This window comes from Bacillus salipaludis (assembly GCF_030938565.1).
Lineage (GTDB): Bacteria > Bacillota > Bacilli > Bacillales > Cytobacillaceae > Neobacillus > Neobacillus salipaludis_A.
Window position 1 is genome coordinate 346,028 of record NZ_JAVGVR010000002.1, and the last position, 57,671, is coordinate 403,698.

The 57,671-nt window shown below is 37.4% G+C and carries 49 protein-coding genes and 10 pseudogenes (2 of these 59 running past the window's edge); 45 read left to right on the forward strand and 14 right to left on the reverse strand.

The features are described from left to right. The 10 genes and pseudogenes from RCG21_RS32800 to RCG21_RS32840 all read left to right on the forward strand — a co-directional run. On the forward strand, positions 1 to 997 hold the 3' portion of the coding sequence (locus tag RCG21_RS32800) for a conjugal transfer protein (protein ID WP_308914598.1). The gene continues 77 nt to the left of window position 1, outside the view; the window shows 997 of its 1,074 coding nt (coding positions 78-1,074); its start codon lies off the left edge, out of view; its stop codon occupies positions 995 to 997. 5 nt (positions 998 to 1,002) lie between these two features. Beyond that, positions 1,003 to 1,233 carry a TcpD family membrane protein gene (locus RCG21_RS32805; RefSeq protein WP_308914599.1) on the forward strand — a complete coding sequence of 77 codons (231 nt, stop codon included), beginning with the start codon at positions 1,003 to 1,005 and terminating at the stop codon, positions 1,231 to 1,233. Positions 1,234 to 1,259: 26 nt separating this feature from the next. Further along, positions 1,260 to 1,619, forward strand: a pseudogene (locus RCG21_RS33700) (TcpE family conjugal transfer membrane protein); the annotation flags it as partial. Between the two features lie 19 nt (positions 1,620 to 1,638). Continuing rightward, positions 1,639 to 3,390, forward strand: a complete 1,752-nt coding sequence (locus RCG21_RS33735) for an ATP-binding protein (RefSeq protein WP_308914600.1) — start codon at positions 1,639 to 1,641, stop codon at positions 3,388 to 3,390. A gap of 20 nt (positions 3,391 to 3,410) precedes the next feature. Next, positions 3,411 to 4,088: an ATP-binding protein gene (locus RCG21_RS32815; protein ID WP_308914601.1), complete on the forward strand. Its 678-nt coding sequence runs from the start codon at positions 3,411 to 3,413 to the stop codon at positions 4,086 to 4,088. Beyond that, positions 4,085 to 4,528, forward strand: a complete 444-nt coding sequence (locus tag RCG21_RS32820; RefSeq protein WP_308914602.1) for a hypothetical protein — start codon at positions 4,085 to 4,087, stop codon at positions 4,526 to 4,528. Before RCG21_RS32815 ends, RCG21_RS32820 begins: the two co-directional genes overlap by 4 nt. Positions 4,529 to 4,542: 14 nt before the next feature. Then, the gene (locus RCG21_RS32825) at positions 4,543 to 6,696 is read left to right on the forward strand and encodes a CD3337/EF1877 family mobilome membrane protein (protein WP_308914603.1); all 2,154 of its coding nucleotides are present in this window, start codon (positions 4,543 to 4,545) and stop codon (positions 6,694 to 6,696) included. A gap of 93 nt (positions 6,697 to 6,789) precedes the next feature. Beyond that, on the forward strand, positions 6,790 to 6,972 hold the full coding sequence (locus RCG21_RS32830) for a hypothetical protein (protein WP_308914604.1): 183 nt from the start codon (positions 6,790 to 6,792) through the stop codon (positions 6,970 to 6,972). Further along, positions 6,947 to 7,795 (forward strand): bifunctional lytic transglycosylase/C40 family peptidase, encoded by an 849-nt coding sequence (locus RCG21_RS32835; protein WP_308914605.1) that lies wholly within the window; start codon positions 6,947 to 6,949, stop codon positions 7,793 to 7,795. Before RCG21_RS32830 ends, RCG21_RS32835 begins: the two co-directional genes overlap by 26 nt. 13 nt (positions 7,796 to 7,808) lie before the next feature. Beyond that, positions 7,809 to 8,339, forward strand: coding sequence for a YddI family membrane protein (locus RCG21_RS32840; RefSeq protein WP_308914606.1), 531 nt, complete (start codon positions 7,809 to 7,811; stop codon positions 8,337 to 8,339). Positions 8,340 to 8,374: 35 nt separating this feature from the next. Here the strand turns inward: RCG21_RS32840 and RCG21_RS32845 are convergent. Both RCG21_RS32845 and RCG21_RS32850 read right to left on the reverse strand, forming a co-directional pair. After that, a pseudogene (locus RCG21_RS32845) lies at positions 8,375 to 8,770 on the reverse strand (DUF4158 domain-containing protein); the annotation flags it as partial. Between the two features lie 11 nt (positions 8,771 to 8,781). Further along, positions 8,782 to 8,871: pseudogene (locus RCG21_RS32850) on the reverse strand (helix-turn-helix domain-containing protein); the annotation flags it as partial. A gap of 281 nt (positions 8,872 to 9,152) precedes the next feature. On the opposite strand from RCG21_RS32850, the gene RCG21_RS32855 reads away from it, so the two are divergent. The 6 genes and pseudogenes from RCG21_RS32855 to RCG21_RS32880 form a co-directional block, all read left to right on the forward strand. After that, positions 9,153 to 9,800, forward strand: coding sequence for a TetR/AcrR family transcriptional regulator (locus RCG21_RS32855; RefSeq protein WP_308914608.1), 648 nt, complete (start codon positions 9,153 to 9,155; stop codon positions 9,798 to 9,800). 228 nt (positions 9,801 to 10,028) lie between these two features. Further along, complete coding sequence (locus RCG21_RS32860; RefSeq protein ID WP_308914609.1) at positions 10,029 to 10,811, forward strand: tyrosine-protein phosphatase; 783 nt, start codon at positions 10,029 to 10,031, stop codon at positions 10,809 to 10,811. A 62-nt stretch (positions 10,812 to 10,873) separates the two neighbouring features. Beyond that, positions 10,874 to 12,223 carry a glycoside-pentoside-hexuronide (GPH):cation symporter gene (locus RCG21_RS32865; RefSeq protein WP_308914610.1) on the forward strand — a complete coding sequence of 450 codons (1,350 nt, stop codon included), beginning with the start codon at positions 10,874 to 10,876 and terminating at the stop codon, positions 12,221 to 12,223. Between the two features lie 58 nt (positions 12,224 to 12,281). Continuing rightward, positions 12,282 to 13,994, forward strand: coding sequence for a glycoside hydrolase family 3 protein (locus RCG21_RS32870; protein ID WP_308914611.1), 1,713 nt, complete (start codon positions 12,282 to 12,284; stop codon positions 13,992 to 13,994). Positions 13,995 to 14,820: 826 nt separating this feature from the next. Further along, a pseudogene (locus RCG21_RS32875) lies at positions 14,821 to 15,084 on the forward strand (SDR family oxidoreductase); the annotation flags it as partial. 169 nt (positions 15,085 to 15,253) lie between these two features. Beyond that, positions 15,254 to 15,358: pseudogene (locus tag RCG21_RS32880) on the forward strand (class I SAM-dependent methyltransferase); the annotation flags it as partial. Between the two features lie 862 nt (positions 15,359 to 16,220). Here the strand turns inward: RCG21_RS32880 and RCG21_RS32885 are convergent. Beyond that, positions 16,221 to 16,703: a glutathione peroxidase gene (locus RCG21_RS32885; protein ID WP_308914612.1), complete on the reverse strand. Its 483-nt coding sequence runs from the start codon at positions 16,701 to 16,703 to the stop codon at positions 16,221 to 16,223. Between the two features lie 31 nt (positions 16,704 to 16,734). Further along, on the reverse strand, positions 16,735 to 17,160 hold the full coding sequence (locus RCG21_RS32890; RefSeq protein WP_308914613.1) for an organic hydroperoxide resistance protein: 426 nt from the start codon (positions 17,158 to 17,160) through the stop codon (positions 16,735 to 16,737). Positions 17,161 to 17,194: 34 nt separating this feature from the next. On the opposite strand from RCG21_RS32890, the pseudogene RCG21_RS32895 reads away from it, so the two are divergent. Further along, positions 17,195 to 17,320 (forward strand): annotated as a pseudogene (locus RCG21_RS32895) (ABC transporter permease); the annotation flags it as partial. Between the two features lie 110 nt (positions 17,321 to 17,430). On the opposite strand, the gene RCG21_RS32900 reads toward RCG21_RS32895, so the two are convergent. Then, the gene (locus RCG21_RS32900) at positions 17,431 to 17,853 is read right to left on the reverse strand and encodes an organic hydroperoxide resistance protein (protein WP_308914614.1); all 423 of its coding nucleotides are present in this window, start codon (positions 17,851 to 17,853) and stop codon (positions 17,431 to 17,433) included. 179 nt (positions 17,854 to 18,032) lie between these two features. Here RCG21_RS32900 and RCG21_RS32905 point away from each other — a divergent pair, with 179 nt between their 5' ends. Beyond that, a complete protein-coding gene (locus RCG21_RS32905) occupies positions 18,033 to 18,470 on the forward strand; it encodes a MarR family winged helix-turn-helix transcriptional regulator (protein ID WP_308914615.1) in 438 nt (145 codons plus the stop codon). A gap of 175 nt (positions 18,471 to 18,645) precedes the next feature. On the opposite strand, the gene RCG21_RS32910 is transcribed toward RCG21_RS32905, so the two are convergent. Then, the gene (locus RCG21_RS32910) at positions 18,646 to 19,023 is read right to left on the reverse strand and encodes a hypothetical protein (protein WP_308914616.1); all 378 of its coding nucleotides are present in this window, start codon (positions 19,021 to 19,023) and stop codon (positions 18,646 to 18,648) included. A gap of 22 nt (positions 19,024 to 19,045) precedes the next feature. After that, a pseudogene (locus RCG21_RS32915) lies at positions 19,046 to 19,222 on the reverse strand (IS110 family transposase); the annotation flags it as partial. 593 nt (positions 19,223 to 19,815) lie between these two features. Here RCG21_RS32915 and RCG21_RS32920 point away from each other — a divergent pair. Further along, entirely contained in the window at positions 19,816 to 20,124 is a 309-nt protein-coding gene (locus tag RCG21_RS32920) for a hypothetical protein (protein WP_308914617.1), read from the forward strand. 1,222 nt (positions 20,125 to 21,346) lie between these two features. On the opposite strand, the gene RCG21_RS32925 is transcribed toward RCG21_RS32920, so the two are convergent. Beyond that, a complete protein-coding gene (locus RCG21_RS32925; RefSeq protein WP_308914618.1) occupies positions 21,347 to 22,648 on the reverse strand; it encodes a helix-turn-helix domain-containing protein in 1,302 nt (433 codons plus the stop codon). A gap of 546 nt (positions 22,649 to 23,194) precedes the next feature. On the opposite strand from RCG21_RS32925, the gene RCG21_RS32930 reads away from it, so the two are divergent. Next, positions 23,195 to 24,766, forward strand: a complete 1,572-nt coding sequence (locus RCG21_RS32930; RefSeq protein WP_308914619.1) for an APC family permease — start codon at positions 23,195 to 23,197, stop codon at positions 24,764 to 24,766. Between the two features lie 33 nt (positions 24,767 to 24,799). Beyond that, positions 24,800 to 26,119, forward strand: coding sequence for an argininosuccinate lyase (gene argH / locus RCG21_RS32935; RefSeq protein ID WP_308914620.1), 1,320 nt, complete (start codon positions 24,800 to 24,802; stop codon positions 26,117 to 26,119). Positions 26,120 to 26,577: 458 nt separating this feature from the next. On the opposite strand, the pseudogene abrB reads toward argH, so the two are convergent. Further along, a pseudogene (gene abrB, locus RCG21_RS32940) lies at positions 26,578 to 26,860 on the reverse strand (transition state genes transcriptional regulator AbrB). A 286-nt stretch (positions 26,861 to 27,146) separates the two neighbouring features. On the opposite strand from abrB, the gene RCG21_RS32945 reads away from it, so the two are divergent. From RCG21_RS32945 to RCG21_RS32955, 3 genes are all read left to right on the forward strand, one after another. Further along, entirely contained in the window at positions 27,147 to 27,614 is a 468-nt protein-coding gene (locus RCG21_RS32945; RefSeq protein ID WP_308914621.1) for a GNAT family N-acetyltransferase, read from the forward strand. A gap of 246 nt (positions 27,615 to 27,860) precedes the next feature. Then, positions 27,861 to 28,265 carry a VOC family protein gene (locus RCG21_RS32950; protein ID WP_308914622.1) on the forward strand — a complete coding sequence of 135 codons (405 nt, stop codon included), beginning with the start codon at positions 27,861 to 27,863 and terminating at the stop codon, positions 28,263 to 28,265. A gap of 976 nt (positions 28,266 to 29,241) precedes the next feature. Continuing rightward, positions 29,242 to 29,400, forward strand: a complete 159-nt coding sequence (locus RCG21_RS32955) for a hypothetical protein (RefSeq protein WP_308914623.1) — start codon at positions 29,242 to 29,244, stop codon at positions 29,398 to 29,400. Between the two features lie 430 nt (positions 29,401 to 29,830). On the opposite strand, the gene RCG21_RS32960 is transcribed toward RCG21_RS32955, so the two are convergent. Continuing rightward, positions 29,831 to 30,439, reverse strand: a complete 609-nt coding sequence (locus RCG21_RS32960) for a DUF7010 family protein (protein WP_308914624.1) — start codon at positions 30,437 to 30,439, stop codon at positions 29,831 to 29,833. Between the two features lie 173 nt (positions 30,440 to 30,612). Further along, a pseudogene (locus RCG21_RS32965) lies at positions 30,613 to 30,922 on the reverse strand (dihydrofolate reductase family protein); the annotation flags it as partial. Positions 30,923 to 31,166: 244 nt separating this feature from the next. Here RCG21_RS32965 and RCG21_RS32970 point away from each other — a divergent pair. After that, a pseudogene (locus RCG21_RS32970) lies at positions 31,167 to 31,325 on the forward strand (ammonia-dependent NAD(+) synthetase); the annotation flags it as partial. Between the two features lie 1,453 nt (positions 31,326 to 32,778). Here the strand turns inward: RCG21_RS32970 and RCG21_RS32975 are convergent. Next, positions 32,779 to 33,012, reverse strand: a complete 234-nt coding sequence (locus tag RCG21_RS32975; protein WP_308914625.1) for a hypothetical protein — start codon at positions 33,010 to 33,012, stop codon at positions 32,779 to 32,781. 233 nt (positions 33,013 to 33,245) lie between these two features. Between RCG21_RS32975 and RCG21_RS32980 the strand changes: the two genes are divergently transcribed. The 6 genes from RCG21_RS32980 (at position 33,246) to RCG21_RS33005 (ending at position 40,087) form a co-directional block, all read left to right on the forward strand. After that, positions 33,246 to 33,731 (forward strand): JAB domain-containing protein, encoded by a 486-nt coding sequence (locus RCG21_RS32980; protein ID WP_308914626.1) that lies wholly within the window; start codon positions 33,246 to 33,248, stop codon positions 33,729 to 33,731. Between the two features lie 1,152 nt (positions 33,732 to 34,883). Next, a complete protein-coding gene (locus RCG21_RS32985; protein ID WP_308914714.1) occupies positions 34,884 to 36,338 on the forward strand; it encodes a spore germination protein in 1,455 nt (484 codons plus the stop codon). Positions 36,339 to 36,361: 23 nt separating this feature from the next. Next, positions 36,362 to 37,534, forward strand: coding sequence for a Ger(x)C family spore germination protein (locus tag RCG21_RS32990; protein WP_308914715.1), 1,173 nt, complete (start codon positions 36,362 to 36,364; stop codon positions 37,532 to 37,534). After that, positions 37,531 to 37,758, forward strand: coding sequence for a hypothetical protein (locus tag RCG21_RS32995; protein ID WP_308914627.1), 228 nt, complete (start codon positions 37,531 to 37,533; stop codon positions 37,756 to 37,758). Before RCG21_RS32990 ends, RCG21_RS32995 begins: the two co-directional genes overlap by 4 nt. A 39-nt stretch (positions 37,759 to 37,797) precedes the next feature. Then, entirely contained in the window at positions 37,798 to 38,907 is a 1,110-nt protein-coding gene (locus RCG21_RS33000; protein ID WP_308914628.1) for a GerAB/ArcD/ProY family transporter, read from the forward strand. 73 nt (positions 38,908 to 38,980) lie between these two features. Continuing rightward, the gene (locus RCG21_RS33005; RefSeq protein ID WP_308914629.1) at positions 38,981 to 40,087 is read left to right on the forward strand and encodes a GerAB/ArcD/ProY family transporter; all 1,107 of its coding nucleotides are present in this window, start codon (positions 38,981 to 38,983) and stop codon (positions 40,085 to 40,087) included. A 9-nt stretch (positions 40,088 to 40,096) separates the two neighbouring features. Here the strand turns inward: RCG21_RS33005 and RCG21_RS33010 are convergent, their stop codons facing one another. Next, entirely contained in the window at positions 40,097 to 40,246 is a 150-nt protein-coding gene (locus tag RCG21_RS33010; RefSeq protein ID WP_308914630.1) for a hypothetical protein, read from the reverse strand. Between the two features lie 837 nt (positions 40,247 to 41,083). On the opposite strand from RCG21_RS33010, the gene RCG21_RS33015 reads away from it, so the two are divergent. The 13 genes from RCG21_RS33015 to lacD all read left to right on the forward strand — a co-directional run bounded on the left by RCG21_RS33015 (position 41,084) and on the right by lacD (position 55,658). Further along, complete coding sequence (locus RCG21_RS33015) at positions 41,084 to 41,920, forward strand: ArdC family protein (RefSeq protein ID WP_308914631.1); 837 nt, start codon at positions 41,084 to 41,086, stop codon at positions 41,918 to 41,920. Positions 41,921 to 42,033: 113 nt separating this feature from the next. Then, positions 42,034 to 42,561 (forward strand): hypothetical protein, encoded by a 528-nt coding sequence (locus tag RCG21_RS33020; protein WP_308914632.1) that lies wholly within the window; start codon positions 42,034 to 42,036, stop codon positions 42,559 to 42,561. Between the two features lie 953 nt (positions 42,562 to 43,514). After that, on the forward strand, positions 43,515 to 44,246 hold the full coding sequence (locus RCG21_RS33025; RefSeq protein WP_308914633.1) for a GntR family transcriptional regulator: 732 nt from the start codon (positions 43,515 to 43,517) through the stop codon (positions 44,244 to 44,246). A gap of 137 nt (positions 44,247 to 44,383) precedes the next feature. Continuing rightward, on the forward strand, positions 44,384 to 45,433 hold the full coding sequence (locus tag RCG21_RS33030; protein WP_308914634.1) for a LacI family DNA-binding transcriptional regulator: 1,050 nt from the start codon (positions 44,384 to 44,386) through the stop codon (positions 45,431 to 45,433). A 107-nt stretch (positions 45,434 to 45,540) separates the two neighbouring features. After that, the gene (locus tag RCG21_RS33035; protein WP_308914635.1) at positions 45,541 to 46,815 is read left to right on the forward strand and encodes a Gfo/Idh/MocA family protein; all 1,275 of its coding nucleotides are present in this window, start codon (positions 45,541 to 45,543) and stop codon (positions 46,813 to 46,815) included. A 232-nt stretch (positions 46,816 to 47,047) separates the two neighbouring features. Next, a complete protein-coding gene (locus RCG21_RS33040) occupies positions 47,048 to 48,298 on the forward strand; it encodes an ABC transporter substrate-binding protein (RefSeq protein ID WP_308914636.1) in 1,251 nt (416 codons plus the stop codon). A gap of 87 nt (positions 48,299 to 48,385) precedes the next feature. Further along, a complete protein-coding gene (locus tag RCG21_RS33045; RefSeq protein WP_308914716.1) occupies positions 48,386 to 49,306 on the forward strand; it encodes a carbohydrate ABC transporter permease in 921 nt (306 codons plus the stop codon). Between the two features lie 88 nt (positions 49,307 to 49,394). Continuing rightward, positions 49,395 to 50,153, forward strand: a complete 759-nt coding sequence (locus RCG21_RS33050; RefSeq protein ID WP_308914717.1) for a carbohydrate ABC transporter permease — start codon at positions 49,395 to 49,397, stop codon at positions 50,151 to 50,153. Positions 50,154 to 50,396: 243 nt separating this feature from the next. After that, positions 50,397 to 51,299 (forward strand): ROK family protein, encoded by a 903-nt coding sequence (locus RCG21_RS33055; RefSeq protein ID WP_308914637.1) that lies wholly within the window; start codon positions 50,397 to 50,399, stop codon positions 51,297 to 51,299. Positions 51,300 to 51,321: 22 nt separating this feature from the next. Continuing rightward, entirely contained in the window at positions 51,322 to 52,488 is a 1,167-nt protein-coding gene (locus tag RCG21_RS33060; protein ID WP_308914638.1) for an SIS domain-containing protein, read from the forward strand. A gap of 53 nt (positions 52,489 to 52,541) precedes the next feature. Further along, a complete protein-coding gene (gene nagA, locus RCG21_RS33065) occupies positions 52,542 to 53,720 on the forward strand; it encodes an N-acetylglucosamine-6-phosphate deacetylase (RefSeq protein WP_308914639.1) in 1,179 nt (392 codons plus the stop codon). Continuing rightward, positions 53,717 to 54,652, forward strand: coding sequence for a tagatose-6-phosphate kinase (gene lacC, locus RCG21_RS33070; protein ID WP_308914640.1), 936 nt, complete (start codon positions 53,717 to 53,719; stop codon positions 54,650 to 54,652). Before nagA ends, lacC begins: the two co-directional genes overlap by 4 nt. Positions 54,653 to 54,668: 16 nt before the next feature. Then, the gene (gene lacD, locus RCG21_RS33075) at positions 54,669 to 55,658 is read left to right on the forward strand and encodes a tagatose-bisphosphate aldolase (RefSeq protein WP_308914641.1); all 990 of its coding nucleotides are present in this window, start codon (positions 54,669 to 54,671) and stop codon (positions 55,656 to 55,658) included. Between the two features lie 53 nt (positions 55,659 to 55,711). Here the strand turns inward: lacD and RCG21_RS33080 are convergent, their stop codons facing one another. Then, a complete protein-coding gene (locus RCG21_RS33080; protein ID WP_308914642.1) occupies positions 55,712 to 56,584 on the reverse strand; it encodes a helix-turn-helix domain-containing protein in 873 nt (290 codons plus the stop codon). Positions 56,585 to 56,751: 167 nt separating this feature from the next. Here RCG21_RS33080 and RCG21_RS33085 point away from each other — a divergent pair, with 167 nt between their 5' ends. Further along, positions 56,752 to 57,671, forward strand: partial view of a carbohydrate ABC transporter substrate-binding protein gene (locus RCG21_RS33085; protein ID WP_308914643.1) — the 5' portion only. 415 nt of this gene lie beyond the right edge of the window; the window shows 920 of its 1,335 coding nt (coding positions 1-920); its start codon is at positions 56,752 to 56,754; its stop codon lies beyond the right edge, outside the window.

Sequence of the window (57,671 nt, forward strand, 5' to 3'; positions counted from 1 at the left end):
ACTGAAGTCGTCAAAGTTTAATAGTCGGATGGCTTTTACCATCCTATTTTGGGCTGTCGTAATTGGAGTCATCTTTTTCACCTTTCAATCATGGGCTAGGACAGGTTTTTTGAACAATAAGATCAACGGCTATCAGGAAAAGGCTTCTGCACAAATTGCTAGCCTCAATGAAATTGGGTTTGCGAATTCACCGGCTGGTGAAGATTATACGAAAAAGTTTATCGAGGCTTATATCAACGTACCAAATGACCCAAAGCAGCGGGAAGAACGTGCAAAGACACTTCAGAATTTTCTTGCTGAAGGATTGAAGGTGGAGCAATTAGAAAGCCTTTCAGAGTTTAAGGGAAAACGAGTCTTACAGAGTGCTAGTTTATATGATGTGAAGGATGTAAACGAAGATGCTGCCAGCTATGTTTACCGTATAAAGTATGAGCTTTTCAAAACTGTTGAGAAAAAACAACAGGTAGAAGTGAAGAAGGAAGATAAAAAAGGGAAGCAACAAACTGTGAAGGAAGGAAGAGTCATTAAACAAGATGAATCACTTGGAGAAAAGGAACAAATGCTTGTCGTTCGAGTGGGGACAGACGGAAATTCCTTTAACGTTATTGAGCAGCCATATTATCAAACACTTCCAAGTAACAGCCGATTAACAGCCATTCGAGATCAAACAGACAAGTCAAAGAAGAATATAAAGGCTGAAGCTCAACTAAAACAATTTGCTACTCAATTCTTTACTTCATATACAACCAATTCGATTGATGAAATGTCCTACTTAATGAAAAATCCTGAAACTCTTAAAGGGCTTTATCAGTATAAAGGTTTAGAGGGCTTTATCGTCTATGATGGCGAGAAAGAAGGTCAATACATTGTGAAGACCCTTGTTCTCTTACAGGAGGCCAATACAGAGCTTCAAACCAAGCACCCTTTTACTCTTGTTGTCAGCAAGCAAAACAATAAATTTTATGTTCAAGAATTAAAACACACTTTGGGAGGATGATTTAAATGCCAGATATTTCAGGTTTAACACAGTATGTTTCGGGGCAAGTGTCTGCGGTATTGTTTATTGTGATGATTGTCATGATCGTTCGAGCGTTCATATCTCAACGGTGGGGAATGTTCTTTTCAAGTTTTATTTTTGCCGTAATCTGCTATGTCATTGTAGCCAATCCAGGAGAATTTGAAAGTTTAGCGAATGCGATTTGGCATAAAATCAAAAGCGGTGGTCTTAGTTAAGACCAGCAGCTTATAGTTTTCGTAAATTTTTCAAGCATCCTTTAAAGGTTTGGAACATTGGAAAAGGCGATAAAGCAATCGTCTTTTCCAAAGGGATTGAAATTCGACAAATCATTGTTGCAGTACTTATTTTTGGTTTCCTCTTACTGTTTAGAGGGAGTATTAATCAAATTTTGCCAACTACTCTGCAACTTGCCTTTTATGCGGTGTTGCCGTGGATGATTGCAGGGGCAATATGTAGAAGTAAGCTAGATGGTAAACAGCTAGATCGCTTCTTTATTGGGTACTTTCGATACCTTTATAACAAGCGTTTTAGTTATAGCAATCATAAACCAGTTTATCAGCCACAAATGAAAAAGCCCCAATCGTATGAGAAATTCCAATAAGTGAGGTGGGTTTGGTTCTATGTTACAGTTTCCAATCCAGTCTTATAAAAGAAATGTCGTTTATACCCCGGATGGAGAGGCCTTTAGTTATTACAAAGTGTTAGAAAACACAGTAGGGATTAATGAACAAGAAGCTGAAAATACGCTTGTTCATAACCTTCAAAGACTTGCTTGGCAATTAGCGCCTTTTGGGGAAATTGATTATAAAATCGTTCCTGTACCCGTCGATATTGATAAACGAATGGATCGTCTTCAAAAACAGTATGAAGGTAAATATGCTGAAATTGGAAAGTATTATGCTGAACGAGCAAAAGAAATTTTGCGTGAGGAAGCTAAAAATGTCGTCGAATACAAGTTCTTTGTAGGCGTTAAATTAAAGCGGCAGGAGCTAGACGAAAATATTTTGGGTACATTCGTATCCTCTGTTAAAAGCATGAATCGCTATATCCAAAAAATTAGTGGTTTTAAAGAACCCGAGGTGGATGATCTAACAGCAAGAATGTTTGAAGAATCAGAAGATGATGCTTTTAAAGTACTTAATCAATATTTAACTGTGCAGCGAGTAAAAGAAAGCGAATTGCGTTATATGATTCGGCATCAGTTTGTTAGAGGTCAAGAACAGATTGAAGCAGGGGGAAGTGTTTACAGCCTTACAGAAGGCATTCTCGACCCGGGAAAAGCTGGATACATTCATATTAAGCAGTTAGATCATGAATCTTGGTGCGCTTTTCTTCCAGTTTCTGATTTCCCTGTTGATTTAACTTATAAAGAATGGGCATATTTTTTCCAGTCGTATCATTTTCCAGTAGAAGTCAATATGCGGACCATTTACAAGGGAAAGAAAGAAGATGAAAACAAAACGAACATGATAAAGAAACGCTTTCGAGATCAAGATGCTCAATTGATCGAAGCGAATGAAGATGATGACAGCTTAATTAATTTAGGTCGAGTCCTCTTGCATGAGCTTGAAAATGATATTCGAAACCAGGGCAAACCACTTCTTAGAACTCACATCAATTTTGTCGTCTACGGTAAAACAAAAGAAGAAGTTCGAAAGCGAGCAAAAATGCTTAAATTGGGCTTTAAAGATCAACAAATTGAACTTGTGCAGCCGTTAGCCGATCAACTCTTATTATTCCATCAATCATTGCCAGCTGCGAAGATTGTAGCAGAAGATTGGGAACAAGTCCTTACTCCTGAATCTTTTGGCGAATCTCTTTTTTCTCTCACACGAAAAATTGGAAATACCGTTGGGTTTTATCTTGGAAAAAACATTTCGCATGAAGGTGAAAGCATTGGAAACTCTCAATCTCTCGTTTTTTATCATCCATTTTTAGCCCAATTGGGCTTAGAGGGTTCTCACTATTCATCCCCCCATGTGACGATTTCAGGACCAACTGGAATGGGGAAATCCTATTTATTGAAAGACATTTTATTAAATGCGATTTTCTTCGGAGCGCAAATTCTCGCGACGGATCCAAAGAACGAACTCGAAAAGAAATTCAAACAAGCTCTTACGCCTGAATTGGAGCGTTCCATTCCATTCTTTAAAGAGCTGATTGAAAGCTTTAATTATATTACGTTTTCACCTCATAAAAAGGATGCAGGCAAGCTTGATCCGTTGACTTTCCTTGATGGGGAAGAAGCGTATGACACGGCTGTCGCTGTCTTAGAATATTTATCTGAACTTCAACCTAGTGAACGAAATATCAAAACAGAGATTTATCAAGCGGTTCGTGAGGTTGTGCAGCAAGAAGAAAAACCAGGATAATAAAGGTCGTACATCGTTTAATGAAATCAGAAGATCAAGAAGTCATGAAGGTTGGACTCTATCTCAATGAGATTGGCACCAATGGTGTTGCTAAACTGATGTTTTCAGATGGAAATGTTTCAGGAATTAGTCTTTCAGAGCAAGTGAATATTTTGCAGATTCAAAATTTAACCCTTCCTGAAGATGGGGAGAAGCCTGCCACTCGTGATGAGCATATTGCCGTTGCCTTAATGATTCCATTAGCAAAATTCGCGACGAAATTTGCCCGGGATGATTCTAAAACCAAAATCACGATTTTTGAAGAAGCATGGATGCTTACGAACACAGGTCAGGGACACAAACTGATTAAAGAAATGCTAAGAACAGGGCGTTCATTACGATCGGCCGTCTACATTATTACGCAATCGACGTTAGACTATAACCGTCCAGATATTAAAGAAGGCATTGGTACGAAGTTTGCCTTTAAAGCAAAGACGGCTGAAGAAGCAGGAAATATCATTGAGTTTCTTGGGCTTGAAGACAATGAAGCCAATCATAAAATGCTGAAAAATCTGAGGGAAGGCCAATGCATCATGGAAGACATGTACGGCCGTACAGCAAAGATTCAAACCGATGTCCTGTTTAATGAATGGGTTAATGCCTTTAATACAAAAGAAAACGACAAAGGAAGAGCAGAAACCGAGGAGGCGTTCATGTGATAAAAAAACTATTAATCTCTCTAATTCTCTTGATTGCACTTTTAGCTGGGTGCAATCAAAGTACATCTGGCACATCTTCTGAAGATATTGCGAAACTGGCTTATGAATGGGAAAAGGCAAATTTTGATCGAGATTATGATCGACAGCAAGATTTTATTTATAAAAAAGGTTCTTATGAAGTAGATAAAACAGCTAAAAAAATCGATTCAGGATTGAAGTATAAAGACATTCGTTTTGAAATTTACTATGACAAAAAATTGAAACAGTATTATGTCTTTGAGGATTTTACAAGTCCTATTGGTGGAAATTCAGTAGTAGACAATATTCTTTTCCGTAAAAAAGGTGACGAGTGGAAAGTAGATACGAGCAAAAGTTTAGATATTGTACGGGAGGAAGTTTCAAAAGAGTTCGATCGGGAAGCCTGCATTAACTGTAAATGAGGAGGGATTGAATTTTGAAATATCTGAAATGGGGGTTACTCTTTTTTGTATTTATGCTGCTTATTCTGCCAACCTCTTCATTAGCGGAAAATGTTTCTCCGACCGTTGAGAAAAAGAAAGAAACCGTAGGGCGGGTGACACTGGAAAGCAAAGAGTATCCTCTCGATCACTATAAATTAGAAGCAGACATTGGCGATGGCATTAGCGAAGCGGGTGACCGTGCTTTGCATGCCATCAATCAAGGGTTATGGGGATTCAATAAAACAATTGCCAATTTTACTCTTTATTCTGTTGATCAGTTGATGTCTTTCGATCTAATTAGTCTCATTGTAAATGAAGCAGGGATGATGAGTGAACGAATTTATAAAATTATCTCGGGTACATTTTTATCCTTGTTTGTGGTGATTGTGGGAGGTACAGCTGCCTATCGATATTTCGTAAATCAACAAGTCGGCCATGCAGTGAAGGCGATTCTTGGGGCTCTCGTGATTATGACTGTTACTTTTTGGTTTTATTCCAATGCAACACAGAATATCAAATGGCTAAATGATCGCGGAGCCGAGCTTGAAGGTATTGCCAGTTCTGCGAATGTCCTTGTGACTTCTGACGAATTCGATACCAACAAAGCGTACAATTCTCAAGAAGGTTTGGCTGTACTTGAAAATCAGCTATTTAATTTGATGATAAAACGTCCGTATTTACTCCAGAATTATGGTTCAACAAAAGAATCAGAGATTGTTAGCGAAGATCCCAATCGGGTAGATAAACTTTTGGAAATCAAGCCTTACACTAAAGAAGGAAAAGAGCAAAGGAAATTAATCGTTAAAGCCGAAGTTTCCAGGTATAACAATAAGTATATGTCTCCAGATTTTAGCGGTGACCGATTTGGATATTTACTTGTAACGCTTATATCTACCGTTGCCCTTTCTATTCCTATTTTATTGTTAGGGATATTTAAATTTTTGCTTCAAGTATGGTTCCTAGCATTAGTCATTTTCACAGGCATTCCATTAGTTCTTGGTTTAATCCCATCTTATAGCGAGACGGCTTTAAATCATTTCAAAAAGATTATTGGTGTGCTGCTTATGAAAGCTGGATTAGTCCTTTTGATTGCTGTTATTACCTGGCTTGTTACTTTACTTTATGAATCTGTTAAAGTGACGAATGGCGTAGAAGGATATGCTTTTGTTGTCTTCTTAATCGTCATTACCATGTGGGGCTTATTTAAATATCGTTCTGAAATCTTTGAGGTTGCTTCAGCTGGAATGGTTCAAGGGCAGCAAACCGTGGAAAGAGCAACATCTCAAGCTTTTAACAAAATGGGAGATTTCCAAGAAAAAACTTTTCGTATGGTGGATAAAGGGTATCGACGCTATCAGCAAAATCAACGGCAAAAAAAATCAGATCGACGAGAAGAAGGTGCAACAACGGCAACGCCAAATGCTGCTTTTACACAAGATACTCCTCAACGTTCTCGACATCGCCAAGCAAGTCAAACCTCAACGGTGGGAAAGGGACAGGAAGCAGCCATTCAAGCTATTGGAAAAAACGGAAAAAATGCTACTGCCTCAATGGTAACTGGTACAGGTACCCAATCAGCTTCTCGTAATCCGGGAGCTGCGATTGTTCACCTAGATGATTATAAAAAAGGAAAAGACGACGGTTCTACAAACAAGGTTGCTTCAGGTAATGCTTCACAGCAGCAAGCTACACCAAAATCTGATAAACGAAACGCAGGACCAACTTCATCAAGACAACAAGAGCGTTCTCCAGGTAATGTTTCACAGCAGCAAGCTACACCAAAATCTGATAAACGAAACGCAGAACCAACTTCACCAAGACAACAAGAGCATTCTCCAACTAATGTTTCGCAGCAGCAAGCTACACCAAAATCTGAAAAAAGAAATGCAGGACCAACCCCACCAAGACAACAAGAGCATTCTTCAAGTCGAAACCCTGTGAATTATTCGGAACAAAGGCAATCCTTGCCTCACCAACCCATTGATCCAAATAAGCCGATCACAAAATGGGAAGCAGACCAACAAATTAAGGCTAGGAGAGGCGATACTTCTGGAAATGTTGTTCAATCTGAAAAACGGGATCCAAAACCTAAACCAGAAAACACAAAGCCAGAACGGAAAACACAAAAGACTAGTGAAAACGGATGATGTTGGAGATTTGTATTCTGACGCAATTAAATCAGATTTTATGAACAATCCCCCGTTCGTTGCGTCAGAATCGACTTCAGGAAAGGAGACGGCATGCAAGTAACTTTGAAAAAAGGCGCTAAAGTTGCTGGAACTATCGCAGTGCTGAAAAATCCAATTACTTGGATTGTAGCTGGCATCCTTCTTCTTCTTTCATCGATTTTCGGTTTAGCTTTGTTTATCTCAATCAGTTTAGGTGGTGGCAGCACCCTTGATTCAGGCACGGGTATCTGCTGAAGTTTTAAGATATGAGCCTTTGGTTACCGAATACGCTAAAAAGTATGGGGTTGAGCAATATGTGCAGCTATTGCTTGCTAAGATGATGCAGGAAACGGGTGGAAGGCTTCCAGATGTAATGCAGTCAAGTGAAAGTATCGGGCTTCCTCCAAATTCGATTACAGACCCCGAAGAAAGTATTGATGTAGGGGTTAAGTATTTTGCCAAAATCATTAAGAAAACCAAGGGTGATATAAAGTTAACTTTGCAAAGCTATAATTTTGGTGCAGGATTTATTGATTACGCCAATAAAAGAGGGGGCTATTCAAAAGAGGTAGCGATTGAGTTTTCAAGGATGATGGCAGCTGAAATGGGATGGGATTCATACGGTGATGTTAACTATGTAGACCATGTTCTACGTTATTACAATGCTGAAAATGATAGTGTCGTAGTTAAAGGAGACGGTACACAAATTTTTAATGTTGAAGAAGTTCATAAAATTATGAAACAGTATCTTGGCCGTCCCTATGTGTGGGGAGGCAGAACACCAGCAGCAGGAGGGTTTGATTGTTCCGGATTAATGGAATATGCCTTTAAACAAATCGGTATTGATATGACTGGTACAGCTCAAGCTCAATACGACAAAACAAAGCAGATTCCGGAAGATCGAATTAAACCGGGAGACTTAGTTTTTTTCTCTACATATAAGCCGGGACCATCTCATGTTGGCCTTTATGTAGGCGACGGAAAATTCATTAATTCCAACGACAACGGCTTAGAATACAGTTCGGTTGAAGAGTGGAAAAAGCAATATCCATTCTTAGGATTTAGAAGAATTCAGTGACGGGGGTGAAGTCTTGGAACCAAATCATAAGAAAAATTACATTTTGCTTATGCTCGTTTTTGTTGCAGCCGTTTTAGTTATCATGTATATTTTCGGTTTGCGATCACAACTGCAGGAAGTAAAAGCGAATCAAAGAAATTACGAAAATCAGATCAAAACCTTATCTTCTGTTCAAAATACAGATGCGTTAGAAGTAAATCAGAAGTTCCTTGAAAAGTTTTTCACCTATCAAATTACTACTGAACGATATGAGGAAATCAAACCACTCATGACTGATCAAGGATTTAAAGCGACCCATCCATCTGGAACTGAACTGCCTAAGTCTAAACAATCAGTTAGGTCTTCAATGGTTGGATTAAAACCCTTTGAATATCAATCTTCAAAAACTGAAGCTGAGTTTCTTAATGAGTTTAAGCTCACAACCGAATTTAACGATGTCTCAAACACAGAAACGGTTATTGTCAAAACGTCGCTAATCTATGTTAAAGAGCAGGGTTGGAAGATAAATGATGTTGAATTTGTAGGTCAATTAACTGGACGATAGAAGGAGGCTTTTCAATGAAACAGATTCTTGAAAATTTACTTGAAAATGTAACCACTATTTTCTTGCCGAGAAATTATTATAAAGAAAAAATGGTAAAGCACATACTTACACAACCAGTCTTTTATAAAATCTGTATCTTGCAGGGAAGCTTCTCGAAATCCAAAATAAGCACGTATTTCTGAACGGTGATAAGTAATAGTACGTCCTGCCCAATCGTATTCAGAAAAGGTATCAGGATTAACAACCAGCTGCTTAGCTATGTAATCTACCACTGTTTTAGGTATCTTACTCTTGGTATGAGGGAACCTGGCTTCGTATTGGAAAAACTTAAACATAACTGCAAAACCGATCTTTGAGTTTCCTCTTTTTAGTTGTATTAACTCTTGTTCATCAGGCATCAGTATAAAGTGTTCAATTAATTCATCTAATTCCCAATTCCTTTTTAATTTCTTTCCTCTTTTTGTATCTTACGATACAGAGTCATACGAGAGATACCAGCCTTCTCAGCTGCATCTGTCCGGCTCATCCCTTGTCAGACGTGTTTTTGATCAAACTTTTTTATATCCCAACACTAACACATTTAGTTCAACAACGATGGGCTGCTTCCTGCTTCGGTAGTCCACTTTTTATTTTGCTAACTAACAGTATAGTTTCTATGGTTCTTTAGTGAAAAATAAAAGCATCACATACTATACACGTAGGACATTTATAGCAGCTTAAAAAGTACATAGATTAAGCATAGTTAACTACTAGTTAATACAATTTATACATGATAAAATGTCTAAGAGTTTAGAGTTAGGGGGCCGTAGTTAAATGAATCAGCAGTGGAAAGAGCAATTAGAGAAGTACAGAGATAATCGTAAAGAAGAAATCCTTACTGCAGCTCAGCAATTATTTCTTGAAAGAGGATTAGGAGTTGTAAAGTTAAACGATATCGTAAAGCAGTGTGGGATTAGCAAGGTTACCTTTTATAAATATTATAAATCAATCGATGAAGTTACTTTTGCAGTGCAAATGAAATTACTTGAAAAGTATATTGATAATGATAAACATTGGATGATACATGGGAAAAACGGATGGGAAAAAATGGAGTATTCTCTCCGATATCAAATTGAAAATTTAAAAACTGAAAAAGATGCAATCAGTTTCATAGGTCTTTTTGATATGCATTATCGTGACCATTATCCCACTCCAGAATTGGAAAATGCATTTCTAGATCTTTTAAAAAAAGGTCGGTCACTCTTTAAAAACATACTCTTAGAAGGAATTCAGGATGGATCAATTCGTAATGATATTGATATAACGACTCTGCAATTTACAATTAGCAATATAACGAGTGCGACTATTCAACGTATGGCTTTAAGAGGGGAAATTTTAAAATATGATCAAGGTATTGATCCAGACCTAGTTCTTGAGCAGATGGTTAATATGATCTTAGAATATTTAAAACCAGTTAAATAGAATGATAAAGGATGTTGTCTTTAATTTAGATGACATCCTTTTTTATTTACAATTTCTTAACAATATAAATACGTTCAATTAAAAATACGTAGCTATAATTCAAAGTGTATTTACTAACAGTAAATACCTAGTTATGGTAAGTAAATAGTTTGGTCGGCCAACCAAAAAGTTAAGTTTACAAGTTAATAGCATTACAAAGTCTAATCGGGGCACAGAGGAGAATTAGTTATGAAAACAATGGATAATCAATCGTTAGAAAGTCGGACAAATTTTCGAGCGATAGCGAGTTACAGAACAAAGGATGGACGTAAAATCATTGAGAACCGACTATATCGTTCAGGTGAACTAGCTCAATTGACGATAGAGGATCTTCATTTTGTCCACTCAATTGGGCTAAGTCACGTTATTGATTTTCGTTCTGTAAATGAAATTGAAGCAAAACCAAACCCAATCATAAAAAATACTAAGTATGTCAACATCCAAGCTATTGGTGGTTCTATGAATCAAGAAGAAATGATGAAAGGCATTAAGCAATTATTAGAAGCTGATCACTCAGAAGGTTTTTTAGAAAACGTAAACCGTAATTTTATAAGAGATACTACTTCAAAACAGGCTTTTAGACAATTTATCGACATAGCAGTTGAGGCTGATGGGAGCCCATTTCTATGGCATTGTACGGCAGGGAAAGATCGAACTGGCTTTGCTGCAGCCATTTTACTAGTAATACTTGGAGTACCAGTGGAGCAAATTTTTGAGGACTATTTGCAAAGTAATAATAATCGTATAGAAGAGAACAAAAAGATACTAGAAATAATTAGTATGATGCTCCCAAATAATGATGAATTTGAATATATCAAAGAAGCAATGTCCGTAAAAAAATCCTATCTTCAAGCTGCATTTGATGAAGCTGAACATTGCTATGGTTCAATTGAAAACTATCTTGAAGAAGGACTAGGTGTTACGGCAGATATACGCTCAATATTACAGCAACTATACTTGGAACAAGTTTAAAAACAAGCTGATTCAATAGTAGAATAAGTGTTCTTAGAAAATACAACATCGAGGTGAAAAAAATGAAGGTTTCGTCAAAAACAGTTCTATCATACGGGCTGGGGAGTCTTGGGTCGAATTTGATTTGGGGGTTAATGCTAGGTTATTTAATGCTATTTTATACCGATTACTTTGGGATATCGACAGTTGCTGTAGGAACATTATTTCTTGTAGCGCGAATTTGGGATGCTTTAATGGATCCTATTATGGGCGTCATTGTAGATAATACAAAATCCAGATGGGGAAAGTTTAGACCGTATCTTCTGGTTGCCCCGGTTATTATGGCCGGTCTTACGGTTCTTTGCTTTTTACAGCCTCATATCAGTCCCGCAGCTAAGATTATTTACGCATATGTAACGTATATAATGTGGGGAATGAGCTACTCTGTAGTAGATGTTCCATATTGGTCCATGACAGCTGCTATCACAGACGATCCAAAGGAACGGACAAAAGTGGTTATGGTGCCCCGGGTAATGGCAATTATCGGCGGATTAGTTGTAAGTGTCTTTACCTTACCGCTTGTTAAAGCGTCAAACAGTTGGTTCCTTGTCAGCTTGATCTATGCGGTATTATGTGTCGTCTTCTTCTGGACTACATTTTTCAACGTAAAAGAACAAGTAACAGTAACTCGAAATGAAAAGTTTACGTTCAGAGATGCTTTTCGCGTCATCAAATTGAACCAGCCGCTTCTGATGTTATTGTTGACAATGTTATTGGAAGATATCATAACAAAATTCAAAGGTGCTTTCGGTATCTACTATTTCAAATATTATTTACATGCTGAAAATCTTTTTCCTCTATTTTCTTTGGTCAGCGTAGTGCCAATATTAATAGGAGCCATGTTTATACCGATGATGTCGAAGCGCTTAGGGAAAAAGAAAACGACTATCATCGGACTTGTTGGTTCCGGTGTGTCGGGAATTGCTTTATTCTTTGTAGGCAAAAGTATGATTTCGTTCTTTACTATATCTATTCTAGGTTCTTTGTTTTTTGGTATAGCGGCGATTACGATGAGTGCTATGATTGCCGATTGTGTGGAATACGGCGAATGGAAAACTGGAAAACGGGCAGAGGGAACGGTATTTGCAACTAACACCTTTCGCTCTAAATTCGCAGGGGCGATAGGGGGAGGAATAGGAGCTTATTTGCTTTCTGGTATTGGTTATATCCCTAATCAAACTCAAACAGGTACAACGATGGTGTGGATGCAGCTATTATATACGATTATTCCAGGAATCTTGTTACTAATCTCTGTTGTGCCGCTCTTTAAATATCAGTTAACAGAAGTGACTTATGAGAAGATTTTATCTGAGATAAAAATAAAACGGGAAAGCAATAGAGCTAAGGCTGATACTTTAGTTAAGGTTCAGTGAAAACACAATTTTTTCATCAAATTAAAATATAAAAAAAATTGACACGAGGAGGAAAAACATGATGAATTTAAAGGGAAATCCATTTTATTTAACAGATGAAGATATTGATTGGGTTAACGCCACTTTATCATCTATGACGGTTCAAGAAAAGGTAGGTCAGCTTTTTTGCCTGCACGGTACGTTTAAGGATAAAGAGCTTTTAAAAGAGACATTAGATACCTTTAAGCCCGGGGGATTCATGTTTAGACCGGATAAGGGGGAGACGATTCAGGATGTTCATCGTTTCTTGCAGGAGCAATCCGCTTTTCCTCTACTTCTTGCGGCAAACCTAGAAGCCGGAGGAAATGGCATTGCATTAGACGGGACAGCAATTGCTAATCCTATGCAGGCAGCAGCAACAGGAAACACAGAAATAGCATACAAGCTAGGGGAGATTGCTGCTAAAGAGGGCAGTGCTGTCGGCTGTAACTGGTCTTTTGCACCTGTAGTAGATATTGATAAAAACTTTCGAAATCCTATCACCAATATTCGTACTTTTGGATCTGATGTTCCCACCATTATAAAAATGAGCAAAGCGTATGTACAAGCCTTGCAAGAAAACGGACTAGCGGCATCCATCAAACATTTTCCAGGAGACGGTGTGGATGAAAGAGATCATCATCTAGTGACTTCTGTTAACTCTCTCTCTGTAGAGGAGTGGGATCGTACCTATGGTATTATTTATAAGGAATTAATTGAGGCAGGTACAAAAACAATTATGCCTGGACATATCATGCTCCCTCATTATTCCAGGAAGCTTCGCCCTGATATTAAGGAAGAAGAAATAATGCCGGCTACTCTATCTAAAGAATTGTTACAGGATTTACTAAGAGAACAACTGCAATTTAATGGTGTTATTGTCTCTGACTCTACCATGATGGCTGGGTTCGCAATGGCAAAAAATCGAGAAGAGGCAGTTCCTTTAACAATCGAAGCGGGCTGTGATGTGTTCCTCTTTAACCGAGATATACAAGAGGACTTTAATTTTATGATGAAGGGTCTTGAAAATGGACTGCTAACGATGGAAAGAGTAGAGGAAGCAGCCACGAGAGTGTTAGCCTTAAAAGCATCTCTTGGTCTCCATAAAAAAGAAGCCGCTGCGATAGTTCCGAGAGAAGAGGAGCTTAAGGTACTCGGCTGTCAAGAACATAAGAAGTGGGCATCCATTGCAGCAGATGAATCCATTACCCTGGTAAAAGATACAAAACAATTACTACCTATATCCGCTAATCTATATCGGCGAGTTTTGTTAATTCCTGTAGAGGGCATAAACTCTCAGTTAAAAGCAGAGGGCTTCTACTCCAAATCCTACACTGAAAGCTTTGCAGATAAGCTGCGAACAAATGGGTTTGAGGTAGTTCTCTTTGACCCAAATCAAAATTTTGGAGCGTCATTTACAGCTCCTACGTACACAATGAAAGAACAATTTGACCTTGTTATTTATTTAGCGAACCTTCCTACCGTAAGTGTAAAGCCTACTTTGCGGCTGCAGTGGTCGCCATTGCTTGCGGGTGACTTACCATGGTTCATTCAAGAGGTTCCAACTATTTTCATTTCTCTGGCCAACCCATATCATTTATTCGATATTCCGAGAGTCCCTGTCATGATTAACTGCTATCATGCAAACGAAAACATTATTCATTATCTTTATAAGAAGTTAACGGGGGAATCCGAATTTAAAGGAAAGAGTCCGGTAGATCCGTTTTGTGGATGTTGGGATACACGATTTTAATTGGTGATGTGTATTTGTAATGAAAGTTGCATCACTGAGTATCCGCGAAATGAGTACGATACTCCTAGTTATAAATGCTATTGGTTATTACATGATTTAGTTCCATTGCTATACAGATCCCAAATTTATCCGCCTGTGCAACTAGTGACAGGCGGTTTTTTCAGGTTCAGTTGTATAGACAGGCTCCCCAAGAATTCTTCCCTACTCGCCAATCTATAATGAGAAAATCTAATAAACACAAAATTAATTGTGTTGTCAGTTTGTCGATAAAGAATTGTGTTTTTCTTATTTCACATATCAGCTAATAGAAGGATTATTGAATAAAATTAATATTTTTAAAAGACCGTATTGTTAAGTCATTACTAAAAATTTAACAACTTTATGTTACCCTCATCCAAAACAGGACGGGGGTACGCGTGTTGAAAGTATTAAACTTAAACAACTTACTGTAATCTTGACATTTCCTATTGCGGGTGGTGACAGCTTCGCTGGTACTCCCCCTATTAAGAATTTAAATAAATAAAACGTAAAACACGCCCCCATCCTATCTTTGGTTGAGGGCGTGTTATTTGGGGGAATCGTCTTGAAAATGTGCTTAGCGTTGTAAATCCGTATTTTCCTGACGGTATCCCTAAATTAAAAATAGCTTCATAACTTTTAAGTACTGATGCCGAAACATCATTTTGGTACAAAAGACGAACAATTTTTTGTGGCCAATGTGAAGTTTTTTCTTTATATCCAAACGATCTCTAACCCTGCCAACCTTGGGCGCTGCCCAAACCCGCAAGGGAAGAACCTCCCCTTGACCCTTTTTTAAAAACACCCGGTTGATTACGCCTCTTATAATATAAGAATTAATGCATTATTACCTGGAACCATTTTTACCCCTTTTGTCGAAGACTATTTATCAAAAGATCCGAATCCTGAAGAAGCTATTAAACTTATTAAAAAGAGACAATTAAGCGGTGAACTAGGAAAACCAATTGACATTGCATACGCAGCTCTGTATTTAGCTTCTGATGAATCAAAGTTTATGATGGGTACCCCTTTTATTATTGATGGGGGAGTGACATATGGTAAACAGGTATAAAACATCTGTAATACTGTTCAAACTCTAGAAGGTTAATATCCATCCTATAAGCAATCTGATTTTTAATGTTTTCTGTAAAACACCTGTTCGTAAAAGTACACTTTTTGCGAACGGGTATTTTTTGTTCAAAAATGGCATTTTTCACGTTCGTAAAACTTAAAAATTAATTTATGAACGTTTTGTTTTTCTTCTGTCAGAGTTATTTGAAAAATACAGTAAGAATGGAAAATTGGTTCTCCAAAACATAACGAGAAGCTATCTAGGCAATGTCTAAACATCCGAACATAAAAATCAGGCTCATAATTGGGTGAAACAAATAAATCGTGAGGATATAGGCTTGCATAAAATAAAAGACAACCCATATTTAACAAGGTAATTATTTTACCTCCTATAATTACGAACAAACAAAGGACCGTCAACCGGTCCTATTTCTTTTGATTATTTTATAGTCTTATGGCGGCAGCACTACGGACTGATCAGAAAGGAAAATGCATCCTTTCTGTTATTCCGTACATGTCGCTTCGGTATTAAATGTACCGATAACCACGGACTGTACGGTTCACGCCTACATTCCGTAGGTTCCTGTTCCATTTACGGCCACTGCCGCCATACCGAACGAGCCGAATACCAAAAAATCCAAAGATTTAAAGATTAAAAGAATAAAGAACAAATGGAGAGCAGCCAAAACGGCTGCTTTTTTTGTTGATTTTTCCCTTTTGCCTTCCGAATCGTAAAACAGCGCAAGCTTTCTAACCTTCCAGCCGGTAGGACACCTGGCTCTGTTATTATTAATTGTTAATTTTTCAAACTATAATTTTTTTAATATGAAAGGGTGCATCGATTTAGATGCACCCTTTACGTTACTTCTATTTTTTTAATCCCTATACCCCTTGCCAATTACTTTTCCATTATATAGAAAAAGGTAATGTTTCTTAATACTTTATTATTTGTTAAGAACGTCACCGATGTAACAGTTTTTCCATCGTATTTTTCACCAATTAAGTGAGCTTGTTTTTTAGTAACAATTCGTTCCCCAATTATAGGTTTTTCATTTTTTATAATTTCCATCTTTTCTTTATCCGATAAGCTATTTGCACATTTCTTACATAGACATACTTTGTAACGTACCTTACTTATTACATGGATATAAGCTTCCGTAAATCATTCTCAATTTTATTAGGTTCTGTTGTTGGAGCATAGCGCTCTGCTACTTTCCCGTTTGTATCAATAAGGTACTTGGTAAAGTTCCATTCTATATTTTTGGACATTATCCCTTTTTTCTGTTCTTTGAGAAATGTAAATAGAGGGTCTTCGTTTTCACCATTTACATCAATTTTTGCAAAAATAGGGAAAGTTACTCCATAATTCAATTGGCAAAATTGCGTTGTTTCTTCAATATTTTCAAACTCTTGATTGTTAAACTGGTCACAAGGGAATCCTAATATTTCAAACCCTTTGTCCTTATATTTATCATACAATTCTTGAAGACCTGTAAATTGAGGAGTTAACCCACATTTACTTGCTGTATTCACTATGAGTAATATTTTCCCTTCGTAGTCTCTTAGTAATTTTTCCTTATCATTTTTCATTTTAACATTAAAATCATACACTGTTTCCATGTTAAGTTCCTCCAAAACCAAGAAGATATTTTTAATCAACGAGTTTTAAAGTTACCTCCATATTTCCTCTTGTCGCGTTGGAATATGGACATACCTGGTGGGCTGCTTCTATAAGTCCCTGTGCTGTTTCTTTATCCACACCTTCTATTTCCACCTCAAGGTCAGCTGCAAGTTTAAATCCTTTGCCTGCTTCATTTTTTAGAATAGATATACTGGCAGTTACTGCTGTTGCTGTCACACCTTTTACCCCTTTTGTACGAATCACAAGGTTTAATGCCGAGTCAAAGCAAGCAGAGTAACCTGCTGCGAATAATTGTTCTGGATTTGTCCCGTATCCACCTGGACCACCAAGTTCTTTTGGTGTTTTTAAATCCAAATCTAATACGTTGTCAGAAGAAACTACTCGTCCATGTCTGCCTCCTACCGCTGTTGCTCTTGCTGTATATAATACTGTCATTTTACATTCCTCGTTTCTTTTTGTAAGTTTTCTTGATCTTGTCAACAACGGAAACATTGGTTGGGATTTTGCTGTTTCGCTCATCGGAGCTGCTATCATTGTGGCCATTTTTGCACCCATTACAGTCCGTGACTATATGCGTCGTACGGAATTTGAATGAACGGTAAAGTAAAAAGAAAAAGAGGCTTATTCCTGGTTTTTATGGCAGGTTAGCCTCTTTTCTATTTATCAATAAGTTCCTCCTTCCAGGGCGTTTCTAGATGAGAAATCTTAGATTACACTCGTTATTAATTTAACATCCATATTCCCATTCGTTGCTTTAGAGTAAGGACAAACACCATGAGCTTTATAAACTAATTCCTCAGCCTCTGCTAATGATACCCCTTTGATCGATACGTTTAAGACCGCAGCTAATTTAAAACCGCCATCTTGGTCTTTCCCAAGTGAAACTTCCGCCGTAACTTTTGACTCAATTCGTTTTCTCGCCTGTCGTGCGACTAAATTTAATGCACTATCAAAGCAGCCTGCATAGCCGGCAGCGAATAATTGCTCTGGATTCGTTGCATTTTCTTGTCCCTGACCGCCTAAAGATTTTGGCATTGAAAGGGCTAAATTTAATGTCCCATCACTGCTTGTTACTTTTCCAGCTCTGCCACCTTCTGCTGTTGCACTTGCGGTATATAATAATTCCATAAAAAACCACCCCAAAATATAATTTTATAAAATTTAATTTCGCGCAATTTATTTTATAAAATTATATTAACCATAAAGTATTCTGAAGTCAATAATTAAATTGTGTAAAATTAAATTGGTGTTTAAATAATTGCTTATTGTATTATAATGGTACTAATGAAAGATGAAAGGACAAGGAAATGGAAAATTATCAATTAAAACTCGAGAACCAAATATGTTTTAAGATTTATTCAACCGAACGTGAAATCACTAAATTATACAGAAGTTTATTAGAAGAGTTGGAGGTAACGTATCCTCAATATTTAGTATTATTGGTACTTTGGGAGAGAAAATCGGTAACGGTTAAAGAGCTTGGCCAAAAGTTATTTTTAGATTCGGGAACATTGTCACCTATGCTAAAGCGAATGGAAGGGAATAATCTTATTGAACGCCGAAGATCATTGGAGGATGAAAGAACGGTCATCATTTCATTAACACAAAAAGGTGAAGACTTAAAAGACAAAGCTCAATGTATTCCTTCAAAATTGCTGGAAAATCTGTCCTTAGACATGAAGGAATTAACGAATTTAAATCAAACACTAACGACCATTTTAACCAGAATTCAACAGAAAATATAAAGCCGGGTTAAAACAAAAGGAGATACCAAAGACTCTTACCAACGCGTATGAGTCTTTTTTATAGTCATTAGATGGCTGCTAGTTTTTTGAGGATGCTTTCCACCATTGCATTAATATCTTCATTTTCCGTGTTTTGCAAGTACTCGGGCTTAAGGACCTGGGTTTTCTTCGCTACTTAATAATCAAATAGCGCCTGTTTCAATGACAATTCCTCTTCCACTAAAAAGGATGTATTCACCAATTTCCCTAGAACCGTTTCATCCTGAATAATTAAGATGGAGAGATTCAATTGATTAAAAACTTCTGCATTCATACCATTTTTATAAAATGTATGAATGGTAGTAAGTTGTTCTTTTCTTGATTGCATCTTTTTTTCGTATAGATGCCTACAGCTTCTTTTTAAATCATTCAAAAAAATATCTGAAGCATAATCAGCTGATAAAACAGCTTGTTCAAACACTTTTTGGAAACGAAGGGGATAAGATAACTCTTCATTGGAAATGGTTTGACCAGCTTCATTTATATAATCAATACAGAGATTCGTAAGCTCCATAATGATGTCTTCCTTCGAAGAAACTTTCCATAGCTACATGAGTACAACGCTTATTTTTAATCCAGTCCACCAATTGGAAAAGTTCATGTGTCATGGTACCAAATGTTTCAATTTCTTTTCCTTTTGGAGTGATCGCGCAAGCGGTAATACTCTTTTTATGAACATCGAGTCCACAACAGCGATTATATACAACTTCCATTTGTAAAATTCTTCCTAGGCTGAAATAAATTAGGGCTGGTGCAACAACCCTATAAGATTAATCTATCCTGCGTGCTTCTCGTCAGAAAGCAACAATTTGTGGTGCACCTGGTCGTAGCGAATCAGTATACCATACGGGCTTATAAGCACCATAGTTTAACGACCTTCCTTCGCCAGCCATATTAACAGGATTGACAGGGGGAGAGGGAACTAGACTAGGATAAAAGTATTTTCATTCATTTGATGGTGCCGCGTAAGCGGCATGAGTGTCTACCATGAAAATAAGTTTCTTCAAGAATAGAAAAGTGACAATACTTAAGAAGACCCTGCTCATCGTTAAAAAAAGAGGAGAGTGTTAAATTAGCAAGCCTATAGATTGGATTGACTGGATTAAAGTCAGTATCAGTATTGACACTTCCTATCCATTTTCATTCTATGTGGTGCAGCCCTGCTGCATGGGTGGCTAACGGGTAGCAAGAGTTGAAGAGCAGGGCTGTCGTTTCGGCAGCTTTTTTTTATTGTGCTAACGGGGAGGATAGTTGAACAATGATAGGGAATACTGGAGTTATATATTTTTCTAAGGTGAATTAAAAGATGACTCCATTGATTAGAAAAGAAAAAATTATAAGTTCCGATAAGTTTTTTCAAAGAATAAATCAAGTAGAAGTGGAATATGTAAACTATTGGAAAGAACATACGTTATGGAACTGGGAATTTTGGGTTTCAGTAGCATTATCAATCATTCCTTGGCTTGTATGGATAATACTGCGAAAGCGTGGAAGTGAGGCAAGATTACTTTTAGCTGGAATTTTTGGGTTAAGTGTAGCTTCTTGGCTAGATTTTTTAGGCCTTGTTTTTGGGCTTTGGCATTATTCTGGGAGATTATTGCCTACATGTCATTAATATATATATATATAATTTATTCTTAAATTCAAATAGATATTCAGTCTACAAATTTTTCTTTACCTTCTCGGTTTACAAGCTTTTAAAAAAGTACCATTATTCAAGTTAATAGTAATTATTTAAGGTTATTTTTAACCATGAATGTGCTGGGTTTTTTAAATGTCAATCAACTATGTATTTAATTAATAAATTAACATATATATTGTTGTATATTTATATGTGTTAATAATATATATGTATATTTTTAATAGGAATACAAGTCTTTCAAGTATTTTAGTACACAATAAACTGAGATTGGACATATAAAATGTTTTCAAAGGCCATAACTGAATATTATTAAAGAACTTCCGCTCATCTTGTTTGAAAGCTTAAATTTTAGATTTGTAACCTTGGAGTTCCTCTAGCCTTAATATAAAAACCTCATAACTAATCCTTCATTTCTTCAGAATTGACTAGTAATTTTTACATTAATGCTACAATTTTAAATATACATAAACCGATTTAAATAAGACAGTTCTTAACATTTAATATACAGTCTTTTAAGGAGGTCGATATCTAATCATTTGAATCTGTAAGTTTTGTAGCTTTAAAAGGAATAAAAAACTCTAACCATAATTCGGTTAGAGTTTTTTTATAGTTCCATCTTTTTTTTTCTTTAACAACAAAATACCCTTAGACATATATATTAATGTATATATCTAAGGGTATTTCAAATTCATTATATTTATAGGGGTATGTAATATATTAATAATAACATATATATCGTCATATATTTATATAAAAATTTATAATATATACATATATGAATATGGTTATATATTATATGCAAGGTATAATGAATAAAGAAACATAAGTGAATCGAACTAGTGAAATATCTGACTGTAACTTCATTTTGACTAAGGGTTGTATTGAATGGAATAACTAATTTATTTCTGTAGGACTGTAATTTAGTCTAACTATTATTTTGAAGGTAAGTGTTATTTATAAGTGGTTTGTATCGTTCAGATAAGTCTAGAAAATCATTTTCATCTCAACAATACTTTTCCACGAACTACATAATTGATTTAATTTTTTGTGCAGAGTGGAATGAAATCCTACGCTTTGAATTTTCCTTCACAGTAAAAAATCCCAATACTGATAGAAGAGGTAAATCCCCCTCATAAACATTCCAAGGGGGATAGGAGTAAATTTAGCTTGATGGCTATGATCTTCGCCACCCGATTTAAGTTAAACGATAAATTTTACTTGGCCTACCACGAGAGGCAGAGCCTTCAGAACCCATGTACTCTGCTAAACCCACTTCGGTTAAACTGGTAACCATCCGTCTAACATTTCTCTCATCGAGACGGAGATGGGTAGCTATTTCTTTTGTAGTGAAACTTCTTAAACCCAATCGTCTCACAGTCGCTGCTAGTTTGCTATACATTCGAACACTTACATTTCCTTGTTCTAGCTTTTCTAAAACATCCTTATCTTCAAGACGATAGGAATAAGACAACTCATCATCTTTCCCTGCAGATTCGATTACCTGCCCATCCTCCTGGATAATTACAATCCCACGATCCTCCCTCTCTTTGGACCGCTGGATTGCACTAAGAGCATTAACCTCAGCAGCAAAGACTGTTTCTCCATAACCAATTCCAACTGCGATCGTCGACTCGGATTCAAGAGAAAGTTGATCCACCGTCTGAACCAGCATGCTAATATTTCGCTCAATGGCTCCACGGGAACTAAAAATAAGATATCGCCCATTCCCTCTCTCCATGAGAGAACCGTCTAAAGACTCACACAAACGTATTAACGATACCTTAAGTAGGGTCTCCAAATACTGTAACCGGTAGGGGCTTCTTGCTTTTTCAGCAATCTTATCAAAATCATTAATATCAATGATTCCCACACCAATTTGAGTATCCTTAAAATAAAATGCCCTTACCTTTTCTTCCAAAATTCTCATGGTTTGCTGAATTTCAAGAATTGTGGGGGTATACCAGTAAGCTGGAACACCGGCTGCTAGTAAACTTTTATAAACACCTTCGAAACAAGTTATCGCAACATCAATCTTACGTTCTTCCCATAAGTTCAGGTGATACTTCAGTAACTCGTTTGGGTTGGTCTGTATTCCATATCTTTTTATGTAAATATTAGAAACGGGTACATCCAGCTGTTCTAATGCTTCTTCTATTTTTGTCTCTTCAAGCTCGTCGATACTAACCCTTTCGACGATTACATGATGGTTTAGAGCCGTCTGCAAAAAACAACGGAAAAGACCTGCTTCTGTATGTTGAATATGTAACAATTGTTCATCAGAATTCAAAATGTTTTTTGCAATAATATAAGAAAGCTTACCCGAAAAAAACCAAATATCAACCTGATGATCATTTTCTTTAACGATGGCACTCGTCTCCTGAAAATGGTTGTACGGAAATGGTAAAAATCGCAAGCTCAAATCCATTTTCATTTTTTTCGCAAGAGTTAAAATTCGATCTACCGAAGTTTTAGGGCCTACAATTCCAATCTGATACATATGTACCTCCCTTCTAGTACCTGATCACTAGGCACTTATCTGTTTTGTTATAGGTTACACGATGATTTTCCCTTTTGTCTAGACCAGCATGCAGCTAATACAGCTTCTGTGCAAAACCAAACACGTGTCAATTGACTTTTTGTCATTTGATGAATCAATTAATTTACCTCTTTTTGGAGAAGACGCAAATTTTTTAACTTAACATTTCCACCAAGATATAACTTGATAACAGGACTTTGAGAAATAAACATTCATTTCTCCACCTCTTGTGAACGATCTCACTTAGCATTCGTGTTGCGAATTTTCAAAAAATGTATTGCAATCTGTAAACAATTCAAATAAAATCATTTTAGGGTAATTACCCCTTTTTGACCTTAAAGTATCCTAGTTGTTTTTTTATTTGTTAGATACAGTTAGAAAAATTGGAAAGGAGTTATATATTTTAAGTAAAGTACTAAGCTATTTATGTATCTAGAGGTCATTTAGAATTTTTATGTTAGTAGTAGGACAAATAATAATATACCCCAATAAGAGAGAGGGAATTTCATGAATCAAGAACAATATTTAAAAAAGAAAATGGGCTTTTGGTCACTTACAGCACTATCTCTTGGAGGAATTATTGGATCAAGCTGGCTTTTTGGACCATGGAATACGGCAAAAATGGCTGGACCTGCAGCTATTATGTCATGGATTATTGCGGCATTCGTCATTACTCTTATTGCCCTTGTTTATGCTGAATTAGGAAGGGTAAGACCAGAAGCAGGCGGGTTGGCCCGTTATCCCCTCTATTCCCACGGGAAATTGCTTGGTACCGTGACAAGTTATTCAATTTGGCTTGGCTACTGTGCAACTGCACCTGTTGAATCGTCAGGAGTTATTCAATATGCTAATCAGTTCTGGCCTGGACTATATGATGTAACGAAGGAGCAACTAACTACAACAGGAATTCTGGCATCGACTATTTTAATGGTATTATTTGTGGTTGTGAACTATTTTGGTGTGAAATTATTTGCCGTTACCAATACCATAATTACCACGATTAAATTTATAGTACCTCTACTAACCATCATTGCTTTCTTTATGACAGGTTTTCATTCAGAAAATTATACAAGTCATGGGTTCACCCCTTATGGATTTGGAGCAGGGTTAAGCGCAATCTTAACTAGTGGTATATTTTTTGCCTATACAGGATTTGGGAATGTGATTATGATGGGCGGCGAGGTTAAAAACCCAAGGCGTAATATTCCACTTGCACTTATCGCATCCCTGTCAATTTCAGCTATTTTATATGTTTTACTTCAAATCGTTTTTATTGGAGCCGTTCCGCCAGAAATGCTGGCTAACGGTTGGAGTGGAATTAAATTTGACTCTCCATTTGCGAATTTAGCACTTATGGCGAATATGGTTTGGCTATCTTGGACCATTACAGCCGATGCAATGGTTTCCCCAACCGGATCAGCGCTTGCATATACAGCCGGAACTTCAAGACATGTTTTTGCAATGGCGAAAAGTGGGTTCCTGCCATCTTATTTCGGTTCGATTAATCAAAAGTTTGGAGTTCCAACTCGTGCACTTACGCTCAATTTCCTTATCGGATTGCTATTCCTGTTCCCTTTAAAGAGCTGGACTGCGATTGTAGCCATTGTTGGAGCAATTGGTATTTTCAAATACGCTTCAGCCTGCGTCACGGTCATGGTGTTTCGTAAGGTGGGTTTGACAAAAGGAAACGGTATCCCAGGCATGCCTCTTATTGCTCCTTTAGCCTTTACCTTTGCTACATTGCTTATTTATTGGACAAACTGGAGTAGAGTTCAGCTTGCCATTTGGGGATTGGTCATTGGACTTGCAGGATATTTAATTGTTCATTTTATCAATAAACATAAATCGATAGAAATCTTTGGCGGGATCTATCTAGTTATTTATATTCTTATCCTGGTTGGGCTTTCATCAGTTGGAAATTTTGGAGGCAATGGAATGATTGCTGAGCCATATATGTCTTTTATCGTGGCAACCATCGGATTCATTTTTTACTATTTTGCCGTCTATAACGGTATTTGGTATATGCGAAAAAAAGGGAACATCCAGGAATTGAGTAACCTGGAGAATGTAGCCGTTTAATAATACATTCATTTTACAAAAGGAGATTTGGTTATGAAGCTTTGGGGAGGACGTTTTCGAAAAGAAGAAAATAAACTAATGGAGGACTTTAATAGTTCCCTTCATGTTGATAAAAGACTTTATTCCGAGGATATTAAAGGGAGTATTGCACATGTAAAAATGCTTGTGAAATGTGAATTACTTGCAACGGAAGAAGGAGAAAGAATTAGAACGTCCCTTCTTTCTATATTGGAAGATATCGATACCGGAACATTAGCGATTGAAGGGAATTATGAAGATATTCATAGTTTTGTTGAAACAAAATTAACAGAAAGAATCGGTGAAACAGCAAAAAAACTTCATACAGCCAGGAGCCGAAATGACCAAGTTGCTTTAGACATTAGGCTTTACGCTAAAAATAAGGCATTAGAAGTAATCAAGTATATTGATAGACTGCAAACTAGCCTAGAGGAAAAAGCAAATGCAAACAATGTGATAATGCCAGGATATACCCATTTACAGCGAGCTCAAGTAATAACTCTTAAACACCATTTAATGGCCTATTATAATATGCTGAATAGAGACAGAATAAGAGTCCTTAATGCGATTGAAATTATGAACGAAAGTCCACTTGGATGTGGAGCATTGGCAGGAACGACACATACTATAGACCGAGAAATGACAGCTAAGGAGTTGGGATTTTCAAAGCCTGTTGATAACTTTTTAGATGGGGTTAGTGATCGGGACTATCTAATTGAATTAATGTCATGTTTTTCGATCATTATGATGCATTTAAGCAGATTAAGTGAGGAATTGATTTTGTGGAGTAGTCAAGAGTTTAAGTTTATTAGCATTGATGATGCTTATTCTACAGGTAGCAGTATTATGCCTCAGAAGAAAAATCCTGATGCAGCAGAGCTTATAAGAGGAAAAACGGGACGAGTATATGGTTCTCTTACTTCACTTTTAACCACGATGAAAGGATTGCCATTAGCCTACAATAAGGATATGCAGGAAGACAAAGAACCTTTTTTTAATGCATTGGATACCGTGTTATCTTGTCTAGAAATTATGTCTAATATGATTTCTACTATGAAGGTGAATACTGAAAATATGAAAAAAGCTGTGAAATATGGTTTTCTCAATGCAACAGAAGTCGCTGATTATTTAGTTAGCAAAGGGGTTGCATTTAGAGATGCACATAGTATCGTAGGTTCTATTGTCATTTATTGTGAAGATCATAATAAAGGAATAGAAGAATTGTCTCTCGACGAATTAAAGAGCATATATTCTTTAATTGAAGAAGACTTATATGAATTTATTGATTATCAAAATATTTTAAATAAGGGCATTAAGGTGAATATATTAAGATAATCTAGATTTTCAATTAAAGAGCTATAGCATAGAAGATTAGTATGATTTATGCTAATAGCTCTTTAATATACATTTGTTTCCAAATTGTTCCGATACTACTGTAACTGCAGGAATTGGATTTGATCAATTAAAGGGCGCGATTGTGTTATAAAACAAATCCAAAAATACCGATTCCTTAAATATTTAGGGAATCGGCTTTTTTAGGTTTAAAATCTTGAACTTTATTACTTTAATAATAGAAGAATCTCGTCAAAAATAGACTTTATTCATCGGGAGCAAAGGCTATATATAAGTGGAAATATACCGAGGCGATAAGAACAACAGGAGTTTTCACAGTAGATTTTCATTATTGTTGTTTAACTAAATGGGCAGGTTTAGCCGAGGAACGGTCATATATGTCCTATAAAACAAAAAGCTCTCGAATCAAAGATTCTAGAGCCTTTTTATATTAATCTATATTATTTTGCTAATTCAAAGCTTGCCATAATTTCTTTCAAAAGGTGCTCTGCGCCTTCACGACTAAGAATTAATTTTCCACCGGCAAGCTGATAATTATCGTCAGAAACTTCACCGGTAATATCACAAGTCATATTTAGTTTATATTTTTTTAAGATAATTTTATCTTCATCAACATAAATTTCGAGCGCATCTTTTTCAGCGATATCAAGTGCACGCCTTAATCGATTGGAATAACCACGCGTCCTAATTCATCACCTTTCGAACAATACCAGTAGATTTCATTTCTTTAAGCCTCTCTCGTTTTTGGTCTATTTCTATTTTGGAATTCACTATTATTCGACAAATTTCTTTCAAATTCACGATACCATTCGTCAATTATTATAAATTAAAAATTTCATTAGAATTTGATAAAAAAATATATTTATTCATGAGTCAGTAAGGAAATGTGAAGGTTTGCACTTAAACTAAAGGGGCAGGTTAGTGCAGGAAGAAGGATACTCAATATACAGTTTTATTGCATAAATAAGCACCACGCTGTATATTTATTTTATCGGGGGAGGGATTAATTTTGGAGATTAAATTTGCAGAAATATCGGACTCACCAATAATTCACGATTTAATGTTCAAGGCATTTATGGAATATAAAAATGAAGTGCCACCATCAAGTGCGTTAGAGGAGACAGTTGAATCAATAACATCTGCTTTAATAGAAGATGAAATATGTTTAATTGCATTTGTTGATAATGAATCAGTGGGAATGGTTCGTTTTAGATTGAAAGAAGAAGGACTTTATTTTTATAGACTTTCAGTTATTCCAGAAAAACAAGGTCAAGGAATTGCAAAAAAATTGTTAGCATCATTAGAAGAATATGCACATAAAAATGAAATTTCTACTATTCTTTGTAAGGTACGAATGAATGTGCCTAAAAATATACAACTATATAACTCGATAGGATATAGCATTTATGATAAGGAAGTAGTACATAAGCCAAACGGTATAAATATTCAAGTAGTTTCTATGCAGAAGAAGTTATAGTTCTTCAACTAATGGGTGCAAGAGTAAAGAAGTGGTCGCTGCGGCGGTCTTATTTTTTTATTGAAGTAACGGGAGTTTAATTTAAGTGTAATTATTCACAATCTGTATTATTAAATGTCCCTATAGTGTAAGTGAAATATTTCATATTTTTAAAAAAATTATCTATTTGGTAGTAACAGGAAGATTTTCGATGGATTTAATGTTAAAATTTGGGCGTAACAACTATTCTATTTAAGGAGTGATTGTATGGCATTGAATCCATACTTAATTTTTGACGGTAATACTAGAGAGGTCGTTAAGTATTATGCAAAAGTATTCAGACTTGAAGAACCTCAATTCATGACTTACGGGTCGGTGCACTCAGAACACTTGCCTCCAGGATCAGAGGATTTGATCATGCACACGTTTCTAGAGATAGCAGGAAGTAAATTGATGTTTTCTGATAATTTTCCAGGGTCGCCTTATCAACAGGGCAACAATTTCACACTCGCATATGTAAGTAGTAATGAGACAGCTATCAAAGATGCATTCCAAAAGTTGAAGGATGGAGGTTCTGTTCAGATGGAGCTGCAAGAGACACCATGGAGCAAATGTTATGGTAGCTTGACTGATAAGTACAACATCCAATGGCAATTTAGTCATGAAGCCTAAACACAAAATCATTTAAGGATTTAAGGGTTACAATTTGGATTTCACGTCAATTGTGACCTTCTATTTATTTGTTGTTCCTTGATTGAAATGTCACCACGATTAAGAGAGAACCCTTCAGGGTGTTACCCCATCATTTGATTCTTCGATATAATCCTTCAGTTCCAACTGTAACTATCTAGCCTTTACCTGATTGTTGTGACCAACCTTAATTTAAGCCAGAAACATTTCACACAACTATCCTGCCACGTTAATACAATTAGCATATATTTATATATATGTATAAATATATGCATTTAATGATTCAAATGGATAATAAACATACTGCTAAAACTTTCATCATTTAAATGCCAGAAACATTGATCCTGCAAAACTATGTTTTTCCTGTGCTGTAAGTGGACGGAGAAACATGAAAAAAGTCGATTATTAATGTCCAAATCGTAAGTTAAGACACCCCAATTTGGACAACTTGAATGTCAATGCTACTTTTTGGACTAAAATGCTGAAAATTTGGACATTTTAACCCAGCAAAATAATTATTCAAAATGGTTTGAAAACAAGAATTGGACATGCTCGCCGTCAATAAGAGGGCATCTTGTATCGTCAACTTTAGGACAAAATAGATTAGTAGTAACACTAAATTTCCAAAAGATTATTTCATGTTATAGAAAAGATTGTGAAATATTGCACTTAAACTATCGGGTGCTTTTGTTCAATAAGGCTTTGCAATGATCTTCCACAATCGGGCGCAAGAATTGAACAACGATGCACTGTTTCAGCAGTCCATTTTTCTTATCTTTAATCAGTTAAAGGGCAGGTTTTTGAGTAACAAGGGCTTAAATTTTGTGTTAGAACTTTATTATTAAATATTTAATATAGTGGGGATAATACAATTTAACCAATTACTTCATGGCTTGCAGGTTCTTGGCTCCGTTTTGTGCTAAATAAGGGTTGGAGATTAACGCCGGGAGACGAAGGATTGGTTCCTGAAAAAATTAATAATGATAGCGACATTATTGATTTACAACGACAAATTAAGGATGAAAAGTTGTATTATAAAATCAAAATAAGGGTTGCAGTGCAATGCTATAGTTTGAAAGCTGCGTCAGCAGCTTTTTTTTATGGATTTAGAAGATAAATGAATGTAACATAATACACGTTATGTTACATTGGATAATTTTCTGTCTTTGTTTGTTAGGCTAACGGACAGGATGTTAATAAAGGGAATATTTGGGTGGATAGAGAATTATTAAAAATAGTATATTTACCAAAGGTGAAAAATTCCGGTGAGGAAATTATTAAACGCAATAATTCTATTATTAATAAGTTTAATATATTTAATTTATAGGGTTACAAAAGCATCTTTGTATCTACCTGAGTTTTCCATTAATGCAAAAAATCCAGTGAGTTTGCGTTGGAATTTTATTGCTATTGATACGGGGATTACGCAAGGGGGTCCTGGATCAATTTTTCGCACCCTAATGTAACAAAATATACTTAATGTTACATTCGTTTTTTACTTTGAATCCATTAAAAAAGGCTATTGATGCAGCCCGATTATGGCAATATTATTGGTTTCGTGCCATCCTGAGCAATCTCCTACCCAAGGACAAAATCACAAGGCTGGTTATCCATAATATCAACATAGAACCCAAGCCGACCAATGTCCACCATGTGTTAATCTGATGCTCTCCAAGACTGATCTTTAATGGCACAAAGAGTAGTGTCACAATCGCCAACAGACAAAGAAGCGTTCCTGTAACATAATAAGCCCTGACTTGAAAAAGGTAAGCCAGAGGAAGGAAGTGAACCCCAACAATTATAGCCATAATCGGAAAAAACCAATCGAAATGTCCAACAGAATTGCAAATGATAGCAGCAATAATAATCAACACAAATTCTGTAGCAAAAACAATATTAAACCACTTGTCAACATCCCTAGAGCCACGGGCATTCGTACTATTCAAATTTTTGGAACTCCTGATCAATGCAATCCCTGAGAAAAATAAAGCAGCCCCGATAAATATCGCAAGAATCAGTAACCATATAGAACCCAAGCCCTGCAAACCTCCAATACCAACGTCCGCCCAGACTGTTCCGAAAAAAGCCATAAACATAACCCCGGAAGCAGTCCCACGAATCTCCGCTCTAGAAATAACGCTTTCCGACACACGCATCTCCCTCTCCAACAAATCTTTTACCTCAACAACTTATTCCGTTAAATGCCCCTCTTATGCAAAAAAGGGCACAAATTCTTATTGTTCTGGAATTGCGCCCTTTTATTGAACAATTGGTTGACATTTTATTGTTGAAAATTAATTAAAGACAGGGGTTTCTCCAGGGGATAATCCTAAGTATAAATAAAAATGTAAGTCGGTATGAAAACACCACCAGAGTACTGTTTCACGTCCACTAACATTAAGTTAAGACGTGTCTTTACGCTTCCGAATAGAGAAATACCTTCACCAACTATAATTGGATTAACCTTCAGCACTAATTGATCAATAAGTTTATGTTTAATCAACGACCCAGCCAAATTTTCCCGTTCCCTTGCTGTTTAAGATTCTTAATAAATTCTATAGCATCACCTTTGATAAGTTCGACCTCTTCGTTTGACTCAAACTGCATGGAGTTTAAAATATGTAATGTTTTATGCCCTTATTGGATTTGGATGACTCCGATTTATTTACTTGTCTTAGTTTCTAATTCTTACCTTTTTAGCTTTTAAAAAGAAAAAGTAAAATAATCATTCCTTCAAGAAATTATCAGCTGCATATGCAGCTTTTTTTGTGCTCCGAGTGAAAGTAACTTAATAGATATTAAATTACATTCAAATTTGTTAAAATACTAAACTTTTAACTCTATTATTTTATTATGTAACATCCTTAAAAATAAATTACATTCAAAAAACCGACGGCAGACCTTTTGGATGGTACGCCTCAGCAAGAAGACGAAACGGATCTAAGCATCACTTATGAAGAATTGGATGATTATCTGGAAGGAAAGAGCGTTTCAGGGGTAGGGGAGAAAATCGAGAATCGATATCTCGCTACCGAACACTAACGAAGACTCCCAGTGTCGATGTCTGATACTTGGTGGAAATGAATAAAAAGAAAATTGAAGTGGATATTATGAGCACTAATCCAAAATCATCATCAAAATCTCAAAAACAAGGAAACAATCGAAGAACAGGACATCACATCAAAATTTCAAGAAAGTAAGGATGTATGGTGGCAGCACATCGGAATGATCAGAAAGGGAAAAACGTCTTTCTGTAGTTCCACATATGTCGCTTTGATACTAAATGAACCTATAACCACAGTCTGAATGGTTAACGCCCACATTCCGTATGTTCCTGGTCCATTTACAGCAGGCCTACGTACCAAACGAGTCGTAAACCTTTAAGACCTTTTTTCTATAATGATTTCTTTCCTTTAGATATCAAAGAAATCATTATTTTAGCCCCAGGATTTATTTTACAAATATCCCTTTTACTAAAAGTATTCCTGCTAATTTTCGTTTAACTTGTTAATCATTCTTCAGTAATTCCTCTTTTATCTGTTTCTTTCAAAATACGATAGAAAATTTGTTCAAATATATCTGTATCTTTGAAACGAAGCTTGTAATCTTTATATTTAAGCTATGATTTTAAAAGCAGATAACTCGATTTAAAAAAGACAGTTCGTATCCTTTAATTTACAGCCTTTTAGGAAAACAACAGCTATTCATTTGAATCTGTAAGTTTTGTAGCTTCAAAAGGAATAAAAAAACTTTAACATCAAAATATACATTAGTATATATGTCTTAGTATATTTTGATTTTAATATATATTTGAGGTTATATAGTAGTTAATAAATGAAATATATAATATCATGTATTTATATGAATATTTATGATATATACACAATACCTAAGAACGGATACAGTTACGGTAACATTTGCCCCCTTCTTCAGAACACTTTCCATAGGATCTCCACCTGTATCCACATCTCATCACATCTATTTTCGGTATTTCCTTAATTGTTCTTATTAGTTTAGGTGGAGATAATCAATTTGAATCGGGTATGTCAGGGAAGGAGCTAAAAGAACAGTGAAAGTATCAGCGAGGTATTGCAATACGAACCCCTTACAAGGAAGTATGCATGGGAATATGGGATTGACAAGTATGTGGGGCTTATCATGGCTCTTACCTAACAAGAGTCAGGAGGAAGACAGTTAGATGTGATACAATCCTCGAAGTCAATCGGACTTCTTCCCGGGCCTATTGCAGACCTAAGACACTTATTTGACGGCTACATTTGTAATGGAATAAAAACAAGATTAATGGTGAATTTATGTTCATCATGAATTAAAATTCTTTTAATTAGGGATTGATTTTCTTATAGTTTTTAACATAGAATTTAACCTCCCTATTTCTGAAGAAAAATAGCAGATAACTACTTTGGGCGGCAGCACAGCGGACTGATCAGAAAGGAAAAAGCCTCCTTTCTGTCATTCCGTATGTGTCGCTTCGTCATTAAATGGACCGATAACCACGGACTGTAAGGCACATGCCTACATTCCGTAGGTTCCTGTTCCATTTACGGCGACTGCCGCCATACCGAACGAGCCGAAACACAAAAAAAACAAAAGATTGAAAGATTAACAAAATATAGAACAAATGGAGAGCAGCCGTAACGGCTGCTTTTTTTGTTGATTTTTCCCTTTTGCCTTCCGAATCGTAAAACAGTGCAAGCTTTCTAACCTTCAAGCCGGTAGGACACCCGAACCTTTCCGACTAGAAGCTAAGAAAGCGAGTCAATCGGTCAAGGGGCAAAAAATTTTTTTGCTTAAAGACACTGTCGCAACAGCAAAAAACTTTTTGTGCGAAGAGCTCCCTTGACCCTTTGCCTATGCGTGTTTTTCGTTCTACTTGCAAAAGGGGAAAAATCATCCCCTTTTGGGGAAGTGATTCGCCTCGCAAGGCAAAAGAAAAAAGGAAAAATGAAAAACAAGAAGGAAAAGGAGTTTGGAGAAATGGAATTCATGTCAATCTTTGAAGTAGTACGAATTAAGCAGGAAATTAAGGAATCACAAGAACCGTTTGTAAAATATTCTATCCGTTCACCGGAAGATGCTCAAAAATTAGCGGCTTCATACATAGCGGATGAAGATAGGGAAGTGCTCCTTGTGTTAATGCTTAATACGAAAAATCAGGTAGTGGGGTTACATAGAGCTCATATTGGGAGTTTAAATGCGAGTATTGTTCATCCTAGAGAGGTGATGAAATGCGCTATTCTCAATAATGCGGCCTCTATTATTGTCAGCCATCAACACCCAAGCGGAGACCCCACCCCGAGTAGAGAGGATATAGATATAACAAAACGTCTTGCAGAAGCAGGTAAAATTCTAGGTATCGAAGTTCTTGACCATGTTATTGTTACGCATACTGGGAAACATGTAAGTTTAAGGGAAAAAGGACATCTATAAAAATACTAATTATCAGCAAAAGGGGGAGTTTTCCCACTTTTGCTTGATAAGAATATTTATTATGAGGAGTATGATTTCAGATTTCATAGAACAATTGAAAAGGGGAGATTTTTTCTCTATTAAAAAAATAGAACCAACAATCAGATGGATCTGGACTGATGTTGGTTCACGGATGGATAAAAAACAACTGTTTTTTTCTTAATTATATAACGCAGGCATCGAACCTGCTTCAAGGTTGCTGATGCAACCTTTTGCAAGTTGACTCAGAGTAGAAAGGAAACCATTTGCTGGGGCAAACGGTCACTACCATAATTAAGTCCTTAAGTATAAAAGCTCATGAACAACGGGCTGTATGGTTAACGCCTACTTTCCGTATGTTCCTGAGCAATTTGCCTAACAACCGTATCCCACTAGCGAAAAACCTTAAAAACTATAACCAAAAGGAAAATTCTCCACTTATGTGAGGGAGAAGAGGTCAAAGAAGACTTATTGAAGAGGTGCGTTTTGTCATTGAAGAAAAACATGCTATACCCTTTCAGGATATTCCCCGAAGGATTAACCTTCATTTTTTTAAACAAAATGGGTTCTTGGGTGTGCTAAATTATTTGGAGATTCTGCTTATCAAGTTATACAGACTATTTATCCTAACCAATTTAAACCGTGGGGAATTTGCAACCGTTCCAATGAGTTTTTGACAGAATATAGAAAATGTGACTTGGGCGATGGAGTGGCTCCTTTTTCAAAAAATGAAGTTATCCTCATAACAAGAGCCCTTGAGAGATTATCTAGTAAGCATTTTTCCATTTATAAAATGACAGGGATGTATCAAATGGCCTTTGGTCAAGGATTATACAAGGTAAAACAATGGATAGAAAAACAAATCTAGCAAGGCTCCCCCTGTACACAAGAAAACATGTAACTAGTGCGATTATTATTTGAATAAAATTCCAGTGTTAGAATAATTTTGATTAATACATCACAATCTAAAGATATATTTTATTATAATTTTCCAATCTATCTAACATTAGGAAGAGGCTGTCCATATTGTTTCGAACCAGACGAAAAAAGTTACTTAAGGAAAAATTTATTTATTCTAAACAACCGCATGTTCCAGGGCAAGAAGATTCTCTTTCTTTTGACCTGGATGAAAACATGCAGGTTCTTAGCTCTATGTATCAGGATTGCTATGATGTGGTTTTTAAAACGTTTTTGATTGGCGGGCAAACAAAAGCTGTACTTATATATATTGATGGGTTGTCCAATATGGAAGAAATCGATGATCATGTACTCACCCCTTTAATGGAAGAAACAGGCGGAAGGATTCATGGTTCACGTGAAATGTTAGAAGAAAAATTACATATCTCAAAGACGAAAGAAATCAAGACATTTATTGAGTGTATAGAACATATCTCTATTGGCGACCCAGTACTTTTAGTACATCAAAATAATAGGGGAATCGCAATGGGGTTATGTAAGTGGGAAAAACGTTCGATTGAAGAACCGCAGGCAGAGAGTGTTGTACGTGGACCACGGGAAGGTTTTGTGGAAACATTAGTAATCAATACTTCCCTTCTTCGTCGAAAGATCAAAAGTCCTGCCCTTAAAATGCAATCAATGAAAATTGGTCGTTATACCAATACACATGTTGTAATTGCTTACGTAGAAGGACTGACAGATCAAACCCTCATTGAAGAGGTAAAAAATCGCCTGCAGCGGATTGAAATAGACAGTGTATTGGAAAGCGGGTATATCGAGGAATTAATTGAAGACAACTCTTATTCGCCTTTTCCTCAACTCATTAATACAGAAAGACCGGATGTAGCCGCGGCTAATCTCTTGGAGGGACGTGTAGTAATTTTTGTAGACGGAACTCCTTTTGTCTTAATTGCTCCTATTACCTTTTTTTCCTTACTTCAATCACCCGAAGATTATTATCAGCGTTACCTAATTAGCTCTGTCATCCGAATACTACGTTTTGTGTTTATGGTGTTTTCGCTTGTTTTGCCTTCTCTTTATGTAGCGCTCCTTACCTACCATCAGGAGATGGTACCAACGAACTTGCTGATTAGTGCAGCATCTTCCCGAGAAACGGTTCCCTTTCCAGCGCTAGTGGAAGCATTAATGATGGAGATTACGTTTGAAGCGTTGCGTGAAGCCGGTGTTCGACTTCCAAAACAGGTCGGAGCTGCGATTAGTATTGTAGGTGCCTTAGTAATCGGCCAAGCTGCTGTCCAAGCCGGGCTAATCTCTGCTCCAATGATCATTGTTGTTGCCATTACTGGTATTGCATCCTTTATGGTGCCTCATTATTCACAAGGAATCTCGTTAAGAATGCTGCGCTTTCCCATTATGCTGCTTGCTGGTTCGCTAGGATTGCTTGGGATTATGCTTGGTGTAATTGCAATCGTCGTCCATTTATGTTCGCTTCGTTCATTTGGGGTCCCATATCTTTCACCAATCGCACCACTTAAAAACCGTGAATTAAAGGATGCCTTTATTCGTGTTCCTTGGTGGAAAATGAATACACGGCCACATTTAACTGGTGAATTCAATCCAGCCCGGCAGTCAACTGGACAAAAACCAGAACCTAACAAAGGAAATGAATAGGATGAGAGGGAAGTAAATTGAACATGATTCCTTTTCAAGTTCAAAACATCAAAAAAAAGTTTCTGATTCTCATCTGTCTTTCTGCCAACCTCTTTTTAACCGGCTGTTGGGACAGAAAGGAAGTGAATGATATGGCGCTGGTGTTAGGGGCCGCCATTGACAAAGATAAAGGAGATAGCATCAAACTTTCCTTACAAATTCTAATACCTCGAGCGGTAAGCAGCGGACAAACGGGAGGAGGAGGAGGAGGCCCTGAGGTCATGACAAGATCAGCGGTCGGCGAAAATATGGCTGATGCGGCCTCAAAGCTCCAATTAAAATTCCCCCGTAAAATCTTCTGGGGACACTGCAAAACATTCGTTATAGGAAAGGAACTTGCTGAATCAGGAGACCTTCATAAACAAATAGACTTCTTACTTCGACATCCAGAACCTCGGGAACGTGCATATTTGTATGTGGGTGATGGGGAGGCAGGTAGTTATCTGAAATTTAATCCTCTTTTGGAGCGATATACGGGAGAAGGGCTTCGAAAGTTATCTGAGCTTCATATTGGTGTGGATACAACAGTCAAAGATTTTGAAGAAATGGTAACGGGAGATGCTGGGGCGGCTATCCTTCCCTTGATAAAAGGAAAAGGTGCCCCTGATTTAATTGGGAGCGCTATTTTTAAGAAAGATAAAATGGTTGGTCAGATTAATACAAAAGTAACAAGAGGATTGATGTGGTTACGAAATGAAATCGAAGTGACTGCAGTTACAGTAACCCCAAGAAAAGGGGAAACTATTGCACTAGATCCTATTCGGGCATCAACAAAACTTCTTCCTACTATCAAGAATGGGAAATGGAAAATCCTTGTGAAGGTTACATCGGAAGGTACGATTGTACAAAATGGAAGCAATCTCGATGTGATGAGTCCTAGTATTACAAAGAGGGTTGAAAAAGAATTAGAACAAGACATCAAACAACGGATTAACATATCCCTAAAACAAGTGAAGCAAGGAATGAATATAGATGCATTCGGTTTTGCAGATGCGTTTCACCGGAAATACCCGAAAGAATGGGAAAAAGTAAAAAATCATTGGGATGAAGTACTTCCAAAGGTAGAAGTAAAAATTAATGTTAAAACACGTATTCGCCGGCCTGGTTTGTCAACTATACCGGCAGGATTGAAAGAAGAAGAGGTAGAAAAGAAATGAAGTGGTTAGCGGTAATAGGAATAACAGTATGCGTGGTTCTTATCATTTTATTCGAATGGCCCAAAATGGAACAGAATCAGAAAAAGGAGAAAACCGCTTTTGTAACTATAACAGCAGTAGGATGGATACTTGGTATCCTCCTTCTTTTCTTTCCAGATATGCCGGGTCCAACTCAGATGATTGAGGTACTTTTCAAACCGCTTGGTAAGATGATAGAGAAATAGCAGCGTCATGAGGATGTTCGTAAAAAAGGAGATATTAGGATGATTGAAAAAGGGAAAATTTCTTCATTTCAGATGGCGCTTATGATTGTACCAACGATCATCGCAACTGCTGTTCTCGTTGTTCCTGCCATTACAGACAAGTTCGCAGGCCGCGATATGTGGATATCACCCATTTTGGCATCCCTTAATGGATTTTTTACAACATTTATCGCATACCGATTACATAAGTACTTTCCGAAGGAAACGGTGATCCAGTACAGTGGTCATATCACCGGTCGTCTTCTAGGAAAAGTTATTGGCATTGTTTACTTGTTCTTTTTTTTGCACTCATCTGGCATTATATGCCGGGAGTATGCAGATTTTGTTATTGGTTCCTTTCTTCCTAAAACTCCAATGATCGTAATCGTTAGCAGCTTGGTTCTTGTTTGTTCCTTCGCTATACGAGGTGGTGTAGAAGTTCTTGGAAGAGTAGCTCAATTGTTAGTTCCACTATTTTTACTACCACCTTTACTGTTTATTTTACTCATACCGGATTTTAAAACAGAGAATCTGTTTCCAATCATGGAACATGGGATATTGCCATCGATCCTAGGGGCGGTTGTACCGCAGGCATGGTTCAGTGAAATTTTCCTCATCTCGGTGTTTCTTCCCTTTTTAACAGATCGTGAAAAGGGAAGGAAATGGGGAATAATTACTGTGATTTTTTGCATGTTTATCTTGCTTTTTGTCAATATCGTTAACATTTTTTTGTTTGGAGGCTCAGTAAGTACTTATAACTATCCAGTTTTCACTAGTTTTCGATATATTAGTATTGCCAGTTTTTTTGAACATCTTGAGTCAATCGTCATTGCTCTTTGGGTATTGGGGGCATTCATTAAAGTGGCCGTTTTTTATTATGCATTGGTTCTAGGAACTGCACAATGGCTTCGTCTTTCAAATTACCGGCCTCTCATTTTTCCACTTGGTTTATTGGTAATTCTATTCAGTATATGGGCATCTCCGAATGGACAAGAAATGGGCAAATTTTTAGGAACCATTTCTCCCTTTTATATACCAACTATATTCACATTCATTCCAATGCTGCTTCTAGTTTTAACAATTATACAGAAGAAGTGGAAAAATAAATCATTCAGGTCAGAAAAAGGATGAAAAATCCGTTGAGTTTCTAGGTGTAATTCTTATGAATAGGTAGAAGTTTTCAAGAAAAAAAGGAGAAAAAAGTATGATCGAAAAAGGGAAAATTTCCGCTTTGCAAATGGGCATAATGATGTATCCGACCATCTTGGCTACAGCAATTCTTACTATTCCTTCCCTTACAGCTCCCTATGCCAAGCAGGATCTTTGGATATCACCATTATGGGCTTGTCCAATTGGTTTATCGATTGTATTTGTTTTCTTCCAATTGCACAAGTTGTATCCAGAAATGAATATAATCCAATATAGCGAATGTATTATGGGGCGTTTTTTCGGGAAAATCTTTGGGTTTTTATATTTATTTTTTTTCCTTCAAAATAGCGGTTTAGTTCTGCGGGAGTATGCCGAGTTCATTATTACCACTGCTCTTCCTAAAACTCCAATTATCGTAGTGATTGCCAGCATGGTGCTAGTAAGTGCATTTGCTGTAAGAGGAGGAGTAGAAGTAATAGCGCGTGCATCACTGGTTTTTTTTCCTTTATTTACATTCCCTCTACTAATAATGGGGGTGTTACTTCTTCCTGATATACATATACAAAACATACTTCCTATCTTCGGAAATGGGATTACTCCATCTTTAAAAGGAGCCTTCTTTATTATCTCTTGGTTTAGTGATCTTCTCTATGTATCATTTTTGCTGCCATTCTTAAAAGATCCTGAAAAGGGAAGAAAATGGGGAGGAATATCTGTTCTAGCTATTACCCTAACCATGGTCGTTACAAGTTTGTCTTCAGTATTTGTACTTGGCGTGGTGACTTCAAAAGAGTTATATCCAGTAATGAATGTAGTCAGGTATGTCAGTATTGGAGATTTTATTGAGCATATTGAATCGATTGTCATGGCAGTTTGGATAACTGGGGTTTTCTTAAAATTTTCACTCTTTTATTATGCATTGGTACTTGGGGCTGCACAGTGGATGAGATTGTCTAATTACAAGTCTATTGTACTTCCTCTTGGGTTTCTTCAAGTTATATTTAGCATATGGGTAACTCCAAGTATTCAACAATTGGGGTATTTCTTTTCAACAATTGGATCTGTTTATGTTCCTTTCATTGAAAGCGTACTTCCGCTATTTCTTTTGTTTCTAGCTCTTATACAAAGAAAGTTAAAAGAAAAAAGTCCTGAGTCTGTATAAGAGGTAGATTTATAATAATTTCTTGCTCATCATGTAATTTTTATTCTTTTTCACCGTGATGAATGGCTTTAAGTAAATAGGCACAGAAATTTGATGAATTACTTCTCGAAAGGATTCCCTCTCGAGCACTTTTTCTTCTTTATAGTTCCAACGCTTCACTTGACTTCCTCTATTTAGAACGTCTTATTATGATACGATCCTCTGATGTGGTTTAGCTATTAGTATTCTAATCCACCTTAAGAACTATTGTATAGAAAGGATTTAATGATTAGGGTCGAAATTTCGAATTTTTATTTTTAAAATATTTAGTAATTAAATAAGAGCAGTTCTAGGTAGAGCATACGGAGAAGGGTTAATCCTTCTCCTTTTTTTTGTGGAGAAAATGAATCGATATGAATGACTTAGCATGCCTTAAGAGGGGGCATTTTAAAAAAAGAAAAAAGATGGAGATTTATTTATGGGCGGCAGCACGACAGCTTGTAAAAAAGCAAAAAACGCATTTTAACAAGCTGTAACGTGTCGATGTGGCACTAAATGGCTCGATAACCACGGCCTGTACGGCTAACGCCTACATTCCGTAGGTTCCTGATCCATTTGCCTAACGGCCGTACCCCACGAGCCGAGAATCGTAAAAGCCATAACTAAAAGGAAAATTCCCGGTTTACGCCGGGAATCGTGTCGCTTTGCTCCTAATGATTTAATTTGCCCTTTTGTCTTCCGAATCGTAAAACAAGCGCAAGCCTTCTAACCTTCCAGACGGTAGGACACCCGACCCTTTCCGGCTGGAAGCAAAGAAGGCTAGTCAATCAGTCAAGGGGCAAAAAACTTTTTTGAATAAAAACGCTACGCAACATCAAAAAACTTTTTATGCTAATCCCTTGACCAATTACCTATGCGTGTTTTTCGTTCTCCATGCCAAAAGGGAAAAATTAATCCCCTTTGGGAACTAATTCGTTTCGGAAGACAAAGAAGCAAATCAAAAGGAGGAGAAACCAAATGAAAAAAAGCATTTACGAGATTGTAACAGAGAAGGTCATTGAGCAATTGGAAAAAGGAGTAGTGCCTTGGCGTAAGCCGTGGATCAATGGAGGAGCCGTCAACTGGAAGACACAGCGTCCATACAGAGGAATTAATACTTTTCTTTTAGAATCGGGTGAATATGCGACATTTAAGCAAATCCAAGATGCTGGCGGAAAGGTAAAAAAAGGAGAGAAATCACATATCGTAGTGTTCTGGAAGTGGATTGAAAAAGAAAATGAAGAAAGTAGAGAAATTGAAAAAATACCTTACCTTCGTTCTTACCGTGTATTTGAAATCAATAACCAAGTGGAAGGGCTAGAAAGCAAAAAGAAGGATACAACATTTGACCATGATCCAATTGAGAAAGCAGAAGAAATTTTTAAAGGATTCATAGATTCCCCTGAATATACCTTCTATTCTGGAAGAGCAGTTTATTATCCAACCGTAGATAAAATCAATTGCCCTCCCTTAAAAGATTTTCAGAAGGCTGAAGAGTTTTACAGTACATTATTTCATGAAATGATTCACAGTACAGGTCATAGAAGACGATTAGCGCGTCTAGGAGTGACAACACAAAATGTAGCATTTGGCGATGAGGTTTATTCGAAAGAAGAGTTGGTAGCAGAAATGGGAGCGGCCATGCTTTGCGGAATAGCTGGAATTGATAACAATACTCTCGAGAACAGCGCTAGTTATATCCAATCATGGCTTCGCTCGTTAAAAGAAGATAGTCGGTTGGTTGTTCAAGCAGCTGCACAAGCACAAAAAGCAGCAGATTATATTTTAGGAATAGAGGAAATAGAAGAAGGTTAAAGGAATGTAATATATTAGTTCAAAAGCAAAAGGGGCCGGTCTCCTTTCCTTAAACAGAAAGGAGACCATACATAGATTATGTTGTTCAATTATTTAGAGGGAGGTATCGTGAAATGAAAGATTATGATGTACTTACTTGTCCATATTGTGGGAGTGAATTGGTTGAGCAGGTAGAACAATATTATTGTGATTTTTGTGTCATGCGATTAGATCCCTATCAAGTGCAACGCAATCATGAAAGAATCTCTGTTCGAATTAAAGATTTTTCGCTAGAAGTTTATCTGGATAAAACTACACCTGAGCTTATGAGATTGTCTACTTTTGAGCTACTTAGTTTGCTAAAGTACGCAAGAGCTGAAAGAGTATCTCTCTATCATTATTTAAATGTGTTCTATAAAGCTCGAAAGCTCGGTAAAACAGAGGAATATAAAGAAAACGAGGAAGAAAGCGGGAAAGAATACGAAAAAATTACTCGGAAAATGTTTGTTCTCGAAAATATTCTTCGCCAGCGATTGGGGTATGTCCCTCATCGAATTACAGATGACTATTTGGCAAGGTATTTGGAGGAAATGAAGAAAGGCAAGCATAAACCTATGATTATACGTCAAAAAAGAAGAGATGAAGTCAAAAGTGGCAGTTGAATTTAACTCTTTAAAGTAGTTAGCAGGAAAAATCACTTTTTTTTATAACGAAATTAGAGGAAACAATAAACTTGCAAATACCAAACCTTGGGAGTGTTTAAAAGAACTAAAGAAAATGAGTACGATAAAATGCTTAGGATCACCGGATGTATTGTGGATTAGTATTATTCATAAATTTTTAAAAAAGTATAAACAGCGTATAGCGTGCGAACCAAACAAACAAAAGCAATTATTTTTGAATAAAAGTAGCAAGCCTCTTTACTCCTCGAAGGAAAAAAGGGAATACCATAGAATTAACAATCAGATTCAATTTGTCCATTCACATAAAGTAACGATTACGCATGAGATATAAATAGGACCCTTAGTTGCCAAAGATCTCCTGCTTAATCTCGAAAAAGGCTAGGCAATAGGTAGTTGGAAAGGGACAAGATCATAATTTCCAAAGCAGCCATTAGCAAATATAAATGGCTGTTTTTCAATTTATATTTGAATTAAACAATGTATTTGTTTAGAGAGTAAAAGAAAGAATGAAAACTTTGACCATGATCCTATCGAAAAAGCGGAGGAAATTGTTAAGGGATATATCAATGCTCCAGATTACACATTGCAGGAAAGGCAGTATATTTTCCGACATGGGATCGAATCAATTGCCCCCAACTGATTTAGGTTTGATAGAAAAAATGTATTGCTATATATAGGGTAGGAATATCCCCTGAAATTATAGAACATAGTAGCTGGTCTTAAAAGATAAAAGGCTCCAAAGTGCAAATAAAAAACACATGATCGTAATTAGATTATGGGTTTAAAGTTTTGTAGTAAACATTAATTCCAGCAACACCCAACAGCCGGATGACAGAGATTGGATGAGCTTTCTTCCCTGCTTGTTGGATTGATGGTACAAAGGGTGGTATAATTAATTTTATCTATCGGAACGAGAAGGGATTAAGACTTGGATGAAACCTTTACAAAATGACAGCCTGATTCCACTTTATCATCAGCTAAAGGAACGGCTTAAGACTTCCATTGATGATGGACAGTGGAAGCCAGGGGATAAAATTCCATCAGAGAACCAGTTAATGAAGGAATATAGTGTAAGCCGAAATACGGCCAAAAAGGCAATCGAAGAGCTTGTTCAAGATGGACTGCTTTATCGGTTACAAGGAAAAGGTACATTTGTGGCAAAACCCAAGCTGCAGCAGTCCCTTATGGGGTTATATAGTTTTAGTAAAGTTTTTAAAGAAAAGGGGTTGGTACCAAAAGATATAGTGATTGAAATAAAGGAGGTTAAACCATCCTACGAGATCATTACCGAACTCCAACTTGCGGAGGAGGAAAATGTAATTGAAATGAAACGTCTTCGCTGTGTAGATGATGAACCCTATGTTTTAGAATCTTCTTTCTTTCCAAAAAGAGTTGTACCGGATATATCACTGTTGAAGAGGGTGGGGGAAATTTCCCTATATGACTTGCTTGAAGAGGGACTCAATGTAGTTGTTACTAGAGCAAAAGAGGCTTTTGAACCGGTTTTGATTCGTTCTGAGGAAAGTGAATATCTTCAAACGAAAGAAGGGAATCCGGCCCTGCTACTAGAAAGAATTGCATACGGCTCAGATGGTGTACCTGTGGAATTTTGCCGCTCAATTGTTCGTGGAGACCGTTGTCGATTTTACACAGAGCTTACATAAAAGTAGTAAATAAAATTTTTAAAAACAAATTAACTGAAGGTTTATTGACAGAAAATTATCAATGATGCTATAGTTGGAATAATTCAAGCGATTGACATGTTTGAAGTTTGAGCTTTGAGCTTTGAGGTGTATTAGTAGTGGTAAGATTAAAGGATATTGCTGAATATGTAGGCGTTTCCATTTCGACCGTTTCGAGAGTCATTCAAAATGACCAAACACGGAATGTAAATCAGGAAACAAAAAATAAAATATGGCAGGCTGTTAAAGAGTTAGGATATATCCCAAACCAGCATGCCCGAAATCTAGTGAATAACAGGCAAACGAAAACGAATACAAGATCAATGAAAATTGGCTGGGTGGCTAATCCAATTCAAGCGGAGATAAACCCATACTTTGCCCAAATCTATACAGGAATCCGTGATACTTTAACGAAATATGACTATACCTTAATAAGTGTTACAAAAGATGAAATTGAAAATGAGGCACTGCTTTTAAAGACAATCCATGATTTGGGAATTGAAGGGCTTATTTTAATCGACAGAATTGATATTAGTCTGATTGAATATATTCAGCAAACGATTCCTGTGGTCGGCTTGGACTTTTACTATACTGATAAAAATATTGCTGTTGTTGATTACAATCGTGAGGCAGCTATTAAAATGGTGGTTCAGTATTTTATTACCCATGGGCATCGGGAAATTGGTTTTATTGGTGGAGGAATCAATAAAACTTTTGAAGATTTACATGCTGAGTTTCGGTTTAAAGGCTATCAATTGGCAATGGAAGAAGCTGGACTTTCTATGAACCCTGATTGGGTCATCAATACCATGTGGAAAATGGAAAACAGCTACGAGGAAATGAATCAACTGATTAAAAGAGACCGAGAGCATTTGCCTACAGCCATGGTTTGTGCCAGTGACATGATGGCCATTGCTGCAATGAGAGCTGCAATCGAAAACAATCTCAGAATTCCAGAGGATATGGCTTTCTTTGGAGTGGATAATATCGAGATGAGCAAATATTCTTCACCGCCGCTTTCAACCGTAGAAATTCCTAAGTATGAAATGGGGAAAATGGCAGCGAAAACGATTATGGATATGGTGGAAGAAAAAATTACTCTTCCAGTCAAGCTTGTTTTACCGTTTGAATTAATCATTCGGGAATCATCTTCAATAAAACGGACCTAAGCGGTTCTTTTTTAAACAGCGCTTGGAAAACGTTTGGATAGATATCGGAAAATTTTCCGGTGATAATAAAATTACATTAATTAAGACAAATGAGAGGAGAGATTTGGATGAAAACAATGACAGCAATCTTAATCGGAGCAGGTGATAGAGGGGCAAGGGCTTACGCGCCATATGCACTTGCCTATCCCAATGAACTAAAGATTGTCGGAGTGGCAGAGCCGGGATTGGACAGAAGAAAGAAAATACAGGTAGAACACGATATTCCTGCTGAAAATTGTTTTGAATCTTGGGAAGATGTATTGAATCTCGACCAAAAAATTGCTGACATTGCAATTATTTGCACGCTTGACCGGTATCACTTTAAACCAACGATGAGAGCTTTGGAGTTAGGCTATCATGTTCTGTTGGAAAAGCCAATGTCTCCAGATCCGCTTGAATGTATTGCGATGGAACGGGCAGCAAGAAAATATAATCGACAGCTAACCATCGGCCATGTTCTTCGCTATACCGAATTTTGGTCCACCATTAAAAAGGTAATTGAAAAAGGGGATATTGGGGAGGTTGTATCCTTACAGCTGAATGAAAATGTAGAAGTAATGCATATGTCCCACAGTTTTGTTCGAGGGAATTGGAATAATAAGGAGAAATCAAGTCCGATGATCCTTCAGAAATCTTGTCATGATATGGATATTATTTCTTTTGTTTTGGGAAAAGCATGTAAAAATATTAGTTCCTACGGTTCTCTCATGCATTTTAAAGAGGATAATGCCCCAGTTGGAGCGCCGCAAAGATGCCTGGATGGATGCCCTGCGGAATTAGAGTGTCCATTCCACGCAGGAAGATATTATCTTGGAGAAGGAAGAGGCTGGGCTAAAAAGTTTACAGAAGATGATACAAATGGAGGAATTATCAACGCATTACAAGAAACACCTTACGGAAAATGTGTTTACCGCTCAGATAATAATGTTGTTGATCATCAGGTAGTTAATATGGAGTTTGAAGGTGGAGCAACTGCAACTTTTAGCATGTGCGGCTTCACGAGAGAGCAAACGAGGATTGTGCAAATTATGGGAACAAAAGGAGAAATCCGCGGAAACATGGAGGAAAATAGGATTTCAATCTTTGATTTTCTCACGAAGCATGAAACCGTCATCAAATTAGACATTCCAGTTGGCGGGCATGGAGGCGGTGATAACGGTATCATGAGAACATTCCTCCGTGAAATTCAATTTGGAAATAGCGAAAGAAGTGTTTCTTCCGCTGCTGCTTCTGTAAGAAGCCATCTCATGGCGTTTGCTGCTGAGGATTCGAGGTTAGACAAGGGGAAATCCATTAATATCGATGAGTATTATCAGGATTTGCTTGAAAATATTAACACTTAAAAAAAGGTTGTTCACACTACATTTTATGGGGTGTATCAATAATAAAGTTGTAGATTATGTACCTATCCTTATTAGGAAAACGTTATTACAAAAGGTGGTGAACGTTGTCTATAAAGATATTAATTCGTAATAGCAAAGAATTTCTTATTATTCATCTATGAAAAACCCCTTAAGTTTTAAAAAGCGATTTGGTTTGAAATCTATTAATTTTTAATGAGAGAAGGGAAATAGGATGAAAAAATGGTTAATCATGCTTTTAACTGTTGTTTTAGGACTACTAGGTCTGGCTGGCTGCAGTAATAGTGATACAGCCTCCGGTGATGCAAAAGATGGAAAGACTGAAATTACTTATGGAATTTGGGATAAGAAACAGCTCCCTGCCGTAAATGAGATTATCAAACTATTTAACGAGAAATATCCAAACATTAAAGTAAAAACAGAGCTTACTCCTTATGGCCAATACTTCCAAAAACTTGAAACAGCTGCAACTGGCGGCGCTTTGCCTGATGTTCTTTGGATGAATGGAGCACATGTTGCTCAATATGCGGAAGGAAAGGTTATCCTTCCATTAAGCGATATGGCGAAAAAGGATCACTACAGTTTAGATAATTATCCGAAATCATTGATTGATCTTTATACAGTTGACGGAAAAGTATACGGAATTCCAAAAGACTTCGATACTACAGGCTTATGGTACAACAAAAAAATCTTTGATGATGCAGGTGTACAGTATCCGGATGAAACTTGGGACTGGAATAAGTTAAAGGAAGTTGCAAAAAAACTGACAAATAAAGATAAAGGGATTTGGGGATATGCTGCTTTAATGGGTAATCAAGGCGGCTACTATGATTTAATTTGGCAAAATGGCGGATATATCATTTCCAACGATGGAAAGACAGTTGGTTTCGATCAGCCAGAGGCAATCGAAGCACTGAATTACAATATTAGCTTCATTAAAGAAGGATTGTCACCAACACAAGCACAAATGACAGAAACTGCGGCTTCTGAATTATTCTCTTCAGGAAAAGTAGCGATGATGTTTGATGGACCTTGGATGGTTCCAGAATATAAGAAAAATCCTGATTTAAATGTTGCTGTCGTACCTAAGGGTAAAAAACGTGCAGTAGCGATTCACGGGTTATCCAATGTGATTGCTGCCAATACCAAACATAAGGATGCTGCATGGAAGTTTGTTCAATTCCTAGGCTCTAAAGAAGCAGCAGAGGTGTATGCGAAAACGGGAACAGTTATTCCAGCTTATAACGGTACACAAGATGCTTGGGTAAAAGCTGTCCCAAATCTGAACCTTCAAGCCTTTATTGATGGTGCTAAATATTCTATGCCACTGCCAAGTGTGAAAAGCACAGGGGAAATTTGGCAATATGAAACTGATATCCTTAAAAAGGCATGGAGTCAGGAAGAAAGTGTACAGGATGCTGTAAAAGAGCTTACGACAAAAGCAAATGAAGCGCTATCTAAGTAGTAAAAAAAGAAGAGAAGAATCGATTTCTTCTCTTCCAATTCCTTATAGGGAGGGAAAATTGTGAGAGAAATACCTCTTCAGTCAGAAGTGAAAACATCAAAAAAACTGAAGGTTTCCAGCTTAGCAAAAACAAGGAAAAGGTCTGATTACCTATGGGCATATATAATGATTGCTCCGACGATGTTAGGTCTATTTATTTTTTACCTTTGGCCTATTATTCAGACCTTCTATTATAGTTTTACTGAATGGGGTGCATTTGGGCAGTATGAGTGGACAGGATTATCGAATTATAAGAAGATGCTTGGGGATGCAGACCTCTTACAATCCTTCAAAAACACAGGAATTTATATTCTCTTTACTGTGCCAGTCGGAATTTTCCTATCCATTATTTTAGCGGTTCTCTTAAATCAAAAAATTAAAGGGAAATCTGTTTATCGAACATTGTATTTTTTACCCGTAATTACCATGCCGGCCGCAATCGCGATGGTATGGAAATGGCTTTATAATGCGGATTACGGTTTACTTAATTATTTATTATCTTTAATTGGGATTAAGGGACCGAACTGGGTAACGGATCCAAAAATCGCCTTGTACTCCCTAATTGTTGTCGCGATTTGGAGTGGAATTGGATATAACATGGTCATCTTTCTCTCCGGATTGCAAGGAATACCAAAAATGTATTATGAGGCAGCCGAAATCGATGGTGCAGGCCCAATAAAGGTATTCTTTAAAATTACGCTTCCGTTGCTCTCTCCGGTTATTTTCTTTGTGTCCATCATGTCTCTTATTGGGGCGTTTCAAGTGTTTGACTTAATTTTCATGATGATTGGAAAGGGTAGTACAGCGTTGGAAAGTACGCAGTCGATTGTGTATTTATTTTATCAGCATGCTTTTGTGTTAAATGACAAGGGCTATGCAGCGGCCATAGCTGTTCTACTGTTAGTAGTGATTTTGATTATTACAGCGATTCAAATGGTTTTACAGAAAAAGTGGGTTCATTATGACTAAAGGAGTGTAACCATTGGAAAGAACGAGACAGCTTATAACAAGTAAATCATTTCTGATCCATTTCATCCTTATTATAGGGGCTGTGGAAATGGTTTTGCCCTTTATCTGGATGATTCTCACCTCGTTAAAAACGTATGCTGAGTCCATTCATGTTCCACCCGTATTGATTCCAAAGGAATTCCAATGGGGAAACTATAAAGAGGTATTCGGACTGCTGCCCTTTTTTAAATTTATGTTTAATACCATCATTATTACGGTACTACGGACTGTCGGCCAATTGTTTTTGTGTTCATTGGCGGCTTATGCTTTTGCTCGAATCGAATTTCCGGGCAGGAACTTTCTGTTTTTATTAGCTTTAGCCGTATTAATGGTACCCGGGCAAGTGTTTTTATTGCCGCAATATATGATTATGGTGAAATTAGGCTGGCTGAATTCGTTGCAAGCTGTGATTGTACCCGGTTTGTTTAGTGCATTTGGTACGTTTCTTTTACGCCAATTCTTTATGGGGCTGCCAAAGGAACTTGAGGAGGCCGCTCGGCTTGACGGCTGTAACCATTTCCAAATTTATTGGAGGATTATGCTGCCGCTTGCCAAACCAGGTTTAATCGCATTAGGGATTTTTACGACTCTTTGGAGCTGGAATGAATTAATGTGGCCAATGATTGTAAATAGTTCTACTGAATCTATGACTCTATCAGTTGGATTGTCCTCACTCCAAGGACAATATTTGACAAACTATCCGATTCTAATGGCTGGTTCCTTTTTAGCCATTTTACCGATGCTCATTCTTTTCATCTTCCTGCAAAAGCAATTTATTGAGGGGATTGCTGTTACTGGTGGAAAATAAACATATTACATACGGTCAAGGGGCCGTATGTAATTATTATTTGTTGGGTTGACCCTACAAGTTAAGGTGATATAATAAGATTATGAAGTTACTGTACTCATAGCATCCAGTCTATGAGTTTTTCATCTATTATACTTATACCAACAACCCAACGTTACATAAATTGATTTACTGATACTAATTTTATAAAAACGGTACAGGCAAACTCCATTATTCCAATTTCAAGTGCAGGGGTGCAAGAACATGAAAAAGGCAATTGGTATTGATATTGGCGGAACGAAAATAGCAGCCGCCATCGTTTCGGAAACAGGGGAAATATTGAAAAAGACGGAGGTAAAAAGTGACCCTTCAGACAGGGAGAAGATGTTTACCAGAGTGATTGAAGCGGTCAACCAGGTTTTATTGGATACTACGTATAACATCTCGGATATGGAAGGTATTGGTGTCGGTGTACCTGGGAAGGTCGACCGTGAACGAGGGATTGCCGTTTTTCAAAATAATTTACCATGGCCCCAGTTTCCTCTTATGGCCCGTATACGGGAGCAGTTCGGACTTCAGCGGATTACGATTGACAATGATGTTTATATGGCGGCCTTTGCCGAGTGGATAGCAGCCAAAGGGAAAAATGATGAAACCTTTGTCTATGTAACCATCAGTACAGGAATATCCTGCTCGATTATTCATAATGGTACATTTTTGCGAGGAGCGGGTTTTGCCGGAGAGCTAGGGTTAATTCCTGTTTTTTCAAAGGTGACAAATACATTAAAGAGACTGGAAGAGGTATCTGCTGGACCAGGGATTGAAAAATTTGCACAAAAGCAATTGCAACTGGCGAATCTATCAGCAAAGGATGTCTTTGAACGATATAAAAGCATGGAGGGTAAGTATCAGCCTATCATTGATGAGGTAACTGACAATTGGGCCCAAGGAATTTACTCTATTTCCAGCTTACTGGATCCACATCAAGTGGTATTTGGAGGGAGTGTCATCGCCCATAACCCTTTCTTGCTTGAAATCATTGTTGAAAAACTAAAATCATACCAAATTCCTGAACAAAACCATCTCTTAAGCAACATGTCGATTAGTACGATGATGCAGAATAACGGGGTGATTGGGGCTGGATTAAGGGTATTTGAAGGAAACTAAAAATTATTAAAGGAGTGTCTATATGTTTAGTTTAAGTCAGGATATATTAATGCCATTAGGAGCCTCGATTACAACTGCCGAAATCAAGCAACAACCGGAATTATGGGGCGAAACCTTTGCATTGTACTCTGCTAAGAGTCTTAAGGTTAAATTATTTTTACAAAGTCTAACAGAAAAGCACAATCGTATCCGGGTTATTTTTACAGGGGCCGGAACTTCCGCTTATGTGGGTGACACAGTGACCCCTTATTTGAAGGGGAAAATTGATGAGAAACAGTGGGACTTGATGAGCGTTCCTACAACTGCAATCGTATCAAATCCGTATCAATTCTTAAATCCGGATATCCCAACCTTATTGATTTCTTTTGCAAGAAGCGGGAATAGTCCCGAAAGTGTTGCGACAGTCCGGCTAGCGGAACAAGTGGTCTCAAATCTTTATCAAATTACCATTACTTGCTCTAAGGATGGGGAATTAGCTCAACGGGCAGGGCAAGATGAAAATAATCTTTTATTATTGATGCCTGAAAGGTCCAATGATCAAGGCTTTGCAATGACTGGAAGCTATACATGTATGGCCCTGACGGCACTGCTCATTTTTGATACGTTATCCATGGAAGAAAAGTTGAACATGGTTGAAACCATCCGCCGTTTGGGCGAAAGTGTTATCAGCAGATCGGCAGATATAGAACAAATGATTTCAACTGAATTTGATCGAATTATCTATCTTGGTTCAGGTGGCTTTGAGGGGCTGGCGAGAGAGGTGCAATTAAAGATTTTGGAATTAACAGCCGGTAAGATAGCTACATCCTTTGATTCCTCACTTGGATTTCGCCATGGTCCAAAATCATTTGTAAATGAAAAATCAGTAGTATTTGTCTTTGTTTCCAACCAACCCTACACGCGCCGTTACGACCTCGATATGTTAAATGAATTAAGACAGGATCAAATTGCGAGTCTCATATGTGCGGTCTCGGTGGATGGGGACGACAATTATGCTGGCGATACATTCCTATTCGATAGTGATGGGCGAAATGTACCAGATGCCTATCTCTCATTACCATATGTCATGTTCGGGCAAACTATCGCCTTGTTTTCTTCAATTAAGGTTGGAAATAAGCCGGATACTCCTTCACCAAGCGGAACGGTTAATCGTGTCGTTAAAGGTGTTACCATTCACGAATATAAGTAAATCAACTGGAAAGGGCTGCTTGGCCGCTTCCTTTCCTAAACAGAGGTGCAGATATGGGACAATTTGTGTTTGCGGACATGTTCTTCCTTGAAGATGGGGTGGCTGGCCCAGGATATTTGGAAATTAAAGACGGTAAATTCGGTTCATATTATGTGACTTTGCCATCTGAATCGGCTGATGTCATCAATCATGCAGGAAAATGGATAGCTCCGGGGTTAGTCGACACACACATTCATGGTTTTAAGAATCATGATATCATGGACAACGATTTTGAGGGATTGAAGGGAATTTCCGAGGGTATGCTTTCGTGCGGAGTGACATCGTTTTTGCCCACCACGCTAACTTCTTCGCCGGAAATATTGAACGAAGTAGTAACAATGATTGGTGAAAATTATACCAAAGTTCAAGGGGCCAAAATTAAAGGGATCTTTTTAGAGGGACCATTTTTTACAGAAAAACATAAAGGTGCCCAAAATACAAAGTATTTCTGTGATCCTTCTATCGATATGCTGGAAATATGGCAAAGGAATTCGAACCATTTTATAAAAAAAATTGCCCTTGCGCCGGAAAGAAAAGGTGCATTGGAATTTATTGAGCATGCTGTCAACCAACAAGTTACGGTGGCATTAGCCCATAGTAATGCGACATACGCTGAGGCGAAGTATGCGGTTGAGAAAGGTGCATCCATTTTTGTGCATACATTTAATGGCATGAGCGGACTGCATCATCGTGAGCCGGGAATGGTTGGCGCTGCGATGAACCTGCCGGAAGTATTTGCAGAGATTATTTGTGACGGACATCATGTCGACCCTGTTGCCGCTAACATTTTAATGAATGCCCGTGGCAGACAAGAGACAGTGATGGTCACCGATTGTATGATGGCCGGCGGTATGCCGGAAGGCCGCTATCAGCTTGGTGAATTTCCAGTAGAAGTTAAGAACGGGGCGGCCCGTTTAGAAACCGGAAGTTTAGCGGGCAGCATCTTGCAATTGAAAGAGGCAGTCAAAAATGTTGTCGATTGGGGAATTGCTGCCCCGGAGGAAGCCATCTATATGGCAAGTACAGCACCTGCAAAAAGCATTGGCATCGATGGGGAATGTGGAATGATTGCAACTGGTTATGCTGCGGATTTTATTGTGTTGACCCCTGAAATGGAGTTAATAGCTACGTATCTTGATGGTATTTGTCGTTTTCATGTTAACGACTTCTCTGGGAAAGAGGGAGAATCATGATCTTGGCTGTGACGATGAATCCATCTGTCGATATATCCTATCCAATTCAAGATTTCAAACTAGATGATGTGAATCGTGTCAAAGATGCTCGAAAAACCGCTGGAGGAAAAGGGGTAAATGTAGCCCGGGTAGTCAGCCAGCTGGGCGAGGATGTCCTAGCAACAGGCGTTCTAGGCGGAACCATTGGTGATTACATTACACAGGAGCTAAATAAAAGCGGGATTAAAAATAATTTTTTTAGAATTAATCAAGAATCAAGGAACTGTATCGCGATTCTTCATGAGGGCATGCAAACGGAAATTCTAGAATCGGGGCCGACCCTATCAGTAGATGAGGGGGAAGCCTTTTTAAGAAAATATGAGGAACTTCTGTCAAAAGCTTCACTTGTAACCATATCAGGGAGTTTACCTAGGGGGCTTGGAAGTGATTTTTATCTGAAGATGGTCGAAATGGGCAGAGAGAAGGGAACTCCCGTAATTGTTGATACATCAGGAGAATCATTGAAGCAGGTTTTGACCCATACTGTAAAACCATTTGCCATTAAACCGAATATCCATGAGTTAATCCAGCTTTTTGATATGGAATTAAATGAAAACATAAGAAACCTGAAGCAATTGCTAGCAATTGAGTTATTTCATGGAATCGAATGGATTGTCGTCTCGATGGGAGCAGAAGGAGCTTTAGTAAAGCAAAATAATGAATATTATCAGGTTCATATTCCCAAAATCGACGTTGTGAGTCCTGTGGGTTCAGGTGATGCGACTGTTGCCGGATTAGCAGTTGCACTAAAACAAAAACAAGACGTTCCTGCCGTCCTAAAAACAGCAATGGCGACTGGTATCCTCAATACGATGGAAGCGGGAACTGGTTATATAAATCTTGTTAAATTCAGTTCAATTTTTGAATTAATAGAGGTTAGAAAAATAGATTAATAGAGGTGATAGTCGAATGTTGGCATTAACAGGAAATAAATTAGCTGCCCTTAAACGTTTATCAGATGAGAATGGGATTATTGGCGCTTTGGCAATTGACCAACGTGGTTCATTAAAGAAGATGATTGCGGCAGGAAGTTCAACCACTGTAGGGGATGAGGGAATCATTCGCTTTAAAGAATTGGTTTCTGAAGAGTTAACACCTTACGCAACATCGATTCTATTAGATCCGGAATATGGTCTGCCAGCTGCAAAAGTCCGCGATTCAGATGCAGGGTTACTTGTAGCCTATGAAAAGACTGGCTATGATGCAGCGACGGTGGGGCGTTTGCCAGATTTATTAACAGAATGGTCCGTTAGACGTCTTAAGGAAGCTGGGGCAGATGCGGTTAAATTTTTACTGTATTATGATGTGGATGAAGATGAAAGTATTAATGACTTTAAACATGTTTATATGGAAAGAGTTGGCTCTGAGTGTGAAGCAGAAGATATTCCTTTCTTTCTGGAGATTGTTTCCTACGATGCCAAGAATGATGATGTGAAAGGTTTAGAATACGCTAAAGTGAAGCCGCATAAGGTCATTGGGGCAATGAAGGAATTCTCTAAACCTCAATACAAAGTGGATGTATTAAAGGTAGAGGTACCGGTGGATATGAATTTTGTGGAAGGGTTTGCACAAGGTGAAACAGCCTATAGCCAAGAAGAAGCGGCTGCTTATTTTAGGGAGCAAAGTGAAGTGACTGAGTTGCCCTTTATTTATTTAAGTGCTGGCGTAAGTGCAGAATTGTTCCAACAAACCCTTAGGTTTGCAAAGGAATCGGGATCAACTTTTAACGGTGTCCTCTGTGGACGCGCAACATGGAAAAATGGCGTTGCCCCATTTGCTGAAAATGGTGAACAGGCAGGCCGTGCATGGCTGCGAGATACTGGCAGAAAAAATATCGAAGAATTAAACATCGTTTTAAAGGAGACAGCAAGCCCATGGTTTGACAAAATCTCCGGGTAAATGAAAGGGACGATTTTTTTGCTTAAGGAGGGGCAAAATAACCGTCCCTTGTTTCATTTCATTTTACTTATTGATTTTTTCGGTTTATTTTTCTTCGTGTTCTTGGCATTGCGGTATTGCGTTGGAGAAAGATTCGTGACGCGCTTAAAGGATTGAGCAAAAAAAGACTGAGAAGAGAAACCGGTAATGGTTGCGATATTTGATATCGGGTAATTGGTGGTTTCAAGCAATATTTTACTTTCTCTAATACGGGTTTGAATTAGATATTCAATGGGTGATACGCCGACTGATTTTTTGAAGGAATGGGCGAGATAGTATTTATTGATATGTCCAGCTTCTGCCAATATATCCAAATTGATTTCCTCACGAAAATGTTGTTTGATGTAATTTTTGATAAAAGCTACGTCTTTACTAATCTTTTTCGTCGAGGAGATTTTTTCTAAGTGAAATGCTTTTTTTCTCATCATTTTTAGCAGTAAAATTTCCAGGATGTCGTGGATGATTAATTCATAGTCTTCTTTTTGATTCTCGGCTTCTTCTACTAATTGCTGCAGATAAAAGAGATAGGGCCTTTGCTCCTGTTTAAAATTAAAAAAGGTTACCTGTTTTCCCGGATCATCCGGAGAGGAAAAAGCAAGCCCTTGAATTCCTAATGCAATGTATTCAAGGGGGTGCTCGGCACCTGACTTTTCTGTGTGTTCAACATTCGGATTAATGACAATCACATCATGTTCCTTAACAGGAATCTCCTCTTTGGAGAAGATAAACGACCCTTTCCCCCTGGTGATATACAATAGTTCAGTGAAATGGTGGGTGTGATTGGTACTGTGCCAATCTTTATCAAACTTTGCTTTTGTTACATAAAGAAGTTTTACAGGGAGATGGCCTTTCCCCGCATGTGGAATCTCATAAATCTCGTTTGACATTGGATTACCTCCTTCGAAAGCAGGCTATTTCTTAAAGTATAGTTTTTTTAGTGAATTATTACAACGGAAAGCAAGATATCTAAAAAACTAAACAAGATGTTTATTGTGAAAGCGTTTTTTCATTTGTATACTTTTCCTATAAATAGGAAAAAAGGGGGACGAAAAAGATGAAAAAGAAAGTATTGTTAGCTGGTATGTCGGCAGTGTTATCTGTTAGTTTAATAGCCTGTCAAAGCAGTAAGGTTGATAGTTCTAATGGTGAAACCTCCAGCAAAAAACAAACTCTTCATGTTGCAGCGCTTGAATCGGCATATGGAAAAGAGATGTGGACGAAAGTGGTCGATGCCTATGAAGCTGCCAATCCAAAGGTGGACGTGGATCTAACCGTTGATAAGAATCTGGAGGATGTCATTAGCCCGAAAATGAAAGCTGGCGATTATCCGGATGCGGTCTTATTAGCAACAGGAAGAAAAATGGCATTAACAGAAACGTTAATTAAAGATAAAGGTTTAGAAGATATTACGGATGTTTTCAACAAGAACGTATATGGTGAAAACGTTAGAGTAAAGGATAAATTAGTCCCAGGTTTTACCGATACACTGGCAACGAATCCTTATAACGACGGTAAAACATACATGGCACCAATGTTTTATAGCCCAACCGGTTTATTCTATAATACTGCTTTATTTAAAGAAAAAGGCTGGGAAGTACCAAAAACTTGGGATGAGATGTGGGCGTTGGGCGACAAAGCGAAAGCAGAAGGAATCTCTTTGTTCACGTATCCTACTACCGGTTACTTTGATGCCTTCTTCTACTCTCTACTATTAGAGGTGGGCGGACCTGATTTTTACAATAAGGCAATGAAATATGAAAAGGGCATTTGGGAAACCCCTGAAGCCACAAAGGTATTTAACATTATCGGAAAATTAGCAAAATATACTGCTCCAACAACTGTTGCGAATGCAAATGACAAAGACTATACAAAAAACCAGCAATTGATTCTTGATAATAAAGCATTATTTATGCCAAATGGTACATGGGTTGTTGGTGAAATGAAAGACGCTCCGAGAGCTAAGGGCTTTGAATG

Bases quoted from the DNA above. Each gene is read 5' to 3' on its own strand.
- RCG21_RS33080 (WP_308914642.1), bottom strand. From the start codon at position 56,584: ATGTCAAACGAGATTTATGAGATTCCACATGCGGGGAAAGGCCATCTC.
- RCG21_RS32925 (WP_308914618.1), bottom strand. From the start codon at position 22,648: ATGTATCAGATTGGAATTGTAGGCCCTAAAACTTCGGTAGATCGAATT.
- RCG21_RS33735 (WP_308914600.1), top strand. From the start codon at position 1,639: ATGTTACAGTTTCCAATCCAGTCTTATAAAAGAAATGTCGTTTATACC.
- RCG21_RS32865 (WP_308914610.1), top strand. From the start codon at position 10,874: ATGAAGGTTTCGTCAAAAACAGTTCTATCATACGGGCTGGGGAGTCTT.
- RCG21_RS32995 (WP_308914627.1), top strand. From the start codon at position 37,531: ATGAAGTGGTTAGCGGTAATAGGAATAACAGTATGCGTGGTTCTTATC.
- RCG21_RS32990 (WP_308914715.1), top strand. From the start codon at position 36,362: ATGATTCCTTTTCAAGTTCAAAACATCAAAAAAAAGTTTCTGATTCTC.
- RCG21_RS32960 (WP_308914624.1), bottom strand. From the start codon at position 30,439: ATGCGTGTGTCGGAAAGCGTTATTTCTAGAGCGGAGATTCGTGGGACT.
- RCG21_RS32930 (WP_308914619.1), top strand. From the start codon at position 23,195: ATGAATCAAGAACAATATTTAAAAAAGAAAATGGGCTTTTGGTCACTT.
- RCG21_RS33055 (WP_308914637.1), top strand. From the start codon at position 50,397: ATGAAAAAGGCAATTGGTATTGATATTGGCGGAACGAAAATAGCAGCC.
- RCG21_RS32860 (WP_308914609.1), top strand. From the start codon at position 10,029: ATGAAAACAATGGATAATCAATCGTTAGAAAGTCGGACAAATTTTCGA.
- RCG21_RS32910 (WP_308914616.1), bottom strand. From the start codon at position 19,023: ATGGAGCTTACGAATCTCTGTATTGATTATATAAATGAAGCTGGTCAA.
- RCG21_RS33050 (WP_308914717.1), top strand. From the start codon at position 49,395: ATGGTTTTGCCCTTTATCTGGATGATTCTCACCTCGTTAAAAACGTAT.
- lacC (WP_308914640.1), top strand. From the start codon at position 53,717: ATGATCTTGGCTGTGACGATGAATCCATCTGTCGATATATCCTATCCA.
- RCG21_RS33015 (WP_308914631.1), top strand. From the start codon at position 41,084: ATGAAAAAAAGCATTTACGAGATTGTAACAGAGAAGGTCATTGAGCAA.
- RCG21_RS32900 (WP_308914614.1), bottom strand. From the start codon at position 17,853: ATGGAATTATTATATACCGCAAGTGCAACAGCAGAAGGTGGCAGAGCT.
- RCG21_RS33040 (WP_308914636.1), top strand. From the start codon at position 47,048: ATGAAAAAATGGTTAATCATGCTTTTAACTGTTGTTTTAGGACTACTA.
- RCG21_RS33000 (WP_308914628.1), top strand. From the start codon at position 37,798: ATGATTGAAAAAGGGAAAATTTCTTCATTTCAGATGGCGCTTATGATT.
- RCG21_RS32830 (WP_308914604.1), top strand. From the start codon at position 6,790: ATGCAAGTAACTTTGAAAAAAGGCGCTAAAGTTGCTGGAACTATCGCA.
- RCG21_RS33025 (WP_308914633.1), top strand. From the start codon at position 43,515: ATGAAACCTTTACAAAATGACAGCCTGATTCCACTTTATCATCAGCTA.
- RCG21_RS32920 (WP_308914617.1), top strand. From the start codon at position 19,816: ATGACTCCATTGATTAGAAAAGAAAAAATTATAAGTTCCGATAAGTTT.
- RCG21_RS33035 (WP_308914635.1), top strand. From the start codon at position 45,541: ATGAAAACAATGACAGCAATCTTAATCGGAGCAGGTGATAGAGGGGCA.
- RCG21_RS32815 (WP_308914601.1), top strand. From the start codon at position 3,411: ATGAAATCAGAAGATCAAGAAGTCATGAAGGTTGGACTCTATCTCAAT.
- RCG21_RS32885 (WP_308914612.1), bottom strand. From the start codon at position 16,703: ATGGAAACAGTGTATGATTTTAATGTTAAAATGAAAAATGATAAGGAA.
- RCG21_RS33020 (WP_308914632.1), top strand. From the start codon at position 42,034: ATGAAAGATTATGATGTACTTACTTGTCCATATTGTGGGAGTGAATTG.
- RCG21_RS32890 (WP_308914613.1), bottom strand. From the start codon at position 17,160: ATGACAGTATTATATACAGCAAGAGCAACAGCGGTAGGAGGCAGACAT.
- RCG21_RS33005 (WP_308914629.1), top strand. From the start codon at position 38,981: ATGATCGAAAAAGGGAAAATTTCCGCTTTGCAAATGGGCATAATGATG.
- RCG21_RS32855 (WP_308914608.1), top strand. From the start codon at position 9,153: ATGAATCAGCAGTGGAAAGAGCAATTAGAGAAGTACAGAGATAATCGT.
- RCG21_RS32980 (WP_308914626.1), top strand. From the start codon at position 33,246: ATGAAAAACAAGAAGGAAAAGGAGTTTGGAGAAATGGAATTCATGTCA.
- RCG21_RS32805 (WP_308914599.1), top strand. From the start codon at position 1,003: ATGCCAGATATTTCAGGTTTAACACAGTATGTTTCGGGGCAAGTGTCT.
- argH (WP_308914620.1), top strand. From the start codon at position 24,800: ATGAAGCTTTGGGGAGGACGTTTTCGAAAAGAAGAAAATAAACTAATG.
- nagA (WP_308914639.1), top strand. From the start codon at position 52,542: ATGGGACAATTTGTGTTTGCGGACATGTTCTTCCTTGAAGATGGGGTG.
- RCG21_RS32985 (WP_308914714.1), top strand. From the start codon at position 34,884: ATGCAGGTTCTTAGCTCTATGTATCAGGATTGCTATGATGTGGTTTTT.
- lacD (WP_308914641.1), top strand. From the start codon at position 54,669: ATGTTGGCATTAACAGGAAATAAATTAGCTGCCCTTAAACGTTTATCA.
- RCG21_RS32870 (WP_308914611.1), top strand. From the start codon at position 12,282: ATGATGAATTTAAAGGGAAATCCATTTTATTTAACAGATGAAGATATT.
- RCG21_RS33060 (WP_308914638.1), top strand. From the start codon at position 51,322: ATGTTTAGTTTAAGTCAGGATATATTAATGCCATTAGGAGCCTCGATT.
- RCG21_RS32950 (WP_308914622.1), top strand. From the start codon at position 27,861: ATGGCATTGAATCCATACTTAATTTTTGACGGTAATACTAGAGAGGTC.
- RCG21_RS32905 (WP_308914615.1), top strand. From the start codon at position 18,033: ATGGAAAATTATCAATTAAAACTCGAGAACCAAATATGTTTTAAGATT.